Annotated in this window: 46 protein-coding genes and 1 pseudogene (1 of these 47 running past the window's edge); 34 read left to right on the top strand and 13 right to left on the bottom strand. The window is 31.0% G+C overall.

All coding sequences use genetic code 11. The features are described 5' to 3' along the window. The 5 genes from ltaS to CD113_RS09900 form a co-directional block, all read left to right on the top strand. On the top strand, positions 1–1809 hold the 3' portion of the coding sequence (gene ltaS, locus CD113_RS09920) for a polyglycerol-phosphate lipoteichoic acid synthase LtaS (protein WP_002462132.1). It extends 132 nt beyond the left edge of the window; the window shows 1809 of its 1941 coding nt (coding positions 133–1941); the start codon falls outside the window, past its left edge; its stop codon occupies positions 1807–1809. A 412-nt stretch (positions 1810–2221) separates the two neighbouring features. Then, on the top strand, positions 2222–4108 hold the full coding sequence (locus CD113_RS09915; protein ID WP_197697106.1) for an ABC-F family ATP-binding cassette domain-containing protein: 1887 nt from the start codon (positions 2222–2224) through the stop codon (positions 4106–4108). 14 nt (positions 4109–4122) lie between these two features. Further along, positions 4123–5901: a DNA helicase RecQ gene (recQ, locus tag CD113_RS09910; RefSeq protein WP_002462130.1), complete on the top strand. Its 1779-nt coding sequence runs from the start codon at positions 4123–4125 to the stop codon at positions 5899–5901. A 213-nt stretch (positions 5902–6114) separates the two neighbouring features. Continuing rightward, on the top strand, positions 6115–7089 hold the full coding sequence (locus CD113_RS09905; protein WP_002462129.1) for an ABC transporter ATP-binding protein: 975 nt from the start codon (positions 6115–6117) through the stop codon (positions 7087–7089). After that, positions 7082–8599, top strand: a complete 1518-nt coding sequence (locus CD113_RS09900; protein WP_002462128.1) for an ABC transporter permease/substrate-binding protein — start codon at positions 7082–7084, stop codon at positions 8597–8599. The genes CD113_RS09905 and CD113_RS09900 overlap by 8 nt, the downstream gene beginning before the upstream one ends. A 113-nt stretch (positions 8600–8712) precedes the next feature. Here CD113_RS09900 and CD113_RS09895 read toward each other — a convergent pair whose 3' ends face one another. Next, on the bottom strand, positions 8713–9018 hold the full coding sequence (locus tag CD113_RS09895; RefSeq protein ID WP_002462127.1) for a hypothetical protein: 306 nt from the start codon (positions 9016–9018) through the stop codon (positions 8713–8715). Positions 9019–9185: 167 nt separating this feature from the next. Between CD113_RS09895 and hisC the strand changes: the two genes are divergently transcribed. Beyond that, positions 9186–10241 (top strand): histidinol-phosphate transaminase, encoded by a 1056-nt coding sequence (gene hisC / locus CD113_RS09890; RefSeq protein ID WP_002462125.1) that lies wholly within the window; start codon positions 9186–9188, stop codon positions 10239–10241. A 304-nt stretch (positions 10242–10545) separates the two neighbouring features. Beyond that, positions 10546–11085 carry a 5' nucleotidase, NT5C type gene (locus CD113_RS09885; RefSeq protein WP_095092591.1) on the top strand — a complete coding sequence of 180 codons (540 nt, stop codon included), beginning with the start codon at positions 10546–10548 and terminating at the stop codon, positions 11083–11085. A gap of 92 nt (positions 11086–11177) precedes the next feature. Here CD113_RS09885 and CD113_RS09880 read toward each other — a convergent pair whose 3' ends face one another. The 4 genes from CD113_RS09880 to CD113_RS09865 form a co-directional block, all read right to left on the bottom strand. Then, the gene (locus tag CD113_RS09880) at positions 11178–12092 is read right to left on the bottom strand and encodes a diacylglycerol/lipid kinase family protein (RefSeq protein ID WP_002461875.1); all 915 of its coding nucleotides are present in this window, start codon (positions 12090–12092) and stop codon (positions 11178–11180) included. Between the two features lie 661 nt (positions 12093–12753). Continuing rightward, positions 12754–14259, bottom strand: coding sequence for a peptide MFS transporter (locus CD113_RS09875; RefSeq protein WP_002463919.1), 1506 nt, complete (start codon positions 14257–14259; stop codon positions 12754–12756). Between the two features lie 645 nt (positions 14260–14904). Further along, the gene (gene queF / locus CD113_RS09870) at positions 14905–15405 is read right to left on the bottom strand and encodes a preQ(1) synthase (RefSeq protein WP_002463918.1); all 501 of its coding nucleotides are present in this window, start codon (positions 15403–15405) and stop codon (positions 14905–14907) included. Positions 15406–15443: 38 nt separating this feature from the next. Then, entirely contained in the window at positions 15444–16301 is an 858-nt protein-coding gene (locus tag CD113_RS09865) for a DMT family transporter (protein ID WP_002463917.1), read from the bottom strand. Positions 16302–17110: 809 nt separating this feature from the next. On the opposite strand from CD113_RS09865, the gene nrdI reads away from it, so the two are divergent. The 7 genes from nrdI (at position 17111) to CD113_RS09830 (ending at position 25131) form a co-directional block, all read left to right on the top strand. Then, the gene (gene nrdI, locus CD113_RS09860; protein WP_002463916.1) at positions 17111–17509 is read left to right on the top strand and encodes a class Ib ribonucleoside-diphosphate reductase assembly flavoprotein NrdI; all 399 of its coding nucleotides are present in this window, start codon (positions 17111–17113) and stop codon (positions 17507–17509) included. Beyond that, positions 17472–19577 carry a class 1b ribonucleoside-diphosphate reductase subunit alpha gene (gene nrdE, locus CD113_RS09855; protein ID WP_002463915.1) on the top strand — a complete coding sequence of 702 codons (2106 nt, stop codon included), beginning with the start codon at positions 17472–17474 and terminating at the stop codon, positions 19575–19577. The genes nrdI and nrdE overlap by 38 nt, the downstream gene beginning before the upstream one ends. A 102-nt stretch (positions 19578–19679) precedes the next feature. Beyond that, a complete protein-coding gene (nrdF, locus tag CD113_RS09850) occupies positions 19680–20648 on the top strand; it encodes a class 1b ribonucleoside-diphosphate reductase subunit beta (RefSeq protein ID WP_002463914.1) in 969 nt (322 codons plus the stop codon). A gap of 669 nt (positions 20649–21317) precedes the next feature. Further along, positions 21318–22289, top strand: a complete 972-nt coding sequence (locus CD113_RS09845) for an ABC transporter permease (RefSeq protein ID WP_002463844.1) — start codon at positions 21318–21320, stop codon at positions 22287–22289. Continuing rightward, complete coding sequence (locus CD113_RS09840; RefSeq protein WP_002463843.1) at positions 22276–23232, top strand: iron chelate uptake ABC transporter family permease subunit; 957 nt, start codon at positions 22276–22278, stop codon at positions 23230–23232. Before CD113_RS09845 ends, CD113_RS09840 begins: the two co-directional genes overlap by 14 nt. Further along, positions 23232–23990, top strand: coding sequence for an iron ABC transporter ATP-binding protein (locus CD113_RS09835; RefSeq protein WP_002463842.1), 759 nt, complete (start codon positions 23232–23234; stop codon positions 23988–23990). Before CD113_RS09840 ends, CD113_RS09835 begins: the two co-directional genes overlap by 1 nt. Before the next feature lie 112 nt (positions 23991–24102). Beyond that, a complete protein-coding gene (locus CD113_RS09830) occupies positions 24103–25131 on the top strand; it encodes a ferrated catecholamine ABC transporter substrate-binding lipoprotein SstD (protein WP_002463841.1) in 1029 nt (342 codons plus the stop codon). Between the two features lie 58 nt (positions 25132–25189). Here CD113_RS09830 and CD113_RS09825 read toward each other — a convergent pair whose 3' ends face one another. The 3 genes from CD113_RS09825 to CD113_RS09815 form a co-directional block, all read right to left on the bottom strand. Next, complete coding sequence (locus CD113_RS09825) at positions 25190–25504, bottom strand: CHY zinc finger protein (RefSeq protein WP_002463840.1); 315 nt, start codon at positions 25502–25504, stop codon at positions 25190–25192. A gap of 19 nt (positions 25505–25523) precedes the next feature. Beyond that, a complete protein-coding gene (murB, locus tag CD113_RS09820) occupies positions 25524–26447 on the bottom strand; it encodes a UDP-N-acetylmuramate dehydrogenase (protein WP_002463839.1) in 924 nt (307 codons plus the stop codon). A gap of 113 nt (positions 26448–26560) precedes the next feature. Further along, complete coding sequence (locus CD113_RS09815) at positions 26561–27085, bottom strand: GrpB family protein (protein WP_002463838.1); 525 nt, start codon at positions 27083–27085, stop codon at positions 26561–26563. 119 nt (positions 27086–27204) lie between these two features. On the opposite strand from CD113_RS09815, the gene CD113_RS09810 reads away from it, so the two are divergent. From CD113_RS09810 to CD113_RS09800, 3 genes are all read left to right on the top strand, one after another. Continuing rightward, entirely contained in the window at positions 27205–28083 is an 879-nt protein-coding gene (locus CD113_RS09810; protein WP_095092593.1) for an EMYY motif lipoprotein, read from the top strand. Between the two features lie 150 nt (positions 28084–28233). Beyond that, positions 28234–28554, top strand: a complete 321-nt coding sequence (gene ytxJ / locus CD113_RS09805; protein WP_002463837.1) for a bacillithiol system redox-active protein YtxJ — start codon at positions 28234–28236, stop codon at positions 28552–28554. A gap of 334 nt (positions 28555–28888) precedes the next feature. After that, the gene (locus tag CD113_RS09800) at positions 28889–30013 is read left to right on the top strand and encodes a glycerate kinase (protein ID WP_002463836.1); all 1125 of its coding nucleotides are present in this window, start codon (positions 28889–28891) and stop codon (positions 30011–30013) included. A gap of 365 nt (positions 30014–30378) precedes the next feature. Here CD113_RS09800 and pepT read toward each other — a convergent pair whose 3' ends face one another. The 4 genes from pepT to gdpS all read right to left on the bottom strand — a co-directional run bounded on the left by pepT (position 30379) and on the right by gdpS (position 34156). After that, a complete protein-coding gene (pepT, locus tag CD113_RS09795; protein WP_002463835.1) occupies positions 30379–31614 on the bottom strand; it encodes a peptidase T in 1236 nt (411 codons plus the stop codon). 14 nt (positions 31615–31628) lie between these two features. Then, positions 31629–32123, bottom strand: coding sequence for a threonine/serine exporter family protein (locus CD113_RS09790; protein WP_002463834.1), 495 nt, complete (start codon positions 32121–32123; stop codon positions 31629–31631). A gap of 17 nt (positions 32124–32140) precedes the next feature. Then, positions 32141–32902, bottom strand: a complete 762-nt coding sequence (locus CD113_RS09785; protein ID WP_002463833.1) for a threonine/serine exporter family protein — start codon at positions 32900–32902, stop codon at positions 32141–32143. 183 nt (positions 32903–33085) lie between these two features. Beyond that, the gene (gdpS, locus tag CD113_RS09780; RefSeq protein ID WP_002463832.1) at positions 33086–34156 is read right to left on the bottom strand and encodes a GGDEF domain-containing protein GdpS; all 1071 of its coding nucleotides are present in this window, start codon (positions 34154–34156) and stop codon (positions 33086–33088) included. 922 nt (positions 34157–35078) lie between these two features. On the opposite strand from gdpS, the gene CD113_RS09770 reads away from it, so the two are divergent. Beyond that, complete coding sequence (locus tag CD113_RS09770) at positions 35079–36146, top strand: glycosyltransferase family 4 protein (RefSeq protein ID WP_002464838.1); 1068 nt, start codon at positions 35079–35081, stop codon at positions 36144–36146. A gap of 157 nt (positions 36147–36303) precedes the next feature. Here CD113_RS09770 and CD113_RS09765 read toward each other — a convergent pair whose 3' ends face one another. Continuing rightward, a complete protein-coding gene (locus tag CD113_RS09765; protein WP_002464839.1) occupies positions 36304–36945 on the bottom strand; it encodes a YigZ family protein in 642 nt (213 codons plus the stop codon). Between the two features lie 144 nt (positions 36946–37089). Here CD113_RS09765 and fakB1 point away from each other — a divergent pair, with 144 nt between their 5' ends. The 16 genes and pseudogenes from fakB1 to trxB all read left to right on the top strand — a co-directional run bounded on the left by fakB1 (position 37090) and on the right by trxB (position 57532). Beyond that, positions 37090–37956 carry a fatty acid kinase binding subunit FakB1 gene (fakB1, locus tag CD113_RS09760; RefSeq protein WP_002464840.1) on the top strand — a complete coding sequence of 289 codons (867 nt, stop codon included), beginning with the start codon at positions 37090–37092 and terminating at the stop codon, positions 37954–37956. 241 nt (positions 37957–38197) lie between these two features. Next, complete coding sequence (locus tag CD113_RS09755) at positions 38198–39487, top strand: DEAD/DEAH box helicase family protein (RefSeq protein WP_088177511.1); 1290 nt, start codon at positions 38198–38200, stop codon at positions 39485–39487. Then, positions 39480–40154 (top strand): annotated as a pseudogene (locus CD113_RS09750) (ComF family protein). Before CD113_RS09755 ends, CD113_RS09750 begins: the two are co-directional and overlap by 8 nt. A 60-nt stretch (positions 40155–40214) precedes the next feature. Next, positions 40215–40778, top strand: coding sequence for a ribosome hibernation-promoting factor, HPF/YfiA family (hpf, locus tag CD113_RS09745; RefSeq protein ID WP_002464843.1), 564 nt, complete (start codon positions 40215–40217; stop codon positions 40776–40778). Between the two features lie 587 nt (positions 40779–41365). Further along, entirely contained in the window at positions 41366–43897 is a 2532-nt protein-coding gene (gene secA, locus CD113_RS09740) for a preprotein translocase subunit SecA (RefSeq protein WP_002464844.1), read from the top strand. 158 nt (positions 43898–44055) lie between these two features. Further along, positions 44056–45166 (top strand): peptide chain release factor 2 gene (prfB, locus tag CD113_RS09735; protein WP_103262352.1). Its coding sequence is split into 2 segments (ribosomal slippage): positions 44056–44127 and positions 44129–45166, totalling 1110 coding nucleotides; the frame shifts between segments, so codons are not numbered across the junction. 307 nt (positions 45167–45473) lie between these two features. Further along, entirely contained in the window at positions 45474–46220 is a 747-nt protein-coding gene (locus tag CD113_RS09730) for a COG3942 and LysM peptidoglycan-binding domain-containing protein (protein WP_040802277.1), read from the top strand. A gap of 150 nt (positions 46221–46370) precedes the next feature. Continuing rightward, entirely contained in the window at positions 46371–47021 is a 651-nt protein-coding gene (locus CD113_RS09725) for a YfbR-like 5'-deoxynucleotidase (RefSeq protein ID WP_002464847.1), read from the top strand. Further along, on the top strand, positions 47018–47254 hold the full coding sequence (locus CD113_RS09720) for a CsbA family protein (RefSeq protein ID WP_002464848.1): 237 nt from the start codon (positions 47018–47020) through the stop codon (positions 47252–47254). Before CD113_RS09725 ends, CD113_RS09720 begins: the two co-directional genes overlap by 4 nt. Positions 47255–47515: 261 nt before the next feature. Next, positions 47516–49501 (top strand): excinuclease ABC subunit UvrB, encoded by a 1986-nt coding sequence (gene uvrB, locus CD113_RS09715; protein WP_002464849.1) that lies wholly within the window; start codon positions 47516–47518, stop codon positions 49499–49501. Between the two features lie 7 nt (positions 49502–49508). Next, positions 49509–52349, top strand: coding sequence for an excinuclease ABC subunit UvrA (uvrA, locus tag CD113_RS09710; RefSeq protein ID WP_095092595.1), 2841 nt, complete (start codon positions 49509–49511; stop codon positions 52347–52349). Positions 52350–52818: 469 nt separating this feature from the next. Beyond that, a complete protein-coding gene (gene hprK / locus CD113_RS09705) occupies positions 52819–53751 on the top strand; it encodes an HPr(Ser) kinase/phosphatase (RefSeq protein WP_002464852.1) in 933 nt (310 codons plus the stop codon). Positions 53752–53756: 5 nt separating this feature from the next. After that, complete coding sequence (gene lgt / locus CD113_RS09700; RefSeq protein WP_002464853.1) at positions 53757–54590, top strand: prolipoprotein diacylglyceryl transferase; 834 nt, start codon at positions 53757–53759, stop codon at positions 54588–54590. A 12-nt stretch (positions 54591–54602) separates the two neighbouring features. Continuing rightward, positions 54603–55082: an acyltransferase gene (locus CD113_RS09695; RefSeq protein WP_002464854.1), complete on the top strand. Its 480-nt coding sequence runs from the start codon at positions 54603–54605 to the stop codon at positions 55080–55082. A 15-nt stretch (positions 55083–55097) separates the two neighbouring features. After that, entirely contained in the window at positions 55098–56537 is a 1440-nt protein-coding gene (locus CD113_RS09690) for a tetratricopeptide repeat protein (RefSeq protein WP_002464855.1), read from the top strand. 65 nt (positions 56538–56602) lie between these two features. Then, the gene (trxB, locus tag CD113_RS09685) at positions 56603–57532 is read left to right on the top strand and encodes a thioredoxin-disulfide reductase (protein ID WP_002464856.1); all 930 of its coding nucleotides are present in this window, start codon (positions 56603–56605) and stop codon (positions 57530–57532) included. The last annotated feature ends 139 nt before the right edge of the window (positions 57533–57671 follow it).

Genomic DNA, 57671 nt, shown 5'->3' with positions numbered 1-57671 from the left:
ATTTTGTTAATGAACCCATATAGTTTAATAGCACTTATATTAAGTGTCTTCTTATTTTTCAAAGGAAAAAAAGCATTTTGGTTTATGTTTGTTGGTGGGTTCTTATTAACTTTCCTACTGTATGCAAACGTTGTTTACTTTAGATTTTTCTCCGACTTTTTAACATTTAGTACACTGAATCAAGTGGGGAATGTTGAATCTATGGGAGGCGCAGTAAGTGCATCATTTAAATGGTACGATTTTGTTTATTTCATAGATACTATTGTTTATCTATTTGTACTTATTTTCCGTAGTAAATGGCTAGATACTAAAGCGTTTAGTAAGAAGTTTGTACCAGTAGTAATGGCTACAGCTGTTGCTTTATTCTTCTTGAATTTAGCATTTGCGGAGACAGATAGACCAGAATTATTAACACGTACATTTGACCACAAGTATTTAGTTAAATACTTAGGACCATATAACTTTACTGTATATGATGGAGTCAAAACGATACAAAATAATCAACAAAAAGCATTAGCGTCTGAAGATGATTTAACAAAAGTACTTAACTATACTAAACAAAAGCATACACAACCAAATCCTGAGTATTATGGTGTAGCTAAGAAGAAAAACATCATTAAAATTCATTTAGAGAGTTTCCAAACTTTCTTAATCAATAAAAAGGTTAATGGTAAGGAAGTTACCCCATTCTTAAATAAATTATCCAGCGGTAATCAAGATTTTACGTATTTCCCTAATTTCTTCCACCAAACAGGACAAGGTAAAACGTCTGACTCAGAATTTACTATGGATAACAGTCTTTACGGCTTACCACAAGGTTCTGCTTATTCATTAAAAGGTGACAATACGTATGAATCATTACCAGCCATTTTAGACCAAAAACAAGGTTATACATCTAATGTGATGCATGGTGACTACAAAACATTCTGGAATAGAGACCAAATTTATAAACATTTTGGTATCGATAAATTCTATGATGCTACTTATTATGATATGTCAGATGATAACGTAGTAAATTTAGGTTTGAAAGATAAGGTGTTCTTCAAAGATTCAGCTAATTACCAAGCGAAAATGAAGCAACCTTTCTATTCACACTTAATTACATTAACAAACCATTATCCATTCACTTTGGATGAAAAAGATGCATCAATTGAAAAACCTAATACTGGTGATTCTACTGTTGATGGATATATTCAAACAGCTCACTACCTTGACCAAGCTTTAGAAGAATATGTTAATGACTTGAAGAAAAAAGGTTTATATAAAGACTCTGTCATTATGATATACGGTGACCACTATGGTATATCTGAAAATCATAATAATGCGATGGAAAAATTATTAGGTGAGAAAATTACACCAGCGAAATTTGCTGATTTAAACAGAACTGGTTTCTGGATTAAAATACCAGGCAAATCTGGTGGTATTAATAAAGAATATGCTGGTCAAGCTGATGTTATGCCAACAATATTACATTTAGTAGGTATTGACACTAAAAACTACATCATGTTTGGTACAGATTTATTCTCTAAAGATCATAATCAAGTTATTCCATTCAGAAATGGTGATTTTATAACTAAAGATTATAAATTTGTAAATGGTAAGATATATTCAAATAAAAATAATGAACAATTAACTACTAAACCTAAAGACTTTGATAAGAATAAAAATCAAGTCGAAAAAGATCTTGAAATGAGTGACAATGTCTTAAATGGTGATTTATTCAGATTTTATGATAATCCTGATTTCAAAAAAGTAAATCCAGCTAAATATAAATATGAAACTGGACCAAAAGGTAATCAAAAGAAATAATGAATAGAGGTTAAATCCGAATTGAGTAAAGCACTCAATTCGGATTTTTTGATTTTAACTACTATCTTACATCGATTGGTTAATTTAAAGTATTATAAAAGGTTCTCTATTTATAGGGGAGTAGGATAGAAAGTAATTTATACTTAAAATTTAGCATTTGGCAGTAACTGTCAGGATTTTAAAATGTTGATAAATCAACTTTTAAAATCATAGTCAGTCTCACGAGGAGGAATTACGAAATAAATTTTATAAAAAATTTATTTCTGTTCCACTCATCAATTTGGGAGAGTATGCGTAAAACAACTTTTGAATATTGAAATAATGAGAAGTACAACAATTTTAATTCATATTAAAAAGGTGTATAATATATAGAACTGATTTATGCACGTAGACATTTTATTAGTAAAGGAAGATGGAGATGGAATCATATAAAATAGAGCAACTTAATAAATCTTATGCTGATAAAATTATATTTGATAATTTAAATTTATCGATTTCAGAAAATGAAAAAATAGGGTTGGTTGGTATCAATGGTACTGGTAAAAGTACCTTGTTAAAAGTGATAGGTGGTATAGATGATGATTTTACTGCTAATATTAATCATCCTAATCAATACCGTATTAGATACTCATCTCAAAAACAAGATTTGGATGGAGAGATGACAGTCTTTCAAGCAGTATTAAGTTCAGACACAACGACATTACGTGTGATTAGAAATTATGAACAAGCAGTAAATGATTATGCTAAAGATCAAAGTGAGCAGCACTTTCAAACAATGATGCATGCTCAAGAAGATATGGATCGCTATGAAGCCTGGGATTATAATGCTGAAATTAAAACGATATTATCTAAATTAGGAATTAATGATACATCGAAATATATTAAAGAACTTTCCGGTGGCCAACAAAAAAGAGTAGTCTTAGCTAAAACATTAATTGAACAACCTGATTTGTTATTATTAGACGAACCGACTAACCATTTAGATTTTGAATCAATTAATTGGCTGATTAACTATGTTAAACAATATCCTCATACCGTATTATTTGTTACCCACGATAGATATTTTTTAAATGAAGTTTCCACAAGAATTATTGAATTAGATAGAGGAAAATTAAAGACTTATCCTGGTAATTATGAAGATTATATAGCAATGAGAGCTGAAAATGAAATAATTGAACAAAAGCAAAATCAAAAACAACGCGCATTATATAAACAAGAATTAGCATGGATGAGGGCAGGCGCTAAAGCACGCTCAACAAAACAACAGGCGCGTATCAATCGTTTTAATGATATTGAACAAGATGTTAAAAATCAACATAAAGAAGATAAAGCTGAACTGAATCTTGCACATTCACGACTAGGTAAACAAGTATTTGAATTAGAACAAGTTACTAAATCAATTAACAAGAAAGTGTTATTTAGTGATATTAATGAAATTATTCAAAGTGGACAACGTATTGGAATAGTTGGACCCAATGGTGCAGGTAAAACGACTTTATTAAATATATTAAATGGTGATGATTTAAACTTTGATGGTACATTAAAAGTCGGTCAAACAGTTAAAATTGCATATTTTAAGCAGACTGAAGAAACGCTAGATAGGGATATTCGCGTTATTGACTATTTAAGAGAAGAAAGTGAAATTGCCAAAGAACAAGATGGAACTGTTGTTTCTATTACACAATTGTTAGAACGCTTCTTATTCCCAAGTTCAACTCATGGTAAAAAAGTATATAAACTATCAGGTGGAGAACAAAAACGTTTATATTTATTACGTTTATTAGTTCATCAACCTAACGTACTATTACTAGATGAACCTACGAATGATCTAGATACAGAAACATTAACTATATTAGAAGACTATATTGCTACTTTTAAAGGTGCTGTTATAACTGTAAGTCACGATAGATACTTCCTTAATAAAGTAGCTCAATTTTACTGGTTTATACATGATGGTAAGATGGAAAAAATTATTGGTAGCTTTGAAGACTATGAAAGTTATAAAAAAGAACAAGATAAATTATTATTACAACAAAAGCAACATAAACCCAAAGTTGAGCAATCTAATCGCAAAAAAAGTGGCTTATCATATAAGGAGAAAATAGAATATCAAGCGTTGATGGAACGTATTGAACAGACTGAACGTCGTATGGAAGAAATAGATAATCAAATGGTAGAAGCAAGTGCTGATTATAGTAAAATTAAGGAATTGAACATAGAAAAAGAACAACTAGAATCGCAATATGATTGTGATATCACCAGATGGAGTGAATTAGAAGAAATAAAAGAACAACAATAAGGGGTCTAATGAACATGCAACAGACATTATCACATTATTTTGGTTATGATCAATTTCGTCCTGGTCAAGAAGAGATTATAACTAGAGTTATCAATCACCAAAATGTATTGGGTGTGTTACCAACTGGTGGAGGAAAATCAATATGTTATCAAGTACCTGGGTTAATGCTTGGAGGTACAACAATTGTTATTAGTCCGCTTATTTCATTAATGAAAGACCAAGTTGATCAATTAAAAGCAATGGGGATTAACGCTGCATATTTAAATAGTAGCTTAACACAAAAAGAACAACAGAGAATTGAAAATGAGTTACAGCAAGGTACAATTCAATTTTTATATGTTGCTCCAGAACGTTTTGAAAATCGTTTCTTTGTCAATTTGTTAAGTCATATCAATATTCACCTTATTGCTTTTGATGAAGCACATTGTATTTCAAAATGGGGGCATGATTTTAGGCCAAGTTATCAAAATGTGATTACAAAAGTCTTTACTTTACCACAAGATTTTACAATTGTAGCTTTAACTGCAACAGCAACGACTGAAGTACAACAAGATATTAGACAAAAATTAAATATTTCACTTGATAATGAAATTAAAACAAGTACTAAACGTCATAATTTGATTTTTAAAGTGAATCCTACCTATCAACGACAAAAATTTGTGTTAGATTACGTACAACAACACCGTGATGAAGCGGGGATTGTTTATTGTTCAACACGTAAGCAAGTAGAAGAATTACAAGAAGCGTTACAAAATCAAAATATAAAAAGTTCAATCTACCATGCAGGACTTAGCAATAAAGAACGAGAGCAAGCACAAAATGATTTTGTCTATGACCGAGTTAAAGTTGTTATTGCTACTAATGCCTTTGGTATGGGTATTGATAAATCTAATGTGCGCTTTGTTATTCATTACAATATGCCAGGAGATATAGAATCATATTATCAAGAAGCTGGACGTGCTGGAAGAGATGGCTTGAAAAGTGAATGTATCTTGCTATTTAGTGAACGAGATATACAACTTCATGAATATTTTATTACTATTTCTCAAGCTGATGATGATTACAAAGATAAGATGGGCGAAAAATTAACAAAAATGATTCAATATACGAAAACGAAAAAGTGTCTTGAAGCGACCATTGTTCATTATTTTGAACCAAATGAAAAGTTAGCAGAATGCCAACAATGTAGTAATTGTGTACAAGAAAATAAAACATATAATATGACACAAGAAGCTAAGATGATTATTAGTTGCATAGCTCGTATGAAACAGCAAGAAAACTATAGTGTGATTATTCAAGTATTAAGAGGGGAAATTACAGATTATATTAAATTTAGTCACTATGATCAATTGACGACTCACGGTTTAATGAAAGACTATACGACATCTGAATTAAGTCATTTAATTGACGAGTTACGTTTTAAAGGCTTTTTAAATGAAAAAGATGAAATATTATTATGCGATACTTCTATTAAACAACTGTTGAACAATGAAGTTGAAATTTTCACTACACCGTTTAAACAAAAAACTACTGAAACAGTTTACATTAATACAGTCGAAGGTGTAGATAGAGCGCTTTATAGTCAATTATTAGAAGTACGTCAGTCATTGAGTGATAAATTAGCAATTGCGCCAGTTAGCATCTTCTCAGATTCTACTTTAGAACAATTTGCTAAGCGTAAACCTGAAACAAAACAGGAAATGATAACCATAGAAGGTGTAGGTAGTTATAAATTAAAACATTATTGTCCTGCCTTCTTAGAAACAATTCAAAATTATAAAGCCATTGTCTAATTGTATAGCTTTAGTAGTACTTAATTAGTAGTATTACTAAAGCTTTTTTCTATCTTTAAAACATTTAAATACAAGAATTTTAATAAATATCCTTAATTGAAAAAATGTAATAAATTTAAAGCATTTGAATATTAAAATTGAGTTAAACGTGGTTAAATAGGGAATAAACAAATTATATCAGTAATTAGCAAAGATAAATAAAGAGGTGCCACAGTGATTAAATTTAAAAATGTGACTAAGCGTTATAATAACAACGTCGCAGTTGATAACATTAGTTTCGATATAAATGAAGGTGAGTTTTTCGTCTTAATAGGTCCTTCAGGTTGTGGGAAAACAACGACATTAAAAATGATAAATAGATTAATTGATTTAAGTGAAGGATATATTTATTTTAACAATAAACCTATTAGTGATTATCCAGTTTACGAGATGCGTTGGGACATCGGCTATGTACTACAACAAATCGCCTTATTTCCACATATGACAATAAAAGAAAATATTGCACAAGTACCACAAATGAAAAAGTGGAAAGAAAAAGAGATTGATCAACGCGTTAATGAATTACTTGATATGGTTGGTTTAGAACCGGAAAAATATAAAAATAGGAAACCTGATGAATTATCTGGGGGACAACGCCAACGTGTTGGTGTGATTAGAGCACTTGCAGCTGATCCACCTGTCATTTTAATGGATGAGCCTTTTAGTGCATTAGATCCGATTAGTCGTGAAAAATTACAAGATGATTTATTGAATTTACAACAAAAGATCAAAAAAACCATTGTTTTTGTAACACATGATATACAAGAAGCAATGAAATTAGGAGATAAAATATGTTTACTTAATGAAGGTCACATTGAGCAAATTGATACACCAGACGGCTTTAAAGAGCATCCTCAAAGTGACTTTGTTAAGCAATTTATGGGTAGTCATTTAACTAATAATAATCAGACGTCCATTGATAAAAAATATATTAGAGAATTGAACATTTATAGACCGATTAATGAAGCACAATATCAAAGTGATCTTCCAAAAGTTAATGATAATCAAGTCGTTGAAGAGTTATATCAACTATTATCGCAACATGATGCGGCTATTGTTAGCAATAGTAGCGGTCATGAATATGTCATTACAAGACAAGATATTTTTGAATATTTATCGCAACATAAGGAGGTAGCTAGTCATGAATAGTTTTTGGCAAATTTTAAGTGAACGACAAGGACAGCTGCTTTCTACATTACTTGAACATATTCAAATTTCTTTTATAGCTTTGTTGATAGCTACAGCGATTGCTGTACCTCTGGGTATTTTGCTGACAAAAACGAAAACAATATCTGAAATTGTGATGAATATTGCTGCTATATTACAAACTATACCTTCTTTGGCATTACTAGGTTTAATGATTCCATTGTTTGGTATTGGCCGTGTACCAGCAATTATTGCACTGGTAGTTTACGCCTTATTACCTATTTTAAGAAATACATATACAGGTATAAGTGAAGTTGATAGTTCTTTAATTGAAGCGGCAAAAGGGATAGGTATGAAACCACTTAGACGTTTAACGAAGGTGGAATTACCTATTGCGATGCCAGTAATTATGGCTGGTATCAGAACGGCTATGGTTTTAATTATTGGGACAGCTACATTAGCAGCATTAATTGGTGCTGGTGGGTTAGGAGATTTAATATTACTCGGCATAGATAGAAACAATGCATCATTAATTTTATTAGGTGCAATACCGGCAGCATTACTTGCTATCGTTTTTGATTTAATTTTACGTTTTATGGCACACCTATCTTATCGAAAATTACTCATTACTCTGGGTACGATAGTGTTAATTATTATACTGGCCATTGTTATACCATTATTTGCCAATAAGGGAGATAAAATAACGTTAGCTGGTAAACTTGGTTCCGAACCTTCAGTAATTACAAATATGTATAAAATTTTAATAGAAAATGATACAAAGGATTCTGTTGAAATAAAGGATGGTATGGGTAAAACAGCATTTTTATTTAATGCTTTAAAATCAGATGATATTGACGGATATCTTGAATTCACAGGTACGGTTCTAGGTGAATTAACGAAAGAAGATTTAAAATCAAAGCAAGAACATCAAGTTTATGAGCAAGCGAAACATAGTTTAGAACGTCAATATCATATGACAATGTTAAAACCAATGAAATATAATAATACGTATGCACTAGCAGTAAAAAAAGATTTTGCTGACAAGCATCATATTCGAACAATTGGGGATTTAAATAAAGTTAAAGATCAATTAAAACCAGGATTTACTTTAGAGTTTAATGATCGTCCAGACGGTTACAAAGCTATAAAAAAGGCATATAATCTAGACTTAAGTAATGTCAAAACAATGGAACCGAAATTAAGATACCAAGCTGTAAATAAAAACGATATTAATCTAATCGATGCTTACTCAACAGATGCCGAATTAAAACAATATGATATGGTAGTATTAAAAGACGATAAACATGTCTTCCCACCATATCAAGGAGCACCACTATTTAAAGAAAAATTCTTAAAAGAACATCCTGAAATTATAAAACCATTAAATAAATTAGAAAATAAAATTTCTGATGAAGATATGCAGACTATGAACTACAAAGTAACTGTTAAAAATGAAGATCCCTATACTGTTGCAAAAGATTATTTAACTAAAAAAGGTATTATTAAGAATTAAATAACTTATAGTGACATTTCATATCATTACAGTGAGACAATTAAGATTAATGAATAGTGAATAGTATAATATATCAATAACACACCCTATATGAGAAGCTAACAAGATGCTACTTATATAGGGTATTTATTTAATTGTTGTTGAATATCTTTCATAATATTTAATATTTGTTCGTTAGAAAAAGTATGATCAATATGATACATTTTCTTAGCATTTTTATAAGGCTCAACTAGTGGTACGCTTTGTAATAGTGTCATAGGTTGGGGTGTTTGCTTAAGTAAGATACGATTATCATAAAAACCACCTATTAATACTTTGTCAAAATAAAGCAAATATTCTCCCATCATTTTACGCGTTGTTAAATGATGACTATCTAAGCTTGCTAGTATATCATCATGATATTGTTTGGTTGTTGGCATATATATGCTCCTTTGATAAATTGTTTTTTTATCATAACGTAAAATTTACGTCGTTAACAATTATAACAGTTATTATGACAGAGCATTGCATTTTGATAATAATGAGGTATATAATGAGCATAAGTTTTTTAAAATTTCAGTTTATTTAAAGGAGGACTGTTTTGATTATGAAAGAACAGCTGAATCAATTATCGGCATATGAGCCAGGTTTATCTCCAAGGGCATTAAAAGAGAAATATGGTATTGAAGGTGAACTCTTTAAATTAGCGTCAAATGAAAATTTATATGGACCTTCTCCTAAAGTTAAAGAGGCCATTAAAGATCATTTAGATGAACTATATTATTATCCAGAAACAGGGTCTCCATTGTTAAAACAAGCCATTAGTAAACATTTAAACGTAGCACCTTCACGTATTTTATTTGGCGCTGGTTTAGATGAAGTTATATTAATGATTTCAAGAGCTGTATTAACGCCAGGAGATACAATCGTTACAAGTGAAGCGACGTTTGGTCAATATTATCATAATGCAATTGTAGAAGCGGCTAATGTTGTACAAGTGCCATTAAAAGACGGTGGATTTGATTTAGAAGGAATAATCAATTCAATTGATAACGATACTAAATTAGTTTGGTTATGTAATCCTAATAATCCAACTGGTACGTATTTTAGTCATGAAGATTTAGAAGACTTTATGGCTCGTGTCCCATCACATGTACCCGTCATTATTGATGAAGCTTATTTTGAGTTTGTCACTGCTGAAGACTTCCCTGATACATTAGCTATTCAACAACAATATGATAATGCTTTTTTGTTAAGAACATTTTCTAAAGCATATGGTTTAGCTGGTTTACGTGTAGGTTATGTTGTAGCTAGTGAACAAGCAATAACTAAATGGAATATCATAAGACCACCATTTAATGTCACACGTTTATCTGAATATGCGGCGGTAGCAGCATTAGAAGATCAAGATTATTTACATGAGGTAACACAGAAAAATAGTGAACAGCGTCAAAGATTTTATGATATACCTCAAAGTAAGCACTTTTTGCCAAGTCAAACTAATTTTATCTTCGTTAAAACAGACCGTGTGAATGACTTATATGAAGCATTATTAAATGTAGGTTGTATTACACGACCATTCCCTACTGGTGTAAGGATTACTATTGGTTTCGAAGAACAAAATGATAAAATGTTGGACGTCTTGAGACATTTTAATTATTGATGTATAGGTTATAAAGACTATTTTTATAAACTTACTTCAATATAATATAGATTTAAATTGGACCAACCTGGGACAAAATGTATTTTACACTAAAAATTAAGCATTTGGCAGTAATTGTCTGGTATTCAAAATGCTGATAAATCAACATTTTAAAAACCTAGTCAGTCTTGCCGGGGTGGGATTGCGAAATAACTTTTGTCGAAAATTTATTTCTGTCCAACTCCTATCATTTACGCAGTTATTTGTTAATTGTATGATGTTTGCTATAATTTAACAAAAGAGAAATATTGAGGAGAAGATTAACATGGCACGCGAATCAATCGCTATAGATATGGATGAAGTATTGGCTGATACACTCGGTGAAATAGTAGAAGCAGTCAATTACAGGGAATCTTTGGGAATTAAAATGGAAGATTTAAATGGTCAGAAGTTAAAACATGTCATACCAGAACATGATGGACTAATTACTGATATTTTAAGGGAACCTGGATTTTTTAGAAATTTAAAGGTTATGCCACATGCTCAAGACGTAGTTGAAAAATTAAATAAACACTATGATGTTTATATTGCAACTGCTGCAATGGACGTTCCAACGTCATTTGAAGATAAATATGAGTGGTTATTAGAATTCTTTCCATTTTTAGATCCACAACATTTTGTATTTTGTGGACGTAAAAATATTGTCAAAGCAGATTATTTAATCGATGATAATCCAAGACAATTAGAAATTTTTAGTGGTAAACCTATTATGTTTACTGCTGTACACAATATAAATGATGATCGTTTCACTCGTGTCAATGGTTGGCAGGATGTTGAACATTATTTTTTGAATGACACTAAATAATATAAAAAAAGAGCTATCTAAAAGTAGAATGATGTTAAAAACAGTAAATAACTGTACTTGATTCTACTTCGCTAGATAGCTTTTTTGTCTTATTAATTAACAAATGTTAATAATTGTATAGCTTTAGGTAATACTTCAATTTTAATTGGTGTGTTGAGACAAATTTCACCATCAACATCTATTTTCATTACTGGGTCAGTAGATAAAGTAATTTCTTTACCTGCGATATGATTAATACCTTGAGTAATTTCATTCCAATTCATACTATCACGTTTTTTGAAAATATCATTTAAAATACTAAAACTTTGATCATTAAAAATGAAAGTGTTTAATTCACCATCTTGTGGTGATAGGTCAGTTAAAGGAATTCTACTGCCGCCAATAAAAGGTCCGTTTGCAGTTAATATCATAGATGTTTCACCAGTATAATTTTTGCCATCTATTGTTAAGTCATATGTAAATTTACTAGGGTTCATTAATGTTTTGACTGTTGAACCGACATAACTCAGTTTACCAAAAATATCTTTAGAACCATCTTGTACATTTTCAGCATTTTGAACAATGAGTCCTAAACCAACAAAGTTCAACGCATATTGATCGTTCACTTTAATAACATCGTAACTACCAACTTGTGATGATACGAGTTGTTCACTAGCTTGTTTATGGTTAGGATTTAAATTCAAGGTCTTAGTGAAATCATTAAAAGTACCACCAGGTAAAATACCAATTGGTAAGTTTAATTGATGTGTCATGACACCGTTAACTAATTCATTTACAGTACCATCTCCACCTAAAATAAATAAAATATCAATATCATCAGCATACTGTTTGTCTTTAATTTTTTGGCAATATTTGATAATATCACCTTCATTTTCACTTAATTGAATAGAAAGATGTTTACATATAGAACTTAGTGATTTAGTAACTTCTCCAATACCTTCATTTATATTTTTTAAGCCACTATGTTCATGATAAAATAGTACGCCATGTGTGTATTTATTTTCCATGTCAATGCCTTCTTCCTATACTTGATTCGTCATTTAATTATATATACCCAATTTTTTTAATTTTAACTATAAAACATTTAATGGGTTAAAAGAAGGTTCTCTAACAAATTAGACTGATACATAATTTTTTTAAGACTCGCACCCCAGCTTGCACATTTAGAGCTAGTTAGATTTTTAATCTTTACTAGCTCTTATGCAATTGTTGCGCTAGCAATCAATTGTAATCATTTAAAGCAACTTAGATTTTTAATCTTTACTAGCTCTTGCCCAACCTGCATTGTCCGTAGAATTTCTTGACGAAATTCTCTATGTTGGGTCCCTATGCAATTGTTGCGCTAGCAACCAATTATAATCATTTAAAGCAACTTAGATTTTTAATCTTTACTAGCTCTTGACCAATTTGCACATTACAGTAAAAATTCTATAAATAGAATTTTTCTATGTTGGGGCCCCAATGCCCAACTATCATTGATTGTAGAAACTGTTTCACAGTTTCTCTATGTTGGGTCCATACCTCAGGAGTTTCGGCTCAAATTAATTTTCAATTTAAATTATTCGCTTTTTGTCAGTCCTAAAAAAAAGAGAATCTAAAAGAATCAGTTAAAAGAAAAACTGTTACCAAAGTTTTTCTTTGATAACAGTTTAATGTATAAATAGGTGACTAACGTACACCTTTCATTGCTTTAACTATTTTAGGCGTGAAGCATAAGACAATTAATGTTACAACAATGGCTACAACACCTAAGAAAATAAAGTAATTAGTTTGACCAAGTGGTTTGATTAATTTAACTAATGTACCATTAAGTGCTTGTGCAGAAGCATTAGTTAAATACCAAATACTCATCATTTGTGCATTGAATGATTTTGGTGCAAGCTTAACTGCAGCACTATTACCGGTTGGCGATAAACATAATTCACCAATAACACAAATAATATATGATAAGATTACCCAGTTAACGGAGAAGTGTGCTGAACCTGATGCATAACCAATGATACCAATAAGTATATATGAAGCACCAGCCAGTGTAGTACCAATTGCAAACTTGACAGGTAAACTTGGTTGTTTAGTACCTAATTTTTGCCATAATAATGAAATGATTGGTGCTAATAACAATATGAAAAGTGGGTTAATTGATTGGAAAATAGCTGCTCCAAAGTTCGTTTTCCAGCCAAATAAGTTTAATTTCATATCAGATTGTTCAATACCATAGACATTTAAAACGTTAGAACCTTGTTCTTGAATTGCCCAGAACAGCATACCTAAAATAAATAACGGTATGAACGCTTTTACGCGTGAGCGTTCAGTATCCGTAACATCCTTACTTTTTATCATTATAGTAAAGTAAATGACTGGTAACGCTAATCCAAGGACTAATACTGTATTACTTATTAAATTAAATGAAAACGAATTAGTTATAATAGTTATAGCTAAAACAATTACTACAATAGCAGTAATAATTCCTATCGTTGTACCATATTTTTTCTTTTCTGCTGGACTAAGTGGATTAGTCGGTTTCATACCAACATTACCCAAGTTTTTGCGATTGAAAAGAATATACCAGACTAAGCCTAATGCCATACCAATAGCAGCAATTAAGAAACCGCCGTGGAAATTCTTTACATCAAGAAATTGTTGTAGCACAATTGGTGAAATTAAAGCACCCATATTAACAGACATATAGAAGATTACGAAACCAGCATCCATACGTTTGTCATTTTCTGGATATAAGCGACCAACAATATTAGAAATGTTTGGTTTCATTAAACCAGAACCAATGATGATAAAGAACATGGATGCAAATAGACCAAATAATGCAAATGGTAAACTTAAACAAATATGTCCAATGATAATAAATACAGCACCAATTAAAGTTGCGCCACGCGTTCCTGTAATGCGGTCAGCAATCCAACCACCTGGAATAGATGTCATGTAAATTAAAGCTCCATATACAGACATAATTGACATTGCTGTTGTCTTATCAATGCCTAAACCATTATCAACAATTGCATAGTACATATAGAAGAGCAGTAATGCACGCATGCCGTAATAACTGAATCGTTCCCAGAATTCTACAAAGAAGAGCACTCCTAAACCTCTAGGGTGTCCGAAGAATCCTGTCTGTGGTATTTCTTGTATTTCACTTCCATGGGAGTTGTGTTGTGTCATATGTACATCCCATCCTTTCTTCCCCTAATACAAAATATGTAATTAAATCTGATTGTACGCCCGTATAAGAGAACTTTCAATAAACGAAAAAAGTAGAAATATTTAGAATATTCTGTTATTGAACACGTACAATAAATTATAGATAATATAAAAATATACTGAAAACGGACGAAGTGCAATAGCTTTCTATAAAAAAATTATTGATTTATAGCAAGATTACGAATATTACAATATAAAAAATAAAGTGTTGAACAATCTTATTATTGAATTAATAACGATTGAATTAAAATATCATTCGGAGAAGGAGTATGTTGTGGTTCATAAAAAGTTTAGAAAAGTATTTAGTAATTGAACCTCAGCTACGATTAACTAGAGTTGTATGAAATGGGTTCGCTAACTATTTTTAAGACACACAGTTATTGACCAAACTTTCTTATGTAGATATAGTGCAATTTATATCTTGTGTTCGGCATTTAACACTTTAATATAAGGATATTAGAAGTGTACACGTTGCTTGGCATTTAACTAGCTATATAAGTAAGTCATTAGCAACACTTTTAAAGTTTTAATTCTTAAAAAAGAGTAAAAAATAACGCTTAAATGACATTTTAATATGACATCTAAGCGTTTATATATTACATATTATTAACGGTTGTCAATTTTCTCAGGATACAGGTCATGGTTCATCAAACGATGTTCAGCCATCGTTTCATATTTAGTATTTGGTCGACCATAGTTTGTGTAAGGATCGATTGAGATACCACCACGTGGTGTGAATTTACCCCACACCTCAATATAATGTGGATCCATTAGTTCAATTAAATCATTCATAATGATATTCATACAATCTTCATGAAAGTCTCCATGATTTCTAAAACTAAATAAATATAATTTCAATGATTTAGATTCAACCATTTTAATGTTAGGAATATAAGAAATATAAATAGTTGCAAAATCAGGTTGACCTGTAATAGGACATAAAGAAGTGAACTCTGGACAATTAAATTTCACGAAATAATCTCTGCCTTGATGTTTGTTATCAAATGATTCTAAAACATCAGGTCTATAATCAAAGTGATATTGGTTATTTTGATTTCCTAATAATGTAATATCTTGTAATTCATCTTGTTGTCGACCTTGTGTCATCATATTTTCTCCTTTGTTATGTTAATAAAATAGCTTTTTTATGATTTTGCTTCACGACGTGCTTTTTCAAACATATAATAACTTGCACCAATAATTACAACATAACCTAGTGTAGCATATAAATCTGGTGATTCGCCAAATAGAATAAAGCCAAACAATGCTGTGAAAATAATTGACGCATATGTGAAAATCGATATATCTTTTGCTGCTGCAAAACTATAGGCAAGTGTGATACCAATTTGACCTACAGCTGCTGACAAACCTGCGCCTAATAAATACAATAATTGTAAATTAGACATTGGAACATAAGTAAAGATAGTAAACGGTATTAATACTACTACAGAAAATAAAGAAAAGTAGAATACTATCGTATATGGTCCTTCTCTAGAACTTAAAGCTCTAACACATGTATAAGCTGATGCAGCAAAGATACCTGATAATAAACCAATTAATGATGGTATCATTGATGATGAAAATTCAGGTTTCACTATAAGTAACATACCTATAATTGCGATAAGCATAGCTGTAATTTGATACTTTCTAACTTTTTCATGTAAGAAAATTAAGCTTAATAAAATAGTCCAAAATGGATTTAATTTCATTAAAGAGTCAGCATCACTTAATACCATATGATCAATAGCAAAAATATTTAATAACACACCGATAAGGCCCAATGTAGATCGTGTGATAAGTAAGGGCTGACTAGAAAGTTTACCAAACATTGGCTGTTTGTATTTAAAAATAAAATATAAGGGTATAAACATAGCTACTAAGTTTCTAGCTAGTGATTTTTGAAAGACAGGTAAATCTCCGGCCAATCTAAAAAATACTGACATAAAACTGAAACCGATAGCTGAAATTAAAATTGCAATAATACCTTTTACTTTTGGATTCAATTTTATCGCCTCTTTTATATAAAATTAATGTATATATATTAGCATAAAACAATTAAATCTGCATAAACAGTTGAAATTTTAGGGAAATGTCTTATAATAATAAATACGAACAAATGTTCTTATTTATATTGACGGAAGTTTAAGTATGTATTAGAGAAAGAATGTTTGTGTTATCAACGAGTTGACTAACAAATAATTGTGTTTAATATATCGAGATAATTTGTCATTTCATTGCTATGATTGGATTACTGGCAATTTATCAAAAAGCAAGTATTATACCCCTAAAAAATTTTTATTTTAGACAAAAATAAATGTAGTTTAGTATTGGTGCGTGATTAAGACTTTTTACGAACATTCATCCTGAAAAATGGACTTTAAATAAGCTGGGCTCTTATGTATAATGAAACACATAATATAGTGTTAGTAATTTAAAAGAGACACAATATCTTGTGTTTGAATGGTAAGACATTTATTTTTGCATAAATTACTTTAAAAGGTAAATTAACACTTGATAATCATAAAATTTATCAATTATATAGTAATATTTTCGGAAAAGTGTAGTAAGGTATGATGTAAATATTATGAGTTATTCACAACAATATGTTGTGGTGAAATAAGTTTACTTACTATTGGCTACTATTTTCTCAAATATCAACTTATAGTAGAAAGTTTGTATTTGAGAAAATGAGTAGCTTCATTAGTTAATGATAGGATGCTACAAACAACAGTATGATGTTATGTTGTTTAAGCATTTTTTAATTAGTCAAGTTACTTATATTTAAGAAGGTTGGCGGAAGGAAGGTGATCCAATGAAAGTTATTTATTTTTCATTTACTGGCAATGTTCGTAGATTCATTAAACGGGCTGAAATTACAGACGCGCTAGAAATTACGCAAAGTAATTGTACAGAAGTGATAAATGAACCGTTTATTATTGTTACCGGCACTATTGGATTTGGAGAAGTTCCAAACCCAGTACAATCTTTTTTAGAAGTAAATCATCAAAATTTAGTAGGTGTGGCTGCTAGTGGCAATCGAAATTGGGGACAAAATTTCGCTAAAGCAGGACGCACAATTTCAGAACAATATAATGTCCCTTTATTAATGAAGTTTGAATTGCATGGAACGAATAACGATGTTATAGAATTTAAGAACAAGGTGGGTAATTTGAATGAAAACCATGGACGAGAAAAAGTACAATCATATTGAATTAAATAATGAGGTAACTAAACGACAAGAAAATGGTTTCTTTAGTTTAGATAAAGATCAAGAAGCATTAAGTGTATATCTTGAAGAAATTCACGATAAGACAATTTTCTTTGACAGTGAAATTGAACGATTACATTATTTAGTTGATAATGATTTCTACTTTAATGTTTTTGAAATTTATAGCGAAGAAGATTTAGTTGAGATTACAGACTATGCTAAATCAATTCCATTTACCTTTGCGAGTTACATGTCAGCAAGTAAATTCTTTAAAGATTATGCTTTAAAAACAAACGATAAAAGTCAATATTTAGAAGACTATAATCAACATGTAGCAATTGTTGCTTTATATTTAGCAAATGGTGATAAAGAGCAAGCTAAACAATTTATTTCTGCAATGGTTGAACAGCGTTACCAACCAGCAACACCAACATTCTTAAATGCTGGACGAGCACGTCGTGGTGAATTAGTGTCATGTTTCTTATTAGAAGTAGATGACAGCTTGAATTCAATTAACTTTATTGATTCAACAGCTAAACAATTAAGTAAAATTGGTGGTGGTGTTGCCATTAATTTATCTAAATTGCGTGCACGTGGCGAAGCGATAAAAGGTATTAAAGGTGTAGCTAAAGGCGTATTACCTGTTGCGAAGTCATTAGAAGGCGGATTTAGTTATGCTGATCAATTAGGACAACGACCAGGTGCTGGTGCTGTTTATTTAAATATTTTCCACTATGATGTCGAAGAATTTTTAGATACTAAAAAAGTAAATGCAGATGAAGATTTACGTTTATCAACGATTTCAACTGGTTTAATTGTTCCTTCTAAATTCTTTGATTTAGCTAAAGAAGGCAAAGATTTTTATATGTTTGCACCACATACAGTTAAACAAGAATATGGTGTCACGTTAGATGATATCGATCTTGATAAATATTATGACGATATGGTTCAAAATCCAAATGTCGATAAGAAGAAAAAAGATGCTCGTGAAATGTTGAATCTAATTGCTCAAACACAATTACAATCTGGCTATCCATACTTAATGTTTAAAGATAATGCTAATAAAGTACATGCCAATTCTAATATTGGTCAAATTAAGATGAGTAATTTATGTACTGAAATTTTCCAATTACAAGAAACGTCAATTATTAATGATTATGGAATTGAAGATGAGATTAAACGAGATATTTCATGTAATTTAGGATCTTTAAATATTGTGAACGTGATGGAATCTGAAAAATTTAGAGATTCAGTGCATACAGGAATGGACGCTTTGACGGTTGTAAGTGATGAAGCTAATATTCAAAATGCACCAGGAGTTAGAAAAGCTAATAGTGAATTACATTCTGTTGGTTTAGGTGTTATGAACTTACATGGTTACTTAGCTAAAAACAGTATTGGTTATGAATCAGAAGAAGCAAAAGACTTTGCTAATATCTTCTTTATGATGATGAATTATTATTCTATTGAACGTTCAATGCAAATTGCCAAAGAACGTGGTGTTAAATATAAAGACTTTGATAAATCTGATTATGCCAATGGTAAATATTTTGACTTCTATACATCTCAGAACTTTGAACCTCAATATGATAAAGTACGTCAACTTTTTGCACATATGGATATTCCAACAGCTGAAGATTGGAAAAAATTACAACAAGATGTTCAGCAATATGGTTTATATCATGCTTATAGATTAGCAATTGCCCCAACTCAAAGTATTTCTTATGTTCAAAATGCAACAAGTTCAGTAATGCCAATCGTTGATCAAATTGAACGTCGTACTTATGGTAATGCTGAGACATTTTATCCAATGCCATTTTTATCACCACAAACAATGTGGTACTATAAATCAGCATTTAATACGGATCAAATGAAATTAATTGACTTAATTTCAACAATTCAAACACACGTTGACCAAGGTATTTCAACAATTCTTTATGTAAATTCAGAAATATCTACACGTGAACTTGCTCGTTTATATGTCTATGCGCATCATAAAGGCTTGAAATCATTGTATTATACTCGTAACAAGTTATTAAGTGTTGAAGAATGTACAAGTTGTGCAATATAAACATATAAAGACGAATAGACATCACCATTACAATGAAACTGTAGATGGTGATGTTGAAATGTCTTGTTATTAGTGATTTACATATAGGAGGAAATTATATTCATGATAGCTGTAAATTGGAATACTCAAGAAGATATGACAAATATGTTTTGGCGACAAAATATCTCTCAAATGTGGGTTGAAACAGAATTTAAAGTATCAAAAGATATCGCAAGCTGGAAAACATTATCTCATGCAGAGCAAGAAGCATTTAAAAAAGCTTTAGCTGGATTAACAGGTTTAGACACACATCAAGCAGATGATGGTATGCCTTTAGTTATGCTACATACAACTGACTTAAGAAAAAAAGCTGTCTATTCATTCATGGCTATGATGGAACAAATCCATGCTAAAAGTTATTCTCATATTTTTACTACATTATTACCATCTGCTGAAACGAACTACTTGTTAGATGAGTGGGTACTTGAAGAGCCACATTTAAAATATAAATCAGACAAAATTGTAAGCAATTACCATAAACTATGGGGTAAAGAAGCTTCAATTTATGATCAATACATGGCACGCGTTTCAAGTGTCTTTCTAGAGACATTCCTATTCTATTCAGGGTTCTATTATCCTCTATATTTAGCTGGTCAAGGTAAAATGACGACTTCAGGTGAAATTATTCGTAAAATTTTATTAGATGAATCGATTCATGGTGTTTTCACTGGTTTAGATGCTCAAAGTTTACGTAATGAATTATCTGAAAGTGAAAAACAAAAAGCTGATCAAGAAATGTACAAATTATTAGATGATTTATACTTAAACGAAGTATCCTATACAGGTATGTTATATGATGACATAGGTTTGACAGAAGATGTGTTAAACTATGTTAAATATAACGGCAATAAAGCATTATCTAACTTAGGATTTGAACCTTATTTTGAAGAGAGAGAATTTAATCCTATTATTGAAAATGCTTTAGATACTTCAACTAAAAATCATGACTTTTTCTCAGTTAAAGGTGATGGTTATGTATTAGCCTTGAATGTCGAAGCATTACAAGATGAAGATTTTAATTTTGAAGATTAATCAATAATAATAATAACAACCCTCATATTAGTGGTGGATAAAGATTATTTATCCTAGCTAGATGAGGGTTTTTTGTGCTTCTCTATTTTTCAGGACTGATAAATAAAAAATGAATAATTTAATATATAAACTGTTTTGAAGCCGAGACTCCTGAGGGACCGGGCCCCAACATAGAAAAATTCTATAAATAGAATTTTTACTGTAACGTGCAAGTTGGGGAAGCAGTGCTAGTCGAAGACTACAGGCTGAGACAGCACTCTAGGAAGGGACCCAACACAGAAAAACTGGTTATCCAGTTTTTTCATGCAATGCAGGTTGGGCATAGCGAGGCTTAAAAAATAATTATGTATCAGTCCAATTTGGGAGAGAACCTTTTTTGTATGTAAATTTGAAAATTATGGGTCTGGGATATATACACAAGAACAGTAAAAAGTTTCAAATGATTTTAATAAAAATGTAAATAATACATATTCGTGTTAAATAATAATAAAAGTGAATTAGCATTACGATAACACTTATTTAATTATCATCAAAATGTTAAAAATAACATAAATTAATTGAAAATAAATTTGAATTACTATTGAAATGAGCTATCAAAGCAGTTAACATAGGTGATAATGATTATCATTGAAATGAATTATCATTTAGTTTAAGGGAGAAAGTTTACAAATGACATACTTATTAAAGGGATATGTATTATTTATCTTAATTATCTTCTTGACTGTTAGCTCATTATTTATCGGTGTAAGTGAATTATCTTTCGCTGATATATTCCATCTTTCTAGTAAACAATTCAATATTTTATTCGCTAGTAGAATACCAAGAACAGTGAGTATTTTGATTTCTGGTAGTTCATTAGCATTAGCTGGGTTGATAATGCAACAAATGATGCAAAATAAATTTGTTAGTCCAACAACTGCTGGAACTATGGAGTGGGCGAAGTTAGGTATATTAATAGCTTTATTATTCTTTCCAACAGGACACATTTTAGTGAAATTAATCTTTGCTGTGATTTGTAGTGTTGGTGGTACGTTTCTATTCGTTAAAATCATTGATTTTATTAAAGTGAAAGATATCATTTTTGTTCCATTACTAGGTATTATGATTGGTGGTATTGTATCTAGTTTCACTACTTTTATTTCACTCAGAACGAATGCTGTGCAAAGTATTGGAAATTGGTTGAATGGAAACTTCGCCATTATTACCAGTGGACGTTATGAAGTTTTATATTTAAGCATACCTTTATTAATTGTGACTTACTTTTTTGCTAATCATTTTACGATTGTAGGAATGGGCAAAGATTTCACTAAAAATTTAGGATTAAGCTATGAAAAGTTAATTAATATAGCTTTATTTATAACTGCTACTATAACTGCTTTAGTCGTTGTTACAGTTGGAACGTTACCATTTTTAGGTTTAGTAGTACCTAATATTATTTCAATGTATAGGGGAGATCATTTAAAACATGCTCTTCCTCATACGATGATGCTTGGAGCAATTTTTGTGCTTTTTGCTGATATTATTGGAAGAATTATTGTTTATCCATATGAAATCAATATTGGATTAACAATTGGTGTCTTTGGCACTATAATTTTCCTAATCTTGTTAATGAAGGGTAGGAAAAATTATGCACATCACTAATAATAAAAAGTTAATGATACTCGCTATTGTCACTCTAATCATTAGCTTGGTGTATCTACTAGTTGGTTTAGATTTTGAAATTTTTGAATATCAATTTTCTAGTCGCTTGCGTAAATTAATATTAATGATATTAGTAGGTACTGCAATTGCCATTTCTGTTGTGATATTTCAATCCATTACTAATAACAGATTGCTAACGCCATCGATTATTGGGCTAGATGCAGTATATTTATTTATTAAGGTATTACCAATCTTTATCTTAGGTACGCAATCGATGTGGGTGACAAATGTCTATTTAAACTTTATTTTAACTTTAGTAACTATGGTCTTATTTGCCTTATTTTTATTTCAAGTTGTCTTCAAACTGGGTAATTTTTCTGTGTATTTTATTTTACTTTTTGGTGTCTTACTCGGTACATTTTTCCGCAGTATTACTAGTTTTATTCAACTTATTATGGACCCTGAATCTTTCTTAGCAGTACAAAGTAGTATGTTTGCTAATTTTAATGCATCTAACTCTAAATTAGTATTTTTTGGAGCTATTATTTTAATAATCATGTTAGTCATCACTATAATAAGCATACCGTATCTTGATGTAATGTTATTAGGAAGAGATGAAGCAATTAATTTAGGATTATCATATGATCGCTTAACACGATTGTTACTAATTATGGTTTCAATCCTTGTTTCAGTGTCAACCGCACTCGTAGGTCCTATTACATTTTTAGGTTTATTAACAGTCAATTTAGCTCATGAATTAATGAAAACTTATGAACATAAATATATTTTAATTACGACAATTTTCTTGAGTTGGATTAGTTTGTTTAGTGCGCAATGGGTAGTTGAAAATCTATTTGAAGCCACTACAGAAATGAGTTTAATTATAGACTTAATTGGCGGTAGCTATTTTATATATCTACTAATTAAAAGGAGAAATGCATAATGATTCATGTCGATAACCTTTCGAAAAACATACAAAATAATAGTATTTTGAAAGATATTACATTAGATATTCATAAAGGTTGTCTCACTTCAATGATTGGTCCTAATGGTGCAGGTAAGAGTACGTTACTTTCAGCAATTTGCCGTTTAATCGACATTGATCATGGTGAAGTTGAAGTTGATGGCCAATTAATGTCTGACTATAAAAATAATGACTTATCAAAAAAGATATCTATTTTGAAACAATCTAATCATACTGAGATGAATATTACAGTAGAACAATTAGTTAGATTTGGCCGTTTTCCATATTCAAAAGGTCGCTTAACTAAAGAGGATTATGAGGCAGTGAATCAAGCGTTAGATATCTTACAATTACATGATATTAAGGAGCGTAATATTAAAACATTGTCAGGTGGGCAACGTCAACGAGCATATATTGCTATGACTATCGCTCAAGATACTGAATATATTTTATTAGATGAACCATTAAATAATCTTGATATGAAACATGCAGTACAAATTATGCAAACTTTACAAATGCTCGCACACAATATGGATAAAGCGATTGTAATTGTATTACATGATATTAACTTTGCATCTTGTTATTCTGACCAAATTATCGCCTTAAAAGACGGCCAATTAGTAAAATCAGATGTCAAAGATAATGTTATTAAGAGTGATGTTTTAAGTGATTTATATGAAATGAACATACAGATTGAAGAAATTAAAGATCAAAAAATTTGTCTTTATTTTAAATAATAACGATTTCTTTAGAAGGGGTGATGCGATGATAAGTGTTAACTATATGTTTACATAAGCCACAACGTCACTTTGCACTACGACAAAAATTTTAAAGGAGAGTCTTTATAACATGAAGAAAACAGTCTTTTATTTATTATTAACTTTAGTATTAGTTTTAGCAGCATGTGGCAACAATTCAGAAAAAGAAGATTCTGCCACTGATAGTAAAGATTCAAAAGATACAGTAACAATAAAAAACAACTACGAACTTAGCGGTGAGAAAAAAGATGGCAGTGATGCCAAGAACGTTAATGAAACAGTAAAAGTACCAAAAAATCCTAAAAATGCTGTAGTATTAGATTATGGTGCTTTAGATGTAATGAAAGAAATGGGTCTTGCTGATAAAGTTAAAGCATTACCTAAAGGTGAAGGCGGTAAATCTTTACCAGATTTCTTGAGTGACTTTAAAGAAGATAAATATACAAATACTGGTAATTTGAAAGAAGTTAATTTTGACAAAGTAGCAGAAACAAAACCGGAAGTTATTTTCATTTCAGGAAGAACTGCTAATCAAAAAAACATGGACGAATTTAAAAAAGCAGCACCTAAAGCTAAAATCGTTTATGTTGGTTCAGATGATAAACAATTAGTAAAATCAATGAAGAGCAATACAACAAACATTGGTAAAATTTACGACAAAGAAGATAAAGCTAAAGAATTAAATAAAAAATTAGATGATAAAATTGACTCAATGAAAGATAAAACGAAGAAATTTGATAAATCAGTAATGTATTTATTAGTAAATGAAGGAGAATTATCAACATATGGACCTAAAGGTCGTTTCGGTAGTTTAGTATTCGATACATTAGGATTTAAACCAGTTGATAAAGATGTGAGTGATAGTACTCATGGTCAAAATGTTTCAAATGAATATATTAATAAAGAAAATCCTGATGTTATTTTAGCGATGGACCGTGGACAAGCTATTGGTGGTAAATCAACAGCTAAGAAAACATTGAACAATTCAGTATTAAAAGATGTTACTGCTGTGAAAGAAGATAAAGTATATAATTTAGATCCTAAATTATGGTACTTCTCATCTGGTTCTACAACAACAACAGTTAAACAAATTGAAGAATTAGAAAAAGTAGTAGAATAATAAAACAAGCGTGGCCACTTTTGTAACAAGAGTTACTAAAAAAAGTGGTCACGCTTCTTTATATTTCAAAATATAAATGGTAATGAAACTTACATCTTTGATTGAAATGACTGTGGCAATGAGGACAATTTTCTACTAGCATATAGTCATTAATCGTCATTTCATGCTTGCAAGCACCACAAAAAATGACATGTTCATTAAATTGACTTTCAGGCCAACGTTTAATTTGATGTGATTCATGTTCATTATGACATTTATAGCATGGATAATATTTTTGACAACATTTAAATTTAATAGCAATAATATCCAAACCCGTATGGTAATGTTTGCAGCGACTTTCAGAGTCTATAATTGAGCCAAAAATTTTAGGCATATTTACATACCTCCAACCATTAATCAGTTTTAGGATGTTCACCAATAATACGTACTTCTCTATTTAGCTCAACATCAAATTTTTCTTTAACAACTTTCTGCACATAATGAATTAAATCTTCATAATCTGTTGCTGTTCCATTGTCGACATTGACCATAAAACCAGCATGTTTTGTTGATACTTCAACACCACCAATTCGATGTCCTTGTAATTTGGCATCTTGAATTAATTTACCAGCGAAGTGGCCTGGAGGACGTTGGAAGACACTACCACAAGAGGGATATTCTAATGGTTGCTTTGATTCACGGCGTTCAGTTAAATCATCCATAGTTTCTTGGATATCATTAATATTTCCAGGTGCTAAAGTAAAGGCCGCTTCTAATACAACTAAATGTTGTTGTTGAATAATACTATTACGATAATCTAATTCGAGTTCGTTTGTTGTTAACTTAATTAACTCTCCTTGATCATTAACACATAAGGCGTAATCGATACAATCTTTAACTTCTCCACCATACGCGCCAGCATTCATATAAACTGCTCCACCAATAGAACCAGGTATACCACATGCGAATTCTAAACCAGTTAAGGCGTAATCTCGTGCAACTCGGGAGACATCGATAATAGCAGCGCCGCTACCAGCAATAATTGCATCATCTGAAACATCGATATAATTAAGCGCCAACAAACTAATAACAATGCCTCGGATGCCACCCTCACGGATGATAATATTTGAACCATTACCTAAATAAGTAACAGGAATTTGATGTTCATAGGCATATTTAACGATGGCTTGAACTTCTTGGTTTTTAGTAGGTATGATATAAAAATCTGCCTTACCACCAGTTTTAGTGTAAGTATAACGTTTTAAAGGTTCGTCAATTTTAATTTTGTCACTCGGAATGAGTTGTAGTAAATCTTGATAGATGTCTTCATTTATCACTTTTAAGTACATCCTTTCTCCTGTCTTTTATGTCATCTATATTATACCAATTTTAAAAATCATTTGCGAAAATTGAAAATATCTTGTGATAATAATTAATAATGTCTATTGTTTTAGTTTGTTAGAATTTTCTTATACAATTGGTCGAAGTATTGTTGTTTTTGTTGTTCATATTGTCTTATGCTCGTTGTATAATTTAATATCTGTTGTTTTTTAGCATCGAATTCCTTAGCAATAGCATTATTTGTAGCTAATAAATCATCGATGTCTAAGTACGCTTGAAATTTAGGTGAATCAATTTGGACAATATGTAAACGAACTTGTTGCTTTAAATCTTTCAAATTATTAAATTTAGCCATAACTACTTTTTTATGATATGCATGATGTAGTCGATAAAAACCAACATAATTGAGACGTTTTTCATCAAGCGCAGTAATATCGTGTAAATTATTCACACCTACTAAAATATCTAAAATAGGTTCAGTAGCATAGTTGAAGTGTCGTGTACCACCTATATGTTTAGTATATTTAACAGGACTATCTAATAAATTTAATAAAGTTGATTTAATTAAGTTATATTGGTGATTATAATTCGTATTTAATTGAGTTGTTATGAATGGTTGTATATTTGAATACATGATATTCTCCTTTAGTATCTAAACTAAGCGTATTACACGTAAAAGTCTGACATACTATACCATAATTTATTTTCATAATAAACATGTTTTTGTATAATGAATCTGTTAGGAGTGCATCTATGAAAAAATTTCTTATACCACTTTGTTTATTGATGATTATAGTTACTGCTAATGCTTGTAGTAATAAAGAACAACAAGACATTGCAAAATTTGATAATCAATATACAAAAGTTAAACAAAAAGATAAAGAATTACGTCAAGAAATAGATAACATACATTTAAAAAATTTAGATCAACTAAGTAAAACAGATACAACTGATAAAAATAGTAAAGAATTTAAAGCACTACAACAAAAAATTAATCAACAGTTGATGTCTAAGTTTAAACAATATGATAAAGCTGTGGAACAATTATCTGGTAAAACAGCTAAGACTAGATCGTTAAAAAAAGATTATTTGACAATTTTTAGAAGTAAAAAGCAAGATATTGATCAATTAAAATCATTTGTTGATTTGTGTAATCAATCGATTAAATATAATGAAGACATTCTAGATTACACAAAGCAATTTGAAAATAATAGATATAAAGTCGAAAGTGAAATCAACAAAGCTTCAGATAAAGGTGAAGCTAATACATTAACTAGTAAAATAGAAAAAAATAATGAAGCACTAAAAAAAGTAGCAAGTAAAAAGTTAAAAGACGTCGATGACAATAAAGCAAAAGAAGTTATTAAAGATGATATTATCCCACTTATTGATAAGCAAATTGCTGATATTAACCAAACTAATATTAGTGATAAAAATGTTAATAATGCTAGAAAAAATGCTATTGAAATGTATTATAGTTTGCAAAATTACTATAATACACGTTTTGAAACTATCAAAGTTAGTAATAAATTATCTGAGATTGATGTAGATAAGCTACCAAAAGAGGGTAAAGATATAATTAAGGATGATAAAGTTTTTGAAAAAAGATTAGAAAAAGTAAAAGAACAATAATAGAAATAGTTTTCAAATTTAAAAATTTTACATTAACTGTTAACATGACATCTTACAATGTGTATAATGGTAAACATTGAGATTGAAAACAAATGTGATGTCACGCGAGTCGTTATTTAAATGTGATAATTATTTATTGAGGTGAAAAGGGTGGCTATAAAGCTAAGTTCGATCGATCAATTTGAACAAGTAATAACAGAAAATAAATATGTATTTGTTTTAAAACATAGTGATACATGTCCTATTTCAGCTAATGCATATGATCAATTTAACAAATTTTTATATGAACGAGATATGGATGGATATTACTTAATCGTACAACAGGAACGAGAATTATCGGATTATATTGCGGACAAAACAAATGTTAAACATGAATCACCACAAGCATTTTATTTTGTTGATGGTGAAATGGTTTGGAATAGAGACCATAGCGATATAAATGTTTCGTCATTAGCGCAAGCAGAAGAATAACTATAAGCATAATGATGAAGTCATCTAGTATAGTAATATAAATTATAATGATAACTAATCATGTTATTCATACAAGTAGAGCCTGGGTCAATATGTTGTCTCAGGCTTTTCTTAATTGATTGAGTTAGCTTTTAAATATGAAAAATATCCTAAAAATCTGTATAATGTTAACATGTATTTGAAATTAACATATGAATGATACTAAATGATAGATTAATCAAATATCAAAATAATCTTTATTATATAAGTTGAAAATTCTCATTGTAGTAATTAGTTAAAAAGAGAACGTTTAATATACAACAAATCACAAAAAGTAAAAAAGGTGGTTATATTAATGAAAGTATTAGTAGCAATGGATGAATTTAATGGAATTATTTCCAGTTACCAAGCAAATAGATATGTTGAAGAAGCAGTTGCAAGTCAAATAGATACTGCAGATGTTGTACAAGTTCCATTATTTAATGGAAGACATGAACTATTAGATTCTGTCTTTTTATGGCAATCAGGAGAAAGATACCGTATACCGGTACATGATGCAGATATGAATTCAGTAGAAGGCGTCTATGGTCAAACTGATTCAGGCATGACGGTCATTGAAGGTAACTTGTTTTTAAAAGGTCACAAACCAATTGAGCAACGTTCAAGTTATGGTTTAGGTGAGATGATTAAACATGCTTTAGATAATGATGCACAACATATAGTTATTTCTTTAGGTGGTATAGATAGCTTTGATGCTGGTGCCGGGATGTTACAAGCATTAGGTGCAACATTTTATGATGATGAGGCACGTGTCGTTGATGTATCCCAAGGCGTAAGTAGTATTAAATATATTAGACGAATTGATATGACCAATATTCACCCTAAATTAGCATCTGCTCGTATTCAATTGATGTCAGATTTCTCTAGTAAAATGTATGGTAAGAATAGTGAAATCATGCAAACGTACAAAAGTCATCATTTAAGTCATAATGAAGCGGCAGAAATAGATAATTTAGTGTGGTATTTCAGTGAATTATTCAAAAGTGAATTGAGATTAGCAATAGGTCCAGTTGAACGTGGGGGTGCTGGAGGCGGTATTGCTGCTGTTCTAAGTGGACTGTATCAAGCTGAAATATTAACAAGTCACGAACTTGTTGATCAATTAACGCATCTTGATCATTTAGTAGAACAAGCAGATTTAATTATCTTTGGTGAAGGGTTAAATGAAAAAGATCATCTGTTAGAAACAACAACATTAAGAATAGCAGAACTATGTCAGAAGTATCATAAAGTATCTATCGCAATTTGTGCGACGCCTGAAAAATTTGATTTATTTGAATCCCAAGGTGTAACAGCAATGTTCAATACCTTTATTGATATGCCTGATAGCTATACAGATTTTAAAATGGGTATTCAAATCAGACATTATACCGTTCAAGCTTTAAAATTATTGAAAACACCGTTTGATACCACAAAATAATATATTCAACGATTGTCGTTTTGCTCAATTATGTAAAAGTTAGATGTGGATTTTTGATGACGGTCCCAGATGAGCCCCACTATTTTGGCAAGACTGACTAGTATTATAAAAAGTTAATTTATCAACATTTTATAATACAGATAGTTACTGCTAATCGCTAAAAATTTATTATAGAATCTTTTTGTCGCAAACTGAAAACGTAAAAATAGCCGTACATAGAGGTAACTGAAACACTGTTGTTTCAACTATAACTTCTATGAACGGCTTTTATTTTAGGGTTCTCTCCCAAATTGGACTGATATATAATTATTCATTTTTTTTATCAGGCCTAAAAAATAGATAACCTATCTTAGTATGATTTGGTATTAGTTGTCATTATTGTTATTTGCAACTTCTTCAACAATACCAACGATTACTTGAACAGCTTTTTCCATAACGTCAATTGATGCGTATTCATATGGACCATGGAAATTGCCACAACCAGTAAAAATATTTGGTGTAGGTAAGCCCATATACGATAATTGAGAACCATCTGTTCCACCACGTATTGGCTCAGTATTAGGTGTAATGTCTAATTTAGCAAAGACACGTTTTGGAATATCGATAATATGCTGCAACGGCACAATTTTTTCAGCCATATTGTAGTATTGATCGTGTATATCTACTTTAACAGGATAATTTTCAAAATGGGCATTAATATCATCTCTAATTTCTAACATGCGCTTTTTACGTAAATCAAATTGTTTCTTATCATGATCACGAATGATATATTGTAATGTAGCTTTTTCAACATTACCTGAAAAATTCATTAAATGATAGAATCCTTCGTAGCCATCAGTACGTTCAGGCACTTCTGCATCTGGCAATAAACTATCAAACTGTTCTCCTAATTTAATAGCATTGACCATAGCATTCTTGGCAGAGCCTGGATGAACATTTACGCCATGACATGTAATAGTAGCTTCGGCAGCATTAAAACTTTCATATTGTAATTCACCAAAATGACTACCATCCATGGTATAGGCGAAATCGGCATTGAAACGTTTAACATCGAATTTGTGAGGGCCACGTCCAATTTCTTCATCTGGTGTAAAACCTATACGAATCTTTCCGTGTTTGATTTCAGGATGTTCTAATAAGTATTGAATAGCTTCCATAATTTCAACAACACCAGCTTTATCATCAGCTCCAAGTAAAGATGTACCATCAGTAATCATTAATGTATGATCCTTTAAATTTGATAATTCAGGAAAAACTGCAGGGTCTAATACACGGCTAGTGTCACCTAATTTAATAGCTTCGCCATCATAACTTTCAATGAGTTGTGGATTAACATTGGTTGCATTAAAATCAGGTGACGTATCGACATGAGCTAAGAATCCTACAGTAGGAACATCATAATCAATATTACTTTCAAGTGTTGCAAATAAATAGCCGTTATCATCGATATCAGTAGCAACATCCATTTGTTCTAACTCTTGAGCTAATAAATTCAATAAATCCCATTGTTTGTTAGTTGATGGTGTTGCTGATGACGTTGGATCAGATTGTGTATCAATTTTGACATATCTAGTTAATCTATCAATCAATTGTGCTTTCATCATTTCAGGTCCCCTTAAACTCTATTATTCATGTTATAAGACTTTTTGTAAGTTTTACCTTTGATTTTACCATATAAATGTTTAATACGAGTGTATAGATAGTATAGAATTTCCGAAACTAATATACCGAAGGCAATAGCTCCAGAAATTAATGTTACTTCTAAAAATGTATTAATAGCATCTGTGTAACTATTCGATACAAGGTATCTTGTAGCCTGATAAGCTAAACCACCAGGTACTAACGGTATAATACCGGGTACAATAAAAATAATTACTGGGCGTTTATATCTGCGACTCATTGTATGACTCATTAAACCAAGTATCAAACTTCCTAAAAAGGAGGCGCCAACTTTTCCTAAGTCTAAATCAACGGTAAACTGATAGATCGTCCAAGCTACAGCTCCAACAAATCCACAAGCCGGTAACAAGCGCTTTGGTGCATTAAAAATAATCGAAAAAAGCACTGTTGAAATAAAGCTGATTGTAAAATGGAATAAATAAAATAGCATAATTTAACAGTCCTTTCTTATAATAATAAAAGTACAATCGCTACACCAGCACCAATAGCGAATGAAGTAAGTGCTGCTTCAACACCACGTGACATACCAGCTAATAATTCACCAGCTAACAGGTCACGAATGGCGTTAGTGATTAAAATACCAGGTACTAAAGGCATCACACTTGCAATAGTAATAATATCTTGATTGGTTGCAATACCTAATTTAGTGAATGTAGCGGCAATAGAAATAACAACTGCAGCAGCAACAAATTCTGAGAAAAATTTAATTTGGATATAACGTTGCACAAAACTAAAGGTTAAAAATGCAGCACCACCAGCAATAACTGCAATCCAGCAGTCGGAAGCCACACCACCAAACATAAATAAGAAGAAACCACATGCTATAGCAGCGGCAAAAACGTTCATGATAAATGAATATTGTAGTGATGCATGTTGTAAATGGATAAATTCTGATTTAGCTTCATCAATAGTTAATTGTTGGTTTGAAATTTTACGGGATAAACTGTTAGTTAATGCAATTTTTTCAAGGTCAGTTGTACGTTCACGTATTCTAATTAGGCGGGTATTCGTTCTATCATTTAAAGAAAAAATAATTGCAGTCGAACTAACAAAGCTATATGTATTATGAAGCCCATAACTATGAGCAATTCTATTCATAGTATCTTCAACACGGTATGTTTCAGCACCAGATTCAAGTAAAATCCTTCCAGCTATTAACACTACGTCAATCACTTTATTTTCATCAATGATAGTGATTGAATCAGGCATACATGTCACCTCCACAATAAATAATTTAAAAATTTGAATAATTGAAGTTTACAACTTGTTATGCCAACTTTCAATAGACAGTTGGTATTATTTACAGAGAGAGATAAAAATAAAAAATAAACTGCTAATAAAAGTTAACGCTATTTCATGACAGCGCTAAAATTATATTAGCAGTTAAGTTATTTACAGTTGAATGATTGGATTAAACATTACTTTGTTTCGTCCTTCATTTTTCGCTACATGTACCATATCATCAGCATCTTTAAAAACTTTACGTTGTGATTTTGGATCGTCAGCAGTTAAATAGCCGACACCAATCGATACTGATAATTTAATGACTTCTTTATCTGGAAGGTGGAATGATGATTTTTCTACTCCAGAACGAATATTTTCAGCAAGTCTAACACTTTGATCTAAAGTATAACCTGCGATAACAACTGAAAATTCTTCGCCACCATTTCTGAAAATCTTAAATTGAGTTGGTACATAGTTTTTTAATAGTTGTGACATTTGTTTTAATACTGCATCACCTGATTTGTGTGAGTATGTATCGTTAACATCTTTAAAGCCGTCGATATCAATTAATAATAATGCGATACTTTGGTTGTCTTGTTCAGCCTTGCGAGATACTTCATTTAAATGACGATCAAATTCTTTAACATTACCTAAACCTGTTAAGTAATCGTACTTGTCTTCATTTTCATAGCGATTGACTAATGAGAAAAAATGCCAAATGTCTACAAAAGTGATTGCAGAAGCTAAAGTTATAATAAGTGACATTGGAATTAAAATTATCACTTCATTTAAACTATATAAAGGACTGACAAGTGCAATTCCAAATAATATAATTATAGTAATAATATTAAGAATGAGTAAGGCAATAATATCATTTTGTTTTAAAAATGGTCCAATGGCACTAGTTACTGCTGCAATAACAAGTAAAGTAACACCATACATAATTGAATTGTCAAAGACAACAATTTCAACAATGGATACAATAACCGTTGCAGATAGTGTATATACCATATTAGTGTAACGACCTAAAAATAATAACGGAACAAATGTTAAATGTATTAAGTATTCACCTCTATATGGAATAGGGTATACTGATAATAATAATGAAACAATTGTCATGAGAACAGTTACATATCCTTTTGAGAATACCATGCGTTTATTTTCGGAATACTGTAATCTGTGAAATAAATATATACCAGCGACAATAACAGATATATTATAAATGAAAGCTTCGAACATATCTTAATCGACTCCTTTAATTGACCACTAGCTATTGTAAGTGAAAACTTACATTTTGTCATTAGTTAACAGATAAAATAACATAATCTAGTGACATTAATGTTAAAATGTTCACTTAAATGTTATGATTAAAAAATAATTTGTTTACATAAATATATATAAACGATATTAATGAAAATAGTTGCATATTAAAATACAGTGATATATTGATAAAGACATTAATGAAAATAACATATGATAAAGGGACCCAACATAGAGAATTTCACCAAGAAATTCTACGGACAATGCAGGGACCCGTCATAGAAAAATTTTATAACTAAAATTTTTACTTTAATGTGCCAGACGGGCAAGGTTGGGCAAGGGACCCAACATAGAAAAACTGGATATCCAGTTTTTTCATGCCATGCAGGGACCCGTCATAGAAAAATTTTATAAAGGATTACAGTTGACACTATTAGTGCAACTGCATAGGGACCCAACACAGAAAAATTCTGAGCAAAGAATTTTTACAATGATGTGCAAGTTGGGCAAGAACTAGTAAAGATTGTAAATCTAACTAGTTCTAAATGTGCCAGACGGGCATAGTTGGGCAAGGGACCCAACACAGAGAAACTGTACTTACAGTTTCTACAAACAATGCAAGTTGGGCAAGAGCTAGTAAAGATTATAAATCTAACATAAAGGAATACAATTGCTTGCTAGCGCAACAATTGCATAAGAGCTAGTAAAGATTATAAATCTAACATAAAGGAATACAATTGCTTGCTAGCGCAACAATTGCATAAGAGCTAGTAAAGATTATAAATCTAACATAAAAGAATACAATTGCTTGCTAGCGCAACAATTGCATAAGAGCTAGTAAAGATTATAAATCTAACTAGCTCTAATAGGAAGAATAATTTATATTGATGAAGGTGAATAAATGGTTACATTACTCCTTATTGCTGTAACAATGATTGTAAGTTTAATTATAACACCAATCGTTATTGCAATTTCAAAGCGTTTAAATTTAGTAGATAAACCAAATTTTCGAAAAGTGCATACTAAACCTATATCAATGATGGGCGGCACAGTGATTTTGTTTTCTTTTTTAATTGGTATTTGGATTGGCAAGCCTATTGAATCAGAAGTTAAACCTCTTATCATTGGGGCAATCATTATGTATTTATTAGGTCTCGTCGATGATATATATGATTTAAAACCATATATTAAATTAGCTGGACAAATCGTTGCTGCTTTAGTTGTTGCATTTTATGGTGTAACGATTGATTTTATTTCATTACCAATGGGTGCGACGATACATTTTGGATTTTTAAGTGTTCCGATTACTGTTATTTGGATTGTAGCTATTACAAATGCTATTAATTTGATTGATGGGCTAGATGGTCTTGCCTCCGGAGTTTCAGCAATTGGTTTAATAACTATAGGCTTTATTGCTATTTTACAAGCTAATATCTTTATAACAATGATTTGTTGTGTCTTGCTCGGATCACTATTAGGATTTTTATTTTACAATTTTCATCCTGCTAAAATATTTCTTGGAGATAGTGGAGCATTAATGATTGGCTTTATTATAGGTTTCTTATCATTGTTAGGTTTTAAGAATATTACAATTATTGCTTTATTCTTCCCAATAGTCATCTTAGCCGTGCCTTTTATTGATACTTTATTTGCTATGATTCGTAGAGTTAAAAAAGGACAACATATTATGCAAGCAGATAAGTCACACTTGCATCATAAGTTGTTAGCATTAGGATATACACATAGACAAACAGTATTGCTAATTTACTCAATTTCAATATTGTTTAGTTTGTCTAGTATCATTCTTTATATTTCTCCTCCAATCGGAGTAATCTTTATGTTTATTTTGATTATTTTTTCAATTGAACTCATTGTTGAATTTACAGGCTTAATTGATAATAATTATAGACCAATTTTAAATTTTATTAGTCGTAAAACAAATAACAAAACACATCAATATAAAGAATAATAGTGATGTTATAAATACAAATAAAACTCTAGTAATAATGTTATCTTACTTATCTTTGAATAGGATGAGTCGATATAGTATTACTAGAGTTTTTTAATTTTGTAACTATACTGATTGATATCAAAATTTCTATGAATGATTGAACATGTGTTTAGCACTAAGTTGTAGGAATATCAAATGGTAATAATTTAGGATTTTCTTCAGTTAGATCATAATTTCCTGCAGTAATTTTATTTAAGAAATTGATAAAATCTTCATAATCACTTTTAACAACATCGATATGGTAACTGACTTTATCAGTATAATTTTGATGTCTTAATAAAAACGGAGTAGAAGCAAGTTCATATTCAAATTTACCAGTTTGATCGTAATTTAAAGTCACGATACAAGGAATAGCCTCACGCAGTTCAACACGACCACTATCGTAGATAACATCTCTAACAGCACCACTATATGCACGAATTAAGCCGCCACCACCTAATTTAATACCACCAAAATATCTCGTGACAACGACACAAGCGTCATGTATGTCTAACTTTTTTAAAATTTCGAGCATAGGGATACCTGCAGTACCAGTTGGTTCGCCATCGTCATTGGCTTTTTGAATATTCATTTCAGGACCAACTGTATAAGCAGAACAGTTATGTGTTGCATCTTTATGTTCAGTTTTAATGGTGTTAATAAAATCTTTTGCTTCATCTTCAGATTGTACAGGTTTAATATGAGCAATAAATCTAGACTTATTAATTACATTTTCTATTGTATGTTCTTGTTTAATTGTAATAATATGATTTGTCATAATAACTCCTTACCTAATATCTACTTTTAGCTGTTCATCTATATTATACACTGATGTGCTTATAACTATAAATCCTTTGATTAGCATTTTCTTTTTAGTAAAATTATTGTATTATGACTATGAGTATAATTGAGGAGGACGACTATGAAGATTGCTGTAATGACTGATTCTACAAGCTATCTGTCTCAAGAGTTAATAGATAAATATAATATTCCGATAGCACCTTTGAGTGTGACTTTTGATAATGGTGAAAATTTTACTGAAAAAACTGATATAAATATGGACGATTTTTATAGTCAAATGTTAAATTCACAAACAATACCAACAACAAGCCAACCTGCCATTGGAGAATGGTTATCTAATTATGAATCATTAAGAGAACAAGGCTATTCTGATGTCATTGTCGTGTGTTTATCTAGTGGTATTAGTGGAAGTTTTCAGTCTGCTAAGCAAGCTGGTGATATGGTTGATGGTATTAAAATCCATGCATTTGATAGTAAGCTTGCTACGATGATGGAAGGGTGCTATGTGTTACGTGCAATTGAAATGGTCGAACAAGGCTATGAGCCACAACAAATTATTGATGATTTATTAGATATGCGCAATAATACAGGTGCTTATTTAATTGTCGATGATTTGAAAAATCTTCAAAAAAGTGGACGCATCACAGGTGCACAAGCCTGGGTTGGAACTTTATTGAAAATGAAACCTGTACTTAAATTTGATGATGGTAAAATTGTACCAGATGAAAAAGTACGTACTAAAAAACGTGCCATTCAAGCGCTAGAAAATAAAATTTTAGATATTGTTAAAGATTATGATGAAGTTACTTTGTTTGTAATTAATGGCGATCATTTTGAAGATGGTCAAGCACTATATAAAAAATTACAATCTGAATGTCCTAATAATTATCAAGTAGCATATTCAGAATTTGGGCCAGTAGTAGCAGCACATTTAGGTTCTGGTGGATTAGGCTTAGGTTATGTAGGAAGAAAAATTAGATTAACTTAACAATATATTTAAGTAATAGTTTATAAAGTCTATATTATTAAATGATTATGAGTAAACTGTTAATCGATGAGTTTCAAAGCTCAAATTAATAGTTTAAATACCACTAACATTTAATGTATAGGCTTTTTTTAATTTGGACAGTTTCATTTAATATTATGACTGTATGAAAGAGAACATACAATTTCTAAATTTGTCCTTAGAACAATGAAATATCATTTATGTATTTTTAAGAGGTGATAAATTGAAACATTATGGCAAATTAATACACCCCCAAACAAAGATAACCACTGAACAAGTAGAATCTATAAGCCCTGGTGTTATTAAAAAAAATGGTAGAAACTATTGTATTCAATGTGAAAGTGATTTACCAAGTCATTTTCATAGCTATCAATCTGATATTACCAATGAAAAAATTATATATTGCCGAAACTGTATACAATTAGGGCGAATGGATAATATAACACATTATCGATTGATTCAAAGTGTCAATGTCTCATCTAAAGCATGCTATAACTTACCATTCAAGTTATCTGAACAACAACAATATGCTTCAAATATAATTGTGGAAGCTGTTAAGTCAAGGCAAACTGTTTTATTATATGCAGTAACAGGAGCTGGCAAAACTGAAATGATGTTTAAAGGGATACAGCAAGCAAGACAAAATGGAGACAATGTTGCAATCGTTTCTCCAAGAGTTGATGTAGTGATTGAAATAAGTCAACGTATTAAAGAAGCATTTAAAGATGAAAAAATAGACGTTTTGCATCAACAGTCGCAACAACAGTTTAATGGATATTTTATTATTGCAACAGTGCATCAATTGTATCGCTTTAAAGGCCACTTTGATGTAGTGTTCATAGATGAAGTAGACGCTTTTCCTTTATCGATGGATACGTCATTACAACAGACGATTAAGAGTGCCACTAAAACAACATGCACAATCATTTATATGACTGCAACACCTCCAAAGCAATTATTACGAAACATCCCTGCAAAAAATATAATTAAATTACCTGCGCGTTTCCATAGACAACCATTACCACTTCCTTCTTTTAAATATTTCAAATTAACACCTAACAAAAGACAAGTCTTATTATTAAATATGATAATGGAACAAATTCGAAGTCAACGTTTTACATTGGTTTTCTTTAATAATATAGATACGATGATTACAACTTATCAGACATATAAACAAATCTTGAACAATTTAACTTATGTTTATAGTTCTGATGCTTTTCGTTTTGAAAAAGTAGAACGCTTAAGAAAAGGTGACTATCAAGTTTTATTTACAACTACAATATTGGAACGAGGTTTTACCATGTCTAAGCTAGATGTTATTGTCATCGATTCTCATACTTTTAATGAAGCGGCATTAATTCAAATTGCAGGTAGGGTAGGTAGGAAATTACAATCAACTAGTGGCCATGTTTGCTTTTTACATCAAGGTGTAACTATAGAGATGCGTAGAGCTAAAAGGAATATTGCTATGATGAATAAATTAGCATTACAAAAAGGGTGGTTAGATGAATAAATGCTTAGTATGTAACGCTAAAATACCAGTTCAATATGATGTTTATCATTTCTTTACAGCAACGAAGACGTTATGTGAGACATGTCAACAACAGTGGTTGGAAATAACAATTAACAATAATAGTAAGAGATGCTCGTAATGTTTGAAAATATTAGACCATGATGAATTAGAGTGCCAAGATTGTACATTTTTATCACGTCACTTTACATTAATGGATCAACTGTATTGTAATTTTGAATATACAGGTATTATGAAAGAAGTGATACATCAGATTAAATTTTTAAAAGATCAATATTTATGTCAACTTTTAGCAGAGCTCATTCAATTGCCATCTACCGCATATGATTTAATAGTACCAATTCCATCTTCAAATGAACGAGATAAACAAAGGACATTTAATCCAATTAGAGAAGTATTGAAAGCTAAAGGTATTTACTATCATGATATTCTTTGTGCTAAATATAGACCTAAACAGTATAATTTAACCAAGTATCAACGTATGACAATGGAAAATCCATTTTCAATTGATGATAAAATCGACTTAACCAACAAGGAAATTCTACTCATTGATGATATTTATACAACAGGATTAACTATTCATCATGCAGGGTGTAAATTGTATGATAAAAATATCAGAAAATTCAAAGTGTTTGCGTTTGCACGATAGCATAAACGTGTTAATATATAATTAAGAGTTACCAATAAAGAGGTTTAAGGAGAGATTACTATGATTAGATTTGAAATTCATGGAGATAACCTCACTATCACAGATGCAATTCGCAACTATATTGAGGAAAAAATTGGTAAATTGGAGCGTTATTTTAATGACGTACCAAATGCAGTAGCACACGTGAAAGTTAAAACGTATTCAAACTCAGCAACTAAAATTGAAGTAACAATTCCTTTGAAAAATGTAACATTAAGAGCTGAAGAACGTAATGATGATTTATATGCAGGTATTGATTTAATTAATAATAAACTTGAAAGACAAGTTAGAAAATATAAAACACGAATCAATCGTAAGAGTCGCGATCGTGGCGACCAAGACGTATTTGTTGCTGAGCTTCAAGAAGCACCAGCAGACAATGAGTCTTCTGACGATAATGATATCGAAATTATTCGTTCTAAAGAATTCAGTTTGAAACCAATGGATTCTGAAGAAGCAGTATTACAAATGAATTTATTAGGTCATGATTTCTTTGTCTTTACAGATAGAGAAACAGATGGCACAAGTATTGTTTATCGTCGTAAAGATGGTAAATATGGACTTATCCAAACAACAGAACAATAAATTATGATTCATTCAAGGCTGGGACATTTAGTTGTCTCAGCTTTTTTATTGTGGAAACATCACAAATTATAGATTATAAATAGCAGTAAATTAGGACTTAACAATTTGTAATTACTACTACGATGTTGCAATGAAATCTACTTTTTAGTAATAGTAATAGGAAGTTAACCAGTCACGCTTTTAAAAATTAATTTAGTAATAACAAAAGCCAAGTAACTACTTTAATAAGTAACTATAATGGTGTCATCATGAAATAGCTTAAGCAAATTGTTGAACGAAATAGTTATACTGTGATAATGTAAATTGATATATATAAATGGAAATGGGATTAATTATATTGCAATTGTGATAATTAAGTGGATATAAGACTTTATAGTTAAGATATACTATATTTTAGTCGAATAAATGGATGTAATTTCTAACGAATTAATATAAAATAAACTTGCTAACAACTTAATGATATGAAATATATCACTATAAGATTATTATACAACTGTCAAATGAGTGTATAAGTATAATTTTATATCTATAAATGATAAGATAAATTGTTGAAGGCGAAAGAGTTTGAAGCTAAAGGAGCGAACATAATGGGATTTTTATCAAAAGTTCTTGATGGCAATAATAAAGAAATAAAAAAATTAGGAAAAACTGCTGATAAAGTACTTGCGTTAGAGGAAAAAACAGCAATTTTAACTGATGAAGAAATTCGCAATAAAACAAAAGAGTTTCAAGACGAATTATCACAAATAGAGGATGTTAAAAAACAAAATGACTATTTAGATAAGATTTTACCAGAAGCATATGCTTTAGTAAGAGAAGGAGCTAAGCGTGTCTTTAATATGTCTCCTTACAGAGTACAAATCATGGGTGGTATCGCAATTCATAAAGGTGATATCGCTGAAATGAGAACTGGTGAAGGTAAAACTTTGACAGCAACAATGCCTACATATTTAAATGCATTAGCTGGTAGAGGCGTGCATGTTATTACAGTCAATGAATATTTGTCTAGTGTACAAAGTGAAGAAATGGCTGAATTATATAATTTCTTAGGATTAACAGTGGGCTTGAACTTAAATAGTAAAACTACTGAAGAAAAACGTGAAGCATATGCACAAGATATTACTTATAGTACAAATAATGAATTAGGTTTTGATTACCTACGAGATAATATGGTTAATTACGCAGAAGATCGTGTAATGAGACCGTTACATTTTGCTATTATCGATGAAGTGGACTCCATTTTAATTGATGAAGCTCGTACCCCATTAATCATTTCTGGTGAAGCTGAAAAATCTACATCACTATATACTCAAGCTAATGTATTTGCTAAAATGCTAAAACTTGATGAGGATTATAAATATGATGAAAAAACAAAAGCTGTTCATTTAACTGAACAAGGCGCAGATAAAGCAGAACGTATGTTTAAAGTAGATAACTTATATGATGTACAAAATGTAGATGTCATTAGCCATATTAATACAGCATTAAAAGCACATGTGACATTACAAAGAGATGTCGATTACATGGTAGTTGATGGGGAAGTACTGATTGTAGACCAATTCACTGGACGTACAATGCCGGGACGTCGATTCTCTGAAGGATTACACCAAGCTATTGAAGCAAAAGAAGGTGTCCAAATTCAAAATGAATCTAAAACGATGGCTTCTATTACATTCCAAAACTACTTCAGAATGTATAATAAATTAGCTGGTATGACTGGTACTGCGAAGACTGAAGAAGAGGAATTTAGAAATATTTACAATATGACTGTAACTCAAATTCCTACAAATAAACCAATCCAACGTAAGGATAAATCTGATTTAATTTATATTAGTCAAAAAGGTAAATTTGATGCAGTTGTTGAAGATGTAGTTGAAAAACATAAAGCTGGTCAACCAGTATTATTAGGTACTGTAGCAGTTGAAACTTCTGAATATATTTCTAATCTACTTAAAAAACGTGGCGTACGTCATGATGTATTAAATGCTAAAAATCATGAACGTGAAGCTGAAATTGTTGCAGGAGCAGGACAAAAAGGTGCAGTTACTATCGCGACTAACATGGCTGGCCGTGGTACAGATATCAAACTTGGTGAAGGAGTAGAAGAATTAGGTGGCTTAGCTGTTATTGGTACAGAACGACATGAATCTCGACGTATTGATGATCAGTTACGTGGTCGTTCAGGACGTCAAGGTGACCGCGGAGATAGCCGTTTCTACTTATCTTTACAAGATGAATTGATGATTCGTTTTGGATCAGAACGATTACAAAAAATGATGAGTAGACTAGGATTAGATGACTCTACGCCAATTGAATCTAAAATGGTTTCTAGAGCTGTTGAATCAGCACAAAAACGAGTAGAAGGTAATAACTTTGATGCTCGTAAGCGTATATTAGAATATGATGAAGTATTACGTAAACAACGTGAAATTATATATAATGAACGTAATAGTATTATAGATAATGAAGATAGTTCACAAGTTGTAGACGCAATGTTACGTTCAACGTTACAACGTAGTATTAATTATTACATTAATTCTGAAGATGATGACATCGAGTATCAACCGTTTATCGATTATGTTAATGACATTTTCTTACAAGAAGGCGAGTTAACTGAAACTGACATAAAAGGTAAAGATTCAGAAGATATCTTTGAAATTGTATGGGCTAAAATTGAACAAGCATATAATAGTCAAAAAGAAATTTTAGGTGAACAAATGAATGAATTTGAACGTATGATTTTATTACGTTCAATTGATAGTCATTGGACAGATCATATCGATACTATGGATCAGTTACGTCAAGGTATTCATTTACGTTCATATGCGCAACAAAATCCATTACGTGATTATCAAAATGAAGGACATGAATTATTTGATATCATGATGCAAAATATTGAAGAAGATACTTGTAAGTATATTCTTAAATCAGTAGTGCAAGTAGAAGATGATATCGAACGTGAAAAAACTACTGAATTTGGAGAAGCGAAACATGTATCTGCTGAAGATGGTAAAGAAAAAGTTAAAGCGCAACCAATTGTTAAAGGTGATCAAGTAGGTAGAAACGATCCTTGCCCATGTGGAAGTGGCAAAAAATATAAAAATTGTCATGGACAATAAATGATAAATAACAGAGTTCTGAATAAAATACTTCAGAACTCTTTTTTCATGGCATATAGTACGGGTATTTATTGTCAATTAGTCAATCAAAGTTTAAAATGAACACATCATATAATATAAAGCGTATATATAATTAATGTGAAATAGGAGAGAAGACGATGGAACTTTCTGAAATCAAACGTAACATAGATAAATATAATCAAGATTTAACACAAATTAGGGGGTCTCTTTGACTTAGATAATAAAAAAACAAATATACAAGAGTATGAAGAAATGATGTCGGAGCCTAATTTTTGGGATGACCAAAATAAAGCTCAAGATATTATAGATAAGAATAATGCAATTAAGTCAGTAGTTTCCGGATATGAACAATTGCAAAATGATGTAGATGATATGGAAGCTACTTGGGAATTACTACAAGAAGAGTTTGACGAAGATATGAAAATAGACCTTGAGCAAAAGGTTAATCAATTTAAAGCTCAAGTTGATAAATTTGAATTACAACTTTTACTAGATGGACCACATGACAGTAATAATGCAATTTTAGAATTACATCCAGGTGCAGGCGGTACGGAATCTCAAGATTGGGCTAATATGTTATTAAGAATGTATCAAAGATATTGTGAGCAAAAAGGATTCAAAGTTGAAGTAGTAGATTACCTTCCTGGAGATGAAGCAGGTATTAAAAGTGTTACTTTACTAATTAAAGGACATAATGCCTATGGTTATTTAAAAGCTGAAAAAGGTGTACATAGATTAGTTAGAATATCCCCATTTGATTCTTCGGGTCGTCGACATACATCATTTGCTTCATGTGATGTGATACCTGATTTTAATAATGATGAGATAGAAATAGAGATTAATCCAGATGATATTACGGTTGATACATTTAGAGCTTCAGGTGCGGGTGGTCAACATATTAACAAAACAGAATCAGCCATTCGTATTACTCACCATCCATCTGGTATTGTAGTCAACAATCAAAACGAACGTTCACAAATCAAGAACCGTGAAGCAGCAATGAAAATGTTAAAGTCTAAGCTCTATCAATTAAAATTAGAAGAACAAGAGCGTGAAATGGCTGAGATAAGAGGAGAACAAAAAGAAATTGGCTGGGGAAGCCAAATACGATCATATGTATTCCATCCATATTCTATGGTTAAAGATCACAGAACGAATGAGGAAACTGGAAAAGTAGATGCAGTTATGGACGGAGATATTGGACCTTTTATTGAAGCTTATTTAAGACAAGAAATGTCTACTAATTAATATAGCAAACACCTTACTGACTGCTAGATAAGTTAGTAAGGTGTTTTTAAAATATTTGGATTTATATGAATGAAATATGTACTATGCATAGAGTAATATTACTACTTAAGAGTGGAAGGAAATCTATGATAAAATGATAGCGTATGCAAACATTGATATTATACGGATTTTATAAAGGTTCTTAAAAGAGAGTGAAAATAGTAATATTAACCATTACATTACATCCCGTTAACAATAAACTCCTTGAAAAGTGATTATGCTATAGTAAAGTCATACTTTAAAACTAACAGCAAAGGAATGACAACTAGTGAAGAAAACTCTTACTATGACTGTTTCGTCAGTAATCGCTTTTTTAGCATTAAATAATGTCGCGCATGCAGAACATGGAGAAGCAACAAAACAACCAATCCAACATAATGTTGTTTCACATACAGAAGTTCAGGCACCAACTCAATATACAGTAGTACCTGGAGATACTTTATATCAAATTGCTTTAAATCATCATTTAACATTAAATCAATTATATGCATATAATCCTGGAGTAACACCATTAATTTTCCCGGGAGACATTATTTCACTTGTGCCACAACAAGGTAACCAAGTACAAACTAAGACAACAACTCAAGCAGTATCTTATAAAGCTACACCACAACATTCAAATAATGTTTCATACAATCAAAGCGCACCAACTCAAACAGTATCAACACAACATTATAATAAATCAGTTGCCAATTCAGGTAATTTATATGCATATGGTAACTGTACATACTATGCGTTTGATCGTCGCGCTGAATTAGGTCGTAGCATTGGAAGTTTATGGGGTAATGCTAATAATTGGAGCTATGCAGCAGCAAATGCAGGTTTCAAAGTAAATAGAACACCTGAAGTAGGTGCTATTTTCCAAACTACAGCTGGACCATACGGTCACGTAGGTGTTGTTGAATCAGTAAATCCAAATGGTTCAATTACAGTATCTGAAATGAACTATGCAGGCTTTAATGTTAAATCTACTAGAACAATTAACGATCTTAGCCAATATAAATTTATTCACTAAACACTAAATAGTTAATATATAACTCTCTCTATTATTATTTAATAATAATTGGGAGAGTTTTTTTGTTATTTTAAAATCAAATGATATTTAATTGATTGATAGTCAAAAAATAAGTATAATTTATGATTAATAAAAGAGGAGGTAATTGACATGGGTGTACATCAATATTTTAAAAGACTATCTGACATGGAAAGACTTATTAGATTACCTGGTAAATTCAAATACTTTGAACATAATGTAGCGGCACATTCTTTTAAAGTTACAAAAATTGCACAATATTTAGCAACAGTCGAAGAACATCATGGTAACAGTATTGACTGGAAAAGTTTATATGAAAAAGCTTTGAATCATGATTTCGCTGAAGTGTTTACAGGAGATATTAAAACACCTGTAAAGTATGCTAGTAGCGAATTAAAAAAATTATTTTCACAAGTAGAAGAAGAAATGGTTGAAACATTTATTGAAGAAGAAATACCTGAACCATATCAAAATATTTATAGACAACGGCTACAAGAAGGTAAAGATGATTCAATAGAAGGTCAATTACTGTCAGTAGCTGATAAAATAGATTTATTATATGAAACATTTGGTGAAATTCAAAAACGTAATCCCGAAGAATTATTTTTTGAAATTTATGCCATGAGCTTAGAAACGATAATACAATTTGATCACTTAGCTTCAGTTCAAGATTTTATCAACAATATTATTCCAGAAATGTTAACTGAAAACTTTATACCTAGAGCAGAATTAAGAGAAACGACAATGAACATTTTGAAGAAAAGAAATGAGGAAGTTGAATGATATGGTATATCAGCGCTGCATTCTTCCCGTGTGTGTTAGTTGTATTGTTAAGTGTGTTAACACGAAGTAAGTGGATAGGTACAATATTAACTTTAGCTTTAATAGCAACATCAATATATAAAGAATTCTTTCATAATGAATGGATTATATTTATTGATGTTGTGTCGTTACTAGCAGGTTATTTAGTTATAGATCAATTAGAATTTCACAAGCATCGTGATGAAGATCGTTGATTACAGTTGAACGCTATGTAGTCAAACAGATTTGTTGCAACAATTGTAGAAATTCATTAAAGTATATTTATACACTATTAATTTAAAAATTATTTTATGACATCACAAGCATAGTTATATGACTATGTTTGTTTTTTATTTGTTCTGCAAAGTTACGAACAAATGTTTGCTTTTAAGGACGCGTATTTGATAAAATATGAAATGAGCTTATGACAATATACGCAGATAAAAATTAAAACTATAAAGGAGGAAAATGTGACAATGGTCGAACATTATCCTTTTAAAATACATTCGGATTATGAACCACAAGGGGATCAACCTCAAGCAATTAAAGAAATTGTACAAGGTATAAATGAAGGTAAAAGACACCAAACATTATTAGGTGCAACAGGAACAGGTAAAACATTTACCATGAGCAATGTTATTAAAGAAGTCGGTAAACCTACTCTAATTATTGCACACAATAAAACATTAGCTGGTCAATTATATAGTGAGTTTAAAGAATTCTTTCCAGAAAATAGAGTTGAATATTTTGTTAGTTACTATGATTATTATCAACCAGAAGCTTATGTGCCATCTACTGATACATTTATAGAAAAAGATGCATCGATTAATGATGAAATAGACCAATTACGACATTCAGCAACAAGTGCTTTATTTGAACGAGATGATGTTATTATTATTGCTAGTGTAAGTTGTATTTATGGTTTAGGTAACCCAGAAGAATATAAAGATTTGGTAGTAAGTGTACGTGTTGGCATGGAAATGGAACGTAGTGAACTACTTAGAAAGTTAGTTGATGTTCAATATACGCGTAATGACATAGACTTCCAACGTGGTACATTCAGAGTACGTGGTGATGTTGTGGAAATTTTTCCGGCATCAAGAGAAGAAATGTGTATTAGAGTAGAATTCTTTGGTGATGAAATTGATCGCATCCGAGAAGTGAATTATTTAACTGGAGAAGTTTTAAAAGAGCGCGATCACTTTGCCATATTCCCAGCATCTCACTTTGTTACACGTGAAGAAAAAATGAAATTAGCCATCGAACGTATTGAACAAGAACTAGAAGAACGTTTAAAAGAATTGCGCTATGACAATAAATTGCTTGAAGCACAGCGATTAGAACAACGAACAAATTATGATTTGGAAATGATGAGAGAAATGGGCTTCTGTTCGGGAATTGAGAATTACTCAGTACATTTAACATTACGCCCATTAGGATCAACTCCTTATACACTATTAGACTATTTTGGTGACGATTGGTTAGTTATGATTGATGAGTCACACGTTACCTTACCACAAATTAGAGGTATGTATAATGGAGACAGAGCGCGTAAACAAGTATTAGTGGATCATGGTTTCAGATTACCTAGTGCGCTGGATAACCGTCCATTAAAATTTGAAGAATTTGAAGAAAAAACGCAACAACTCGTTTATGTTTCTGCAACACCAGGACCATATGAAATTGAACATACTGACAAAATGGTCGAGCAAATTATTCGTCCTACTGGATTACTAGATCCTAAAATTGAAGTACGTCCTACAGAAAATCAAATAGATGATTTATTAAGTGAAATTCAAGCAAGAGTTGAACGCAATGAACGTGTTCTAGTAACAACTTTGACTAAAAAGATGAGTGAAGATTTAACAACATATATGAAAGAAGCAGGTATTAAAGTAAATTATCTGCATTCAGAAATTAAAACCTTAGAACGAATTGAAATTATTAGAGATTTACGTATGGGAACTTACGATGTTATTGTTGGAATTAATTTATTAAGAGAAGGTATTGATATTCCGGAAGTATCATTAGTAGTTATTTTAGACGCGGATAAGGAAGGTTTCTTACGTTCAAACCGTTCATTGATTCAAACAATTGGTCGTGCTGCTAGAAATGATAAAGGTGAAGTAATCATGTACGCAGATAAAATGACTGATTCGATGAAATACGCAATTAATGAAACTATGCGTCGTCGTGAAATACAGATGGCTCATAATGAAAAACATGGAATCACTCCAAAAACCATCAATAAAAAAATTCATGATGTTATTAGTGCTACCGTTGAAACGGATGATACCAATGATAATAAACAAAAAGAAGTTCCTAAGAAGATGACAAAGAAAGAAAGACAAAAAACTATTCAAAATATAGAACAAGAAATGAAACAAGCCGCCAAAGATTTAGATTTCGAGAGAGCGACAGAATTGAGAGATATGTTATTTGAATTAAAAGCAGAAGGGTGACGTATAAATGAAAGAACCATCCATAGTAGTAAAGGGTGCAAGAGCACATAATTTAAAAAATATTGATATTGAATTACCTAAAAATAAATTAATAGTAATGACTGGCTTATCAGGTTCAGGTAAATCTTCATTGGCCTTTGACACCATTTATGCAGAAGGGCAAAGACGATATGTTGAGTCATTAAGTGCATATGCACGACAATTTTTAGGTCAAATGGATAAACCGGATGTTGACACCATAGAAGGTTTATCGCCAGCAATTTCCATTGACCAAAAGACGACTAGCAAGAACCCAAGATCAACCGTCGCAACAGTTACTGAAATATATGATTATATTCGTTTATTATATGCTCGTATTGGTAAGCCGTATTGCCCAAATCATCACATTGAAATTGAATCTCAAACTGTTCAACAAATGGTAGATCGAGTTATGTCATTAGAAGAAAGAACGAAAATACAATTATTAGCACCTGTTATCTCACATCGTAAAGGAAGTCATGAAAAACTTATAGAAGATATTGCTAAAAAAGGCTATGTCCGTTTGAGAGTTGATGGTGATATTGTTGATGTTAATGAAGTTCCACAACTAGATAAAAATAAAAATCATACGATTGAAGTCGTCGTCGATAGATTAGTAGTTAAAGAAGGTATTGAAACGAGGTTAGCAGATTCTATCGAAACAGCGTTAGAATTAGCTGAAGGACAACTAACTGTCGATATTATTGATGGTGAAGACCTTAAGTTCTCTGAAAACCATTCTTGCCCGATATGTGGCTTTTCAATTGGTGAGTTAGAGCCTAGAATGTTCAGTTTTAATAGTCCATTTGGTGCATGTCCAACTTGTGATGGTTTAGGACAAAAATTAACAGTTGATATTGATCTAGTTGTTCCCGATAAAAATAAAACATTGAATGAAGGTGCAATAGAACCTTGGATTCCAACTAGTTCAGATTTTTATCCAACTTTATTAAAACGTGTGTGTGAAGTATATAAAATTAATATGGATAAACCATTTAAAAAGCTAACAGAACGTCAACAAAATATTATTCTTTATGGTTCAGGTGATAAAGAAATAGAATTTACATTTACTGGTTGGAATAGTGGCACTAAAAAAAGAACAATGGTATTTGAAGGTGTTGTACCTAATATTAGTCGTCGATTTCATGAATCGCCATCTGAATATACAAGAGAAATGATGAGTAAATATATGACAGAATTAGCTTGTGAAACTTGTCACGGGCAACGTTTAAGTCGCGAAGCATTATCAGTATATGTTGGCGATTATAATATAGGTGAAGTTGTAGAATATTCCATTAGCAGGGCATTAAAATACTATCAAAATATTAATTTATCTAGTCAAGATTTTGCAATTGCTAATCAAATATTAAAAGAAATTATATCTAGATTATCTTTCTTAAATAATGTTGGACTCGAATATTTAACGTTAAATCGAGCGTCAGGAAGCTTGTCTGGTGGAGAAGCACAGCGTATTCGTTTGGCCACACAAATAGGTTCAAGATTAACAGGTGTACTATATGTCTTAGATGAGCCTTCTATTGGTTTACATCAAAGAGACAACGATAGATTAATTAGTACACTAAAAGAAATGCGTGATTTAGGTAATACATTAATTGTAGTTGAACATGATGATGACACAATGAGAGAAGCAGATTATTTAGTAGATATTGGCCCGGGAGCTGGCGATCACGGTGGAGAAATTGTTGCGAGTGGTACACCACAAAAAGTAATGAAAAATAAAAAATCACTAACAGGTCAATATTTAAGTGGTAAAAAACGTATTGATGTACCAGAATATCGCAGACCGATAAGTGATAGAAAAATAGCTATTCGTGGAGCAAGTAGTAATAATTTAAAACATGTAGATGTTGATATTCCTTTATCAGTGATGACTGTTGTCACAGGTGTTTCAGGATCAGGAAAAAGTTCTTTAGTCAACGAAGTGTTATATAAATCATTAGCACAAAAAATTAATAAATCAAAAGTTAAACCTGGTATATATGACAGTATAGAAGGTATTGATCAATTGGATAAAATCATTGATATTGATCAATCGCCAATTGGACGTACCCCACGATCTAATCCTGCAACGTATACAGGAGTCTTTGATGACATTCGTGATGTATTCGCACAAACCAACGAGGCTAAAATAAGAGGATATCAAAAAGGACGTTTTAGTTTTAATGTTAAAGGTGGTCGCTGTGAAGCTTGTAAAGGCGATGGTATTATTAAAATTGAAATGCACTTTTTACCAGATGTCTATGTACCTTGTGAAGTTTGTGACGGTAAACGTTATAACAGAGAAACGTTAGAAGTAACGTATAAAGGTAAAAATATTGCTGACGTGTTAAATATGACAGTTGAAGAAGCTACGCAATTCTTTGAAAATATCCCTAAAATAAGTCGTAAATTACAAACTTTAGTTGATGTTGGTCTTGGTTATGTTACTTTAGGACAACAAGCTACAACATTATCAGGTGGGGAAGCACAACGTGTTAAATTAGCATCTGAATTGCATAAGCGTTCAACTGGACGTTCAATTTATATTTTAGATGAACCAACTACTGGTTTGCATGTTGACGATATTAGTCGATTATTAAAAGTATTAAATCGTCTTGTTGAAAATGGAGATACAGTTGTTATCATTGAACATAACTTAGATGTAATTAAAACTGCTGATCATATTATAGATTTAGGACCAGAAGGTGGCGATGGAGGTGGCACAATTGTTGCTACTGGAACGCCAGAAGAAATCGCACAAGTGAAAGCATCATATACTGGAAAATACTTAAAACAAGTATTAGATAGAGATAAGCAACAAAGTGAATAGTATATTAAGGTGATCTTGATATTAAACTGTCGACAATGTTTGATAATGTTGTCGGCAGTTTTGTTGTTTATTCAGCAGTAGATGTGTCTAGAATTAATAAATATTCTATACTTAATAAAATGAAACTAGCAATACCTGTTTATATTATAAAATGATTTATATTTTAAATTATTCACTTTTTATTTATCAGACCTAAAAAATAGAAAATCCAAAGTTAACAATTAAATTAATTGCATACAATGATACCTAATTCTAATACAATTAGAATGACTTGCTTGATAAGGTATGGCCATTTTAAGATAAAAGAATAGAAAATCGTCTAAATTACGTAAATAGACTATAGAAATCATACAAGTTGTAATATACAATTAATAATTATTTTAGCTTTTCGATATAATTTAGCTATAGATTTTTGATATGATAAAAGGGAAGATGTAAGATAAGGGATAAATTTAATAGAGGTGAACCCATGTTAACGACAGAAAAATTAGTAGAAACGTTAAAGTTAGAATTAATCGCGGGTAAAGATGGTCTATCAAGAACAATAAAAAATGCAGATATATCAAGACCAGGTCTAGAAATGGCAGGTTACTTTTCTCATTATGCATCAGATCGAATACAATTATTAGGAACGACTGAATTGTCATTTTACAATTTATTACCTGATAAAGACCGTATTGGACGTATGCGTAAGTTATGCCGTCCAGAAACACCAGCAATTATAGTGACACGTGGCTTACAACCGCCAGAAGAATTAGTAGAAGCGGCGACAGCAACGAACACACCATTAATTATTGCTAAAGACGCTACAACAAGTCTTATGAGCCGTTTAACTACATTTTTAGAGCATGCACTTGCAAAAACAACTTCATTACATGGTGTATTAGTTGATGTTTATGGTGTTGGTGTATTAATTACAGGTGACTCTGGAATTGGTAAAAGTGAAACAGCACTTGAATTAGTCAAACGTGGTCATAGACTGGTAGCTGATGATAATGTTGAAATTCGTCAAATTAACAAAGATGAATTGATAGGTAAACCGCCCAAATTAATTGAACATTTATTAGAAATACGTGGACTAGGTATCATTAATGTTATGACATTATTTGGTGCAGGTTCTATCCTAACTGAAAAACGTATTCGACTTAATATTAATTTGGAAAATTGGAATAATGAGAAATTATATGACAGAGTTGGCTTAAATGAAGAAATGTTAAGTATTTTAGATACTGAAATCACTAAAAAAACAATACCAGTACGTCCTGGTAGAAACGTTGCAGTCATTATAGAAGTAGCAGCTATGAATTATCGTTTAAATATCATGGGAATTAATACGGCTGAAGAATTTAGTGAACGTTTAAATGAAGAAATTAGCAAGAACAGTCATAAGAGCGAGGAGTAAGTTAAATGAATTCAATGTTTAACTATATTAATCCTGTAGCATTTGATTTAGGACCATTAAGTGTACGCTGGTATGGTATTATCATTGCGTTAGGAATATTATTAGGTTATTTTGTAGCACAAAGAGCAGTGGTTAACATTGGTCTAGATAAAGATACGTTAGTAGATATCATCTTTTATAGTGCTATAGCAGGGTTTCTATGTGCGCGAATTTATTTCGTTATCTTTCAATGGCCATATTATGCTGATCATCCAGGAGAAATCATTAAGATTTGGCATGGTGGTATTGCGATTCATGGTGGTTTAATTGGTGGATTTTTAGCAGGAGTATTTGTCTGTAAAATTAAAAATTTACATCCTTTGCAAATTGGTGATATCGTTGCACCGAGTATTATATTGGCACAAGGTATTGGTAGATGGGGCAACTTTATGAATCATGAAGCTCATGGTGGTCCAGTGTCTAAAGCATTTTTAGAACATTTACATTTACCAAACTTTATCATTGAAAATATGTATATTAATGGTCAATATTATCATCCAACATTTTTGTATGAATCATTATGGGATGTTATTGGATTTATAATTTTAATATCTTTACGTCAACATTTACGTATTGGTGAAACGTTCTTTGTATATTTAATTTGGTATTCTATCGGTCGTTTCTTTGTAGAAGGACTCCGTACTGACAGTCTAATGCTAACGAGTAATATTAGGGTAGCGCAAGTGGTATCAATTATTTTAATTTTAATAAGTTTAATATTAATTATATATAGAAGAATTAAATATCAACCAACAGTATATAGTAAAACAGGTCCATTACCATGGCCCGCTAATAAATAAAGTGGTGGAATTTTGAGACAGTTTACAACGATTAAAAATTATAAAGTTAATCCGTTATGGCGTATTTATCAAATTGTTAAGTTTAACAAAGTTTTAAAAAATACGCTTATCATTGAAGTGACTAAATTTATACCATTGATGTCCGTTAAGAGATGGATATATCATCATTTATTAAAAATGACAATAGGACAACATACGTCTATAGCATATCAAGTCATGGTCGATATATTTTATCCTGAGTTGATTTCAATTGGCGATAACAGTGTTATTGGCTATCAAACAACGATATTAACACATGAAGCGTTAGTAAATGAATTCAGATACGGCCCTGTCACTATAGGGTCAAACACGTTAATAGGTGCACATTGTATCATTTTACCAGGCATACGGATTGGAAATAACGTGACAATCGCAGCAGGTAGTGTAGTAACTAAAGATATACCAGATCATGCATTCGTATATGGTAATCCTATGTACATTAAAAAGAATTAGGAGGTGACAATATCAATGGCACAACAAAAGAACAATATTATATCAATGACATTTGATGATGCGTTTTATCGTAAAATGGCAGCACAAAAATTTAGACAACGTGACTATGGTAAAGCAGCAGAATACTTTAACAAAGTGCTAGAATTGTCACCAGAAGATTTAGATATTCAACTTGATTATGCACAGTGTCTCCTAAATATAGGTCAAGGGCGTCGAGCTGAGCATTTATTCTTTGATAATATTATTCAAGATAGACATCTTGAAGATAGCTATTACGAATTGAGTCAATTGAATATTGAATTAAATGAACCAAACAAGGCATTCTTGTTTGGTATTAATTATGTCATAGTTAGTGAAGATCAAGAATATAGAGAAGAACTAGAGCAAATGTTTGATGTTTCCTATGACGATGAAGAACAAATTGAAACTGAGGCACAGTTATTTTCACTTCAAATATTATTTCAATATTTATTTTCACAAGGTAAGTTAGAAGATGCTAAACATTTTGTATTACAACAACCTGAACATATACAGCAACATCGAATTATAAGAAATTTAATGGCTATGTGTTATTTATATTTGGGTGAATATGATGTTGCGCAAACATTTTACGAACAATTATTAAATGAGGATAAATCAGATATATATGCTTTATGTCATTACACATTGTTACTTTATAACACTAATAATATGGAACAATATCAAAAATATTTAGCGATGTTAAATAAAGTAGCGCCGATGAATGATGATGAAAGTTTTAAACTTGGAATTGTCCTTAGCTATTTAAAACAATATCAAGCATCTCAACAATTATTATTACCTTTATATAAGAAGGGTAAATTTTTATCCATTCAAATGTATAATGCATTAACTTTTAATTGCTATTATTTAGGAGATATTAAAGAGAGTCACTATTATTGGGATAAATTGCAACAAATTTCACAAGTAGATATAGGTTATGCACCATGGGCTATTGAAGAAAGTAAGACACTTTTTGAAAATCAAATTTTACCACGCTTAGAAAGTGACGATAGTCATGAACGGATATACGGTATTTTTCTGCTGAATGAAATGAATGGTAAAGAGATTTTGATTACTGAAGAAATTTGGAAAATACTTGAAAATATGAATGACTATGAAAAGTTATACTTAACTTATTTAGTACAAGGTCTAACATTAAACAAATTAGATTTTATTCATAGAGGGATGAAACAATTATATAGCCATCCACAATTAAAATTAAATCATGATTTGTTCTTAGCTTGGATTGCCAAAGCAGAAGATATAATTGCAGAAAAAGTTGATTTAACAAGTGTTGAACCATATATTGCAGCATTTACTTATTTATATTTTAAAGATCAACAGCAAAGTATGACTAAAAAAGAAATCATTACGTGGCTTGATATCACGCAATATAAACTGAATAAGATGATTGAATTATTGTTGAGCATATAGATTTATGAAATATTAGTTTTATTATATAATGCGCATAATGATAAATATTGAGGAGGCATTGCAAAATGGCTGAAGTAGATTTTGACATAGCGATTATCGGTGCTGGTCCTGCCGGTATGACAGCAGCAGTATATGCATCACGTGCGAATTTAAGCACAGTAATGATTGAAAGAGGAATTCCTGGTGGACAAATGGCCAATACGGAAGAAGTAGAGAACTTCCCAGGATTTGAAATGATTACAGGCCCAGACTTATCTACTAAAATGTTCGAGCATGCGAAAAAATTTGGTGCAACATATCAATATGGTGACATTAAATCAGTAGAGGATAAAGGCGAGTATAAAGTTATTGATTTTGGTAATAAAGAAATTACAGCTCGTGCAGTTATTATTGCAACAGGTGCTGAATACAAAAAAATTGGCGTACCAGGTGAACAAGAATTAGGTGGTCGCGGTGTAAGTTATTGTGCAGTATGTGACGGCGCATTCTTTAAAAACAAACGTCTATTTGTTATTGGTGGTGGAGATTCAGCAGTTGAAGAAGGAACTTTCTTAACTAAATTTGCTGATAGAGTTACAATTGTACACCGTAGAGATGAGTTACGTGCACAAAATATTCTACAATCAAGAGCATTTAAAAATGATAAGATTGATTTCATTTGGAGCCATACTTTAAAATCAATTAATGAAAAAGATGGCAAAGTAGGTTCTGTTACTTTAGTTTCAACTAAAGATGGTTCAGAAGAAACACATGAAGCGGACGGTGTCTTCATATACATCGGTATGAAACCTTTAACTGCACCATTTAAAGATTTAGGCATTACAAATGATGTAGGATATATCGAAACTAAAGATGATATGAGTACATCTATCCCAGGTATTTTTGCTGCGGGTGACGTTAGAGATAAAGGTTTACGTCAAATCGTTACGGCTACTGGAGACGGTAGTATTGCAGCACAAAGTGCAGCTGATTATTTAGAACAATTAAATGACTAACTACAACGAAATGATATCATTTGAGACTAGAACTATAGCGGTTAACATATTGACCAAGTATAGTTCTAGTTTTTTTATGTTATATTTAAACTATAGTAAAATATAATTTTATGTAATGTACCAACAAATAGCATTGTAG

The organism is Staphylococcus simiae, assembly GCF_002902085.1.
In the GTDB taxonomy this organism is placed as follows: domain Bacteria; phylum Bacillota; class Bacilli; order Staphylococcales; family Staphylococcaceae; genus Staphylococcus; species Staphylococcus simiae.
The sequence above is the reverse complement of the archived record's forward strand: the minus strand, read 5'-3'. Positions and strand labels throughout refer to the sequence as shown.

Excerpts from the sequence above, each read along its gene's own strand:
- CD113_RS09915 (WP_197697106.1), top strand. The coding sequence starts at position 2,222 with ATGGAGATGGAATCATATAAAATAGAGCAACTTAATAAATCTTATGCT.
- recQ (WP_002462130.1), top strand. The coding sequence starts at position 4,123 with ATGCAACAGACATTATCACATTATTTTGGTTATGATCAATTTCGTCCT.
- CD113_RS09900 (WP_002462128.1), top strand. The coding sequence starts at position 7,082 with ATGAATAGTTTTTGGCAAATTTTAAGTGAACGACAAGGACAGCTGCTT.
- CD113_RS09895 (WP_002462127.1), bottom strand. The coding sequence starts at position 9,018 with ATGCCAACAACCAAACAATATCATGATGATATACTAGCAAGCTTAGAT.
- hisC (WP_002462125.1), top strand. The coding sequence starts at position 9,186 with ATGAAAGAACAGCTGAATCAATTATCGGCATATGAGCCAGGTTTATCT.
- CD113_RS09885 (WP_095092591.1), top strand. The coding sequence starts at position 10,546 with ATGGCACGCGAATCAATCGCTATAGATATGGATGAAGTATTGGCTGAT.
- CD113_RS09880 (WP_002461875.1), bottom strand. The coding sequence starts at position 12,092 with ATGGAAAATAAATACACACATGGCGTACTATTTTATCATGAACATAGT.
- CD113_RS09875 (WP_002463919.1), bottom strand. The coding sequence starts at position 14,259 with ATGACACAACACAACTCCCATGGAAGTGAAATACAAGAAATACCACAG.
- queF (WP_002463918.1), bottom strand. The coding sequence starts at position 15,405 with ATGACACAAGGTCGACAACAAGATGAATTACAAGATATTACATTATTA.
- nrdI (WP_002463916.1), top strand. The coding sequence starts at position 17,111 with ATGAAAGTTATTTATTTTTCATTTACTGGCAATGTTCGTAGATTCATT.
- nrdE (WP_002463915.1), top strand. The coding sequence starts at position 17,472 with ATGAAAACCATGGACGAGAAAAAGTACAATCATATTGAATTAAATAAT.
- nrdF (WP_002463914.1), top strand. The coding sequence starts at position 19,680 with ATGATAGCTGTAAATTGGAATACTCAAGAAGATATGACAAATATGTTT.
- CD113_RS09845 (WP_002463844.1), top strand. The coding sequence starts at position 21,318 with ATGACATACTTATTAAAGGGATATGTATTATTTATCTTAATTATCTTC.
- CD113_RS09840 (WP_002463843.1), top strand. The coding sequence starts at position 22,276 with ATGCACATCACTAATAATAAAAAGTTAATGATACTCGCTATTGTCACT.
- CD113_RS09835 (WP_002463842.1), top strand. The coding sequence starts at position 23,232 with ATGATTCATGTCGATAACCTTTCGAAAAACATACAAAATAATAGTATT.
- CD113_RS09830 (WP_002463841.1), top strand. The coding sequence starts at position 24,103 with ATGAAGAAAACAGTCTTTTATTTATTATTAACTTTAGTATTAGTTTTA.
- CD113_RS09825 (WP_002463840.1), bottom strand. The coding sequence starts at position 25,504 with ATGCCTAAAATTTTTGGCTCAATTATAGACTCTGAAAGTCGCTGCAAA.
- CD113_RS09815 (WP_002463838.1), bottom strand. The coding sequence starts at position 27,085 with ATGTATTCAAATATACAACCATTCATAACAACTCAATTAAATACGAAT.
- CD113_RS09810 (WP_095092593.1), top strand. The coding sequence starts at position 27,205 with ATGAAAAAATTTCTTATACCACTTTGTTTATTGATGATTATAGTTACT.
- CD113_RS09800 (WP_002463836.1), top strand. The coding sequence starts at position 28,889 with ATGAAAGTATTAGTAGCAATGGATGAATTTAATGGAATTATTTCCAGT.
- pepT (WP_002463835.1), bottom strand. The coding sequence starts at position 31,614 with ATGAAAGCACAATTGATTGATAGATTAACTAGATATGTCAAAATTGAT.
- CD113_RS09790 (WP_002463834.1), bottom strand. The coding sequence starts at position 32,123 with ATGCTATTTTATTTATTCCATTTTACAATCAGCTTTATTTCAACAGTG.
- CD113_RS09785 (WP_002463833.1), bottom strand. The coding sequence starts at position 32,902 with ATGCCTGATTCAATCACTATCATTGATGAAAATAAAGTGATTGACGTA.
- gdpS (WP_002463832.1), bottom strand. The coding sequence starts at position 34,156 with ATGTTCGAAGCTTTCATTTATAATATATCTGTTATTGTCGCTGGTATA.
- CD113_RS09770 (WP_002464838.1), top strand. The coding sequence starts at position 35,079 with ATGGTTACATTACTCCTTATTGCTGTAACAATGATTGTAAGTTTAATT.
- CD113_RS09765 (WP_002464839.1), bottom strand. The coding sequence starts at position 36,945 with ATGACAAATCATATTATTACAATTAAACAAGAACATACAATAGAAAAT.
- fakB1 (WP_002464840.1), top strand. The coding sequence starts at position 37,090 with ATGAAGATTGCTGTAATGACTGATTCTACAAGCTATCTGTCTCAAGAG.
- hpf (WP_002464843.1), top strand. The coding sequence starts at position 40,215 with ATGATTAGATTTGAAATTCATGGAGATAACCTCACTATCACAGATGCA.
- secA (WP_002464844.1), top strand. The coding sequence starts at position 41,366 with ATGGGATTTTTATCAAAAGTTCTTGATGGCAATAATAAAGAAATAAAA.
- CD113_RS09725 (WP_002464847.1), top strand. The coding sequence starts at position 46,371 with ATGGGTGTACATCAATATTTTAAAAGACTATCTGACATGGAAAGACTT.
- CD113_RS09720 (WP_002464848.1), top strand. The coding sequence starts at position 47,018 with ATGATATGGTATATCAGCGCTGCATTCTTCCCGTGTGTGTTAGTTGTA.
- uvrB (WP_002464849.1), top strand. The coding sequence starts at position 47,516 with ATGGTCGAACATTATCCTTTTAAAATACATTCGGATTATGAACCACAA.
- uvrA (WP_095092595.1), top strand. The coding sequence starts at position 49,509 with ATGAAAGAACCATCCATAGTAGTAAAGGGTGCAAGAGCACATAATTTA.
- hprK (WP_002464852.1), top strand. The coding sequence starts at position 52,819 with ATGTTAACGACAGAAAAATTAGTAGAAACGTTAAAGTTAGAATTAATC.
- lgt (WP_002464853.1), top strand. The coding sequence starts at position 53,757 with ATGAATTCAATGTTTAACTATATTAATCCTGTAGCATTTGATTTAGGA.
- CD113_RS09690 (WP_002464855.1), top strand. The coding sequence starts at position 55,098 with ATGGCACAACAAAAGAACAATATTATATCAATGACATTTGATGATGCG.
- trxB (WP_002464856.1), top strand. The coding sequence starts at position 56,603 with ATGGCTGAAGTAGATTTTGACATAGCGATTATCGGTGCTGGTCCTGCC.